Source organism: Salmonirosea aquatica (genome assembly GCF_009296315.1).
Lineage (GTDB): Bacteria > Bacteroidota > Bacteroidia > Cytophagales > Spirosomataceae > Salmonirosea > Salmonirosea aquatica.
Genome location: NZ_WHLY01000002.1, coordinates 3942501 through 4000171, shown reverse-complemented (window position 1 = coordinate 4000171; position 57671 = coordinate 3942501). Strand labels below are relative to the sequence as shown.

49 protein-coding genes, 2 tRNA genes, 2 rRNA genes and 3 pseudogenes (2 of these 56 cut by a window edge) are annotated in these 57671 nt (G+C 51.5%); 32 read left to right on the top strand and 24 right to left on the bottom strand.

All coding sequences use genetic code 11. From position 1 onward, the window contains the following. A protein-coding gene (locus tag GBK04_RS17675) for a xanthine dehydrogenase family protein molybdopterin-binding subunit (RefSeq protein ID WP_152761908.1) crosses the window boundary here: on the top strand, positions 1 to 2115 show its 3' portion. It extends 48 nt beyond the left edge of the window; 2115 of the gene's 2163 nt are visible here — the last part of the coding sequence; its start codon lies off the left edge, out of view; its stop codon occupies positions 2113 to 2115. A 631-nt stretch (positions 2116 to 2746) separates the two neighbouring features. Here GBK04_RS17675 and GBK04_RS17670 read toward each other — a convergent pair. Beyond that, positions 2747 to 3211: a hypothetical protein gene (locus GBK04_RS17670; protein ID WP_152761906.1), complete on the bottom strand. Its 465-nt coding sequence runs from the start codon at positions 3209 to 3211 to the stop codon at positions 2747 to 2749. A gap of 150 nt (positions 3212 to 3361) precedes the next feature. Between GBK04_RS17670 and GBK04_RS17665 the strand changes: the two genes are divergently transcribed. The 7 genes and pseudogenes from GBK04_RS17665 (at position 3362) to GBK04_RS17635 (ending at position 9874) form a co-directional block, all read left to right on the top strand. Continuing rightward, on the top strand, positions 3362 to 4264 hold the full coding sequence (locus GBK04_RS17665; RefSeq protein ID WP_152761904.1) for an NAD-dependent epimerase/dehydratase family protein: 903 nt from the start codon (positions 3362 to 3364) through the stop codon (positions 4262 to 4264). A 254-nt stretch (positions 4265 to 4518) separates the two neighbouring features. Further along, positions 4519 to 6131: pseudogene (locus GBK04_RS17660) on the top strand (hypothetical protein). Between the two features lie 34 nt (positions 6132 to 6165). Next, positions 6166 to 6528 carry a hypothetical protein gene (locus GBK04_RS17655; RefSeq protein WP_152761902.1) on the top strand — a complete coding sequence of 121 codons (363 nt, stop codon included), beginning with the start codon at positions 6166 to 6168 and terminating at the stop codon, positions 6526 to 6528. Positions 6529 to 6561: 33 nt separating this feature from the next. Next, the gene (locus tag GBK04_RS17650; RefSeq protein WP_152761900.1) at positions 6562 to 6927 is read left to right on the top strand and encodes a DUF2200 domain-containing protein; all 366 of its coding nucleotides are present in this window, start codon (positions 6562 to 6564) and stop codon (positions 6925 to 6927) included. 23 nt (positions 6928 to 6950) lie between these two features. After that, complete coding sequence (locus GBK04_RS17645) at positions 6951 to 7364, top strand: hypothetical protein (RefSeq protein WP_152761898.1); 414 nt, start codon at positions 6951 to 6953, stop codon at positions 7362 to 7364. Positions 7365 to 7664: 300 nt separating this feature from the next. Next, the gene (locus GBK04_RS17640) at positions 7665 to 8093 is read left to right on the top strand and encodes a VOC family protein (protein ID WP_152761896.1); all 429 of its coding nucleotides are present in this window, start codon (positions 7665 to 7667) and stop codon (positions 8091 to 8093) included. Positions 8094 to 8263: 170 nt separating this feature from the next. Further along, positions 8264 to 9874 carry a glycoside hydrolase gene (locus GBK04_RS17635; RefSeq protein WP_152761894.1) on the top strand — a complete coding sequence of 537 codons (1611 nt, stop codon included), beginning with the start codon at positions 8264 to 8266 and terminating at the stop codon, positions 9872 to 9874. On the opposite strand, the gene GBK04_RS17630 is transcribed toward GBK04_RS17635, so the two are convergent. Then, a complete protein-coding gene (locus GBK04_RS17630) occupies positions 9865 to 10569 on the bottom strand; it encodes a phosphatase PAP2 family protein (RefSeq protein WP_152761891.1) in 705 nt (234 codons plus the stop codon). The two genes, GBK04_RS17635 and GBK04_RS17630, sit on opposite strands and share 10 nt — an antisense overlap. A 130-nt stretch (positions 10570 to 10699) precedes the next feature. On the opposite strand from GBK04_RS17630, the gene GBK04_RS17625 reads away from it, so the two are divergent. Beyond that, positions 10700 to 11560, top strand: a complete 861-nt coding sequence (locus tag GBK04_RS17625) for a polysaccharide deacetylase family protein (protein ID WP_152761889.1) — start codon at positions 10700 to 10702, stop codon at positions 11558 to 11560. 122 nt (positions 11561 to 11682) lie between these two features. After that, positions 11683 to 11931, top strand: a complete 249-nt coding sequence (locus tag GBK04_RS17620) for a hypothetical protein (protein ID WP_152761887.1) — start codon at positions 11683 to 11685, stop codon at positions 11929 to 11931. Between the two features lie 79 nt (positions 11932 to 12010). On the opposite strand, the gene GBK04_RS17615 is transcribed toward GBK04_RS17620, so the two are convergent. Continuing rightward, entirely contained in the window at positions 12011 to 12391 is a 381-nt protein-coding gene (locus tag GBK04_RS17615) for a DoxX family protein (protein ID WP_152761885.1), read from the bottom strand. A 106-nt stretch (positions 12392 to 12497) separates the two neighbouring features. Here GBK04_RS17615 and GBK04_RS17610 point away from each other — a divergent pair, with 106 nt between their 5' ends. From GBK04_RS17610 to GBK04_RS17595, 4 genes are all read left to right on the top strand, one after another. Beyond that, positions 12498 to 12854 (top strand): winged helix-turn-helix transcriptional regulator, encoded by a 357-nt coding sequence (locus GBK04_RS17610; protein ID WP_152761883.1) that lies wholly within the window; start codon positions 12498 to 12500, stop codon positions 12852 to 12854. A gap of 108 nt (positions 12855 to 12962) precedes the next feature. Then, positions 12963 to 14468 (top strand): malate:quinone oxidoreductase, encoded by a 1506-nt coding sequence (locus tag GBK04_RS17605; RefSeq protein WP_152761881.1) that lies wholly within the window; start codon positions 12963 to 12965, stop codon positions 14466 to 14468. 31 nt (positions 14469 to 14499) lie between these two features. Then, positions 14500 to 15408, top strand: a complete 909-nt coding sequence (locus GBK04_RS17600; RefSeq protein ID WP_152761879.1) for an isoaspartyl peptidase/L-asparaginase family protein — start codon at positions 14500 to 14502, stop codon at positions 15406 to 15408. Next, positions 15405 to 16355 (top strand): lytic transglycosylase domain-containing protein, encoded by a 951-nt coding sequence (locus tag GBK04_RS17595; RefSeq protein ID WP_152761877.1) that lies wholly within the window; start codon positions 15405 to 15407, stop codon positions 16353 to 16355. The genes GBK04_RS17600 and GBK04_RS17595 overlap by 4 nt, the downstream gene beginning before the upstream one ends. A gap of 61 nt (positions 16356 to 16416) precedes the next feature. On the opposite strand, the gene GBK04_RS17590 is transcribed toward GBK04_RS17595, so the two are convergent. After that, positions 16417 to 17703: an esterase-like activity of phytase family protein gene (locus GBK04_RS17590; protein WP_152761875.1), complete on the bottom strand. Its 1287-nt coding sequence runs from the start codon at positions 17701 to 17703 to the stop codon at positions 16417 to 16419. A 249-nt stretch (positions 17704 to 17952) separates the two neighbouring features. On the opposite strand from GBK04_RS17590, the gene GBK04_RS17585 reads away from it, so the two are divergent. After that, positions 17953 to 18462, top strand: a complete 510-nt coding sequence (locus GBK04_RS17585) for a VOC family protein (RefSeq protein ID WP_152761873.1) — start codon at positions 17953 to 17955, stop codon at positions 18460 to 18462. Positions 18463 to 18535: 73 nt separating this feature from the next. Here GBK04_RS17585 and GBK04_RS17580 read toward each other — a convergent pair. After that, a tRNA-Arg gene (locus GBK04_RS17580) sits at positions 18536 to 18607 on the bottom strand. A gap of 73 nt (positions 18608 to 18680) precedes the next feature. Beyond that, positions 18681 to 19957, bottom strand: a pseudogene (gene hflX / locus GBK04_RS17575) (GTPase HflX). Between the two features lie 434 nt (positions 19958 to 20391). Between hflX and GBK04_RS17570 the strand changes: the two are divergent. The 5 genes and pseudogenes from GBK04_RS17570 (at position 20392) to GBK04_RS17550 (ending at position 25485) form a co-directional block, all read left to right on the top strand. Beyond that, positions 20392 to 21777 carry an MATE family efflux transporter gene (locus tag GBK04_RS17570; RefSeq protein WP_152761871.1) on the top strand — a complete coding sequence of 462 codons (1386 nt, stop codon included), beginning with the start codon at positions 20392 to 20394 and terminating at the stop codon, positions 21775 to 21777. Between the two features lie 144 nt (positions 21778 to 21921). After that, a pseudogene (locus GBK04_RS17565) lies at positions 21922 to 22718 on the top strand (sulfite exporter TauE/SafE family protein). Between the two features lie 145 nt (positions 22719 to 22863). Then, positions 22864 to 24267: an MBL fold metallo-hydrolase gene (locus tag GBK04_RS17560; protein WP_152761869.1), complete on the top strand. Its 1404-nt coding sequence runs from the start codon at positions 22864 to 22866 to the stop codon at positions 24265 to 24267. Between the two features lie 69 nt (positions 24268 to 24336). Beyond that, on the top strand, positions 24337 to 24909 hold the full coding sequence (locus GBK04_RS17555; protein ID WP_152761867.1) for a YeeE/YedE family protein: 573 nt from the start codon (positions 24337 to 24339) through the stop codon (positions 24907 to 24909). A gap of 90 nt (positions 24910 to 24999) precedes the next feature. Next, positions 25000 to 25485, top strand: a complete 486-nt coding sequence (locus tag GBK04_RS17550) for a DUF6691 family protein (RefSeq protein WP_373331465.1) — start codon at positions 25000 to 25002, stop codon at positions 25483 to 25485. An 83-nt stretch (positions 25486 to 25568) separates the two neighbouring features. Here the strand turns inward: GBK04_RS17550 and GBK04_RS17545 are convergent, their stop codons facing one another. Beyond that, positions 25569 to 26312: a class I SAM-dependent methyltransferase gene (locus GBK04_RS17545; protein WP_152761865.1), complete on the bottom strand. Its 744-nt coding sequence runs from the start codon at positions 26310 to 26312 to the stop codon at positions 25569 to 25571. A 210-nt stretch (positions 26313 to 26522) separates the two neighbouring features. On the opposite strand from GBK04_RS17545, the gene GBK04_RS17540 reads away from it, so the two are divergent. After that, entirely contained in the window at positions 26523 to 26774 is a 252-nt protein-coding gene (locus GBK04_RS17540) for a hypothetical protein (RefSeq protein WP_152761863.1), read from the top strand. 54 nt (positions 26775 to 26828) lie between these two features. On the opposite strand, the gene GBK04_RS17535 is transcribed toward GBK04_RS17540, so the two are convergent. Both GBK04_RS17535 and GBK04_RS17530 read right to left on the bottom strand, forming a co-directional pair. Next, entirely contained in the window at positions 26829 to 29375 is a 2547-nt protein-coding gene (locus GBK04_RS17535) for an ABC transporter permease (RefSeq protein ID WP_373331075.1), read from the bottom strand. Further along, positions 29362 to 30042 (bottom strand): ABC transporter ATP-binding protein, encoded by a 681-nt coding sequence (locus tag GBK04_RS17530; RefSeq protein WP_152761861.1) that lies wholly within the window; start codon positions 30040 to 30042, stop codon positions 29362 to 29364. Before GBK04_RS17530 ends, GBK04_RS17535 begins: the two co-directional genes overlap by 14 nt. Positions 30043 to 30138: 96 nt before the next feature. Here GBK04_RS17530 and GBK04_RS17525 point away from each other — a divergent pair, with 96 nt between their 5' ends. From GBK04_RS17525 to GBK04_RS17515, 4 genes are read left to right on the top strand one after another with little or no spacing between them, the layout of a single operon-like run. Then, positions 30139 to 30735, top strand: a complete 597-nt coding sequence (locus GBK04_RS17525; protein ID WP_505952495.1) for an arylesterase — start codon at positions 30139 to 30141, stop codon at positions 30733 to 30735. Continuing rightward, positions 30666 to 30821 (top strand): hypothetical protein, encoded by a 156-nt coding sequence (locus GBK04_RS31605; RefSeq protein ID WP_505952496.1) that lies wholly within the window; start codon positions 30666 to 30668, stop codon positions 30819 to 30821. Before GBK04_RS17525 ends, GBK04_RS31605 begins: the two co-directional genes overlap by 70 nt. Positions 30822 to 30877: 56 nt before the next feature. Next, positions 30878 to 31189 (top strand): DUF6922 domain-containing protein, encoded by a 312-nt coding sequence (locus GBK04_RS17520; RefSeq protein ID WP_152761859.1) that lies wholly within the window; start codon positions 30878 to 30880, stop codon positions 31187 to 31189. Next, positions 31144 to 31776 (top strand): nucleotidyl transferase AbiEii/AbiGii toxin family protein, encoded by a 633-nt coding sequence (locus GBK04_RS17515; protein WP_152761857.1) that lies wholly within the window; start codon positions 31144 to 31146, stop codon positions 31774 to 31776. Before GBK04_RS17520 ends, GBK04_RS17515 begins: the two co-directional genes overlap by 46 nt. 104 nt (positions 31777 to 31880) lie before the next feature. Here GBK04_RS17515 and GBK04_RS17510 read toward each other — a convergent pair whose 3' ends face one another. The 8 genes from GBK04_RS17510 to GBK04_RS17475 all read right to left on the bottom strand — a co-directional run bounded on the left by GBK04_RS17510 (position 31881) and on the right by GBK04_RS17475 (position 41590). Beyond that, positions 31881 to 32333 (bottom strand): hypothetical protein, encoded by a 453-nt coding sequence (locus GBK04_RS17510; RefSeq protein ID WP_152761855.1) that lies wholly within the window; start codon positions 32331 to 32333, stop codon positions 31881 to 31883. A 34-nt stretch (positions 32334 to 32367) separates the two neighbouring features. Continuing rightward, positions 32368 to 33375, bottom strand: a complete 1008-nt coding sequence (locus tag GBK04_RS17505; RefSeq protein ID WP_152761853.1) for a peptidase associated/transthyretin-like domain-containing protein — start codon at positions 33373 to 33375, stop codon at positions 32368 to 32370. Between the two features lie 203 nt (positions 33376 to 33578). Continuing rightward, on the bottom strand, positions 33579 to 34967 hold the full coding sequence (locus GBK04_RS17500; RefSeq protein ID WP_152761851.1) for a hypothetical protein: 1389 nt from the start codon (positions 34965 to 34967) through the stop codon (positions 33579 to 33581). Positions 34968 to 35118: 151 nt separating this feature from the next. Continuing rightward, the gene (locus tag GBK04_RS17495; RefSeq protein ID WP_373331074.1) at positions 35119 to 36540 is read right to left on the bottom strand and encodes a hypothetical protein; all 1422 of its coding nucleotides are present in this window, start codon (positions 36538 to 36540) and stop codon (positions 35119 to 35121) included. 119 nt (positions 36541 to 36659) lie between these two features. Further along, positions 36660 to 37286: a hypothetical protein gene (locus GBK04_RS17490; RefSeq protein ID WP_152761849.1), complete on the bottom strand. Its 627-nt coding sequence runs from the start codon at positions 37284 to 37286 to the stop codon at positions 36660 to 36662. A gap of 72 nt (positions 37287 to 37358) precedes the next feature. Beyond that, positions 37359 to 38648 (bottom strand): adenylosuccinate synthase, encoded by a 1290-nt coding sequence (locus GBK04_RS17485; RefSeq protein WP_152761847.1) that lies wholly within the window; start codon positions 38646 to 38648, stop codon positions 37359 to 37361. A gap of 74 nt (positions 38649 to 38722) precedes the next feature. Continuing rightward, entirely contained in the window at positions 38723 to 39226 is a 504-nt protein-coding gene (locus GBK04_RS17480; RefSeq protein WP_152761845.1) for a Fur family transcriptional regulator, read from the bottom strand. Between the two features lie 90 nt (positions 39227 to 39316). Further along, positions 39317 to 41590, bottom strand: a complete 2274-nt coding sequence (locus GBK04_RS17475; protein WP_373331073.1) for a RelA/SpoT family protein — start codon at positions 41588 to 41590, stop codon at positions 39317 to 39319. 172 nt (positions 41591 to 41762) lie between these two features. Here GBK04_RS17475 and GBK04_RS17470 point away from each other — a divergent pair. Together GBK04_RS17470 and tig are read left to right on the top strand one after the other, a co-directional pair. Continuing rightward, a tRNA-Leu gene (locus GBK04_RS17470) sits at positions 41763 to 41844 on the top strand. Between the two features lie 144 nt (positions 41845 to 41988). Then, positions 41989 to 43371, top strand: a complete 1383-nt coding sequence (tig, locus tag GBK04_RS17465) for a trigger factor (RefSeq protein WP_152761843.1) — start codon at positions 41989 to 41991, stop codon at positions 43369 to 43371. Between the two features lie 81 nt (positions 43372 to 43452). On the opposite strand, the gene GBK04_RS17460 is transcribed toward tig, so the two are convergent. From GBK04_RS17460 to GBK04_RS17450, 3 genes are all read right to left on the bottom strand, one after another. Then, positions 43453 to 44457 carry a ScyD/ScyE family protein gene (locus GBK04_RS17460; RefSeq protein ID WP_373331072.1) on the bottom strand — a complete coding sequence of 335 codons (1005 nt, stop codon included), beginning with the start codon at positions 44455 to 44457 and terminating at the stop codon, positions 43453 to 43455. Between the two features lie 284 nt (positions 44458 to 44741). Further along, entirely contained in the window at positions 44742 to 45488 is a 747-nt protein-coding gene (locus tag GBK04_RS17455) for a hypothetical protein (protein ID WP_152761841.1), read from the bottom strand. Positions 45489 to 45547: 59 nt separating this feature from the next. Then, positions 45548 to 47158: an McrB family protein gene (locus tag GBK04_RS17450; RefSeq protein ID WP_152761839.1), complete on the bottom strand. Its 1611-nt coding sequence runs from the start codon at positions 47156 to 47158 to the stop codon at positions 45548 to 45550. Between the two features lie 153 nt (positions 47159 to 47311). Between GBK04_RS17450 and GBK04_RS17445 the strand changes: the two genes are divergently transcribed. Continuing rightward, positions 47312 to 47542, top strand: coding sequence for a hypothetical protein (locus GBK04_RS17445; protein ID WP_152761837.1), 231 nt, complete (start codon positions 47312 to 47314; stop codon positions 47540 to 47542). 12 nt (positions 47543 to 47554) lie between these two features. On the opposite strand, the gene GBK04_RS17440 is transcribed toward GBK04_RS17445, so the two are convergent. Beyond that, a complete protein-coding gene (locus tag GBK04_RS17440; protein WP_152761835.1) occupies positions 47555 to 50515 on the bottom strand; it encodes an FAD-linked oxidase C-terminal domain-containing protein in 2961 nt (986 codons plus the stop codon). An 86-nt stretch (positions 50516 to 50601) separates the two neighbouring features. Between GBK04_RS17440 and GBK04_RS17435 the strand changes: the two genes are divergently transcribed. Then, the gene (locus GBK04_RS17435; RefSeq protein WP_152761833.1) at positions 50602 to 52089 is read left to right on the top strand and encodes a TlpA family protein disulfide reductase; all 1488 of its coding nucleotides are present in this window, start codon (positions 50602 to 50604) and stop codon (positions 52087 to 52089) included. A gap of 76 nt (positions 52090 to 52165) precedes the next feature. Here GBK04_RS17435 and GBK04_RS17430 read toward each other — a convergent pair whose 3' ends face one another. Beyond that, entirely contained in the window at positions 52166 to 52726 is a 561-nt protein-coding gene (locus tag GBK04_RS17430; protein WP_373331071.1) for a DUF4136 domain-containing protein, read from the bottom strand. Between the two features lie 313 nt (positions 52727 to 53039). Between GBK04_RS17430 and GBK04_RS17425 the strand changes: the two genes are divergently transcribed. The 3 genes from GBK04_RS17425 (at position 53040) to GBK04_RS17415 (ending at position 55949) form a co-directional block, all read left to right on the top strand. Further along, positions 53040 to 54197, top strand: coding sequence for a pyridoxal phosphate-dependent aminotransferase (locus tag GBK04_RS17425; protein ID WP_152761829.1), 1158 nt, complete (start codon positions 53040 to 53042; stop codon positions 54195 to 54197). A gap of 107 nt (positions 54198 to 54304) precedes the next feature. Further along, the gene (locus GBK04_RS17420; protein ID WP_152761827.1) at positions 54305 to 55162 is read left to right on the top strand and encodes a prephenate dehydrogenase; all 858 of its coding nucleotides are present in this window, start codon (positions 54305 to 54307) and stop codon (positions 55160 to 55162) included. 118 nt (positions 55163 to 55280) lie between these two features. After that, positions 55281 to 55949 (top strand): DUF3431 domain-containing protein, encoded by a 669-nt coding sequence (locus GBK04_RS17415; RefSeq protein ID WP_152761825.1) that lies wholly within the window; start codon positions 55281 to 55283, stop codon positions 55947 to 55949. A 167-nt stretch (positions 55950 to 56116) separates the two neighbouring features. On the opposite strand, the gene rrf is transcribed toward GBK04_RS17415, so the two are convergent. Continuing rightward, positions 56117 to 56228 (bottom strand): 5S ribosomal RNA (rrf, locus tag GBK04_RS17410). Positions 56229 to 56325: 97 nt separating this feature from the next. Next, positions 56326 to 57671, bottom strand: a 23S ribosomal RNA gene (locus GBK04_RS17405); it runs 1499 nt beyond the window's last position.

Here is a 57671-nt window from a genome sequence, read left to right as displayed (position 1 = left end):
CACCTGAAAGTGACCGGGATGGCCAAATATTCGTCGGAGTTTCCGGTCGATAAAATGCTGTATGCCCAGGCAATCAATAGTACTGTTGCCAAAGGTGAAATTTCGTCGATCGATACAGCAGAAGCCAAAAAGCAGAAGGGAATCGTTGAAATTATTACCTACAAAAACGCCGAGAAGCTTAAGACGCCTGATAAGAAACTACCACCCCTTTCTACCACCAGTATCCAACCGGTGCTGCAGAGTCCGCACATTAATTATTACGGGGAATATGTAGGCGTAGTGGTAGCTGAAACTTTTGAGCAAGCCCAATACGCCGCAAGACTGGTCAAGATCGAGTACAAGAAAGAAACGCCAAAAATAGATTTCAAGGACCACCGATCGGACGCTTATAAACCCAAGGAAAGCTCAGATTATTCCCGGGGCGATGTGGAGGCAGGATTATCCAAGGCCGACGAAAAGCTGGAAGCGACCTACAATACGCCCATCGAGCACCATCACCCGATGGAGCTGCATGCCGTTATCGCCTCGTGGGAAAATGGCAAGGTAAAAGCGTACGCCAGCCAGCAGATGATTAACGATGCTGCCATCACTATTTCCAATACTTTCCAGATTCCCAAAGAAGATGTACGCGTCATAGCGCCTTATGTAGGTGGTGGCTTTGGCTCTAAACTACACGCCAAGCAGCACGTGATTTTGGCCATTATGGCGGCTAAAAAAACCGGTCGCCCGGTGCAGCTTACCGTTACCCGGCACCAGATGTTTACCAACACCAACCTCCGGCAGCACAATGAGCAGAAGGTAAGAATAGGTGCCACCAAAGATGGAACACTGACCGCCCTGGCCCACGAAACGTTATCGCATACTTCAACCTACGAAGAGTTCCAGGAATCGTGCGGTACCGTGAGCAAAATGCTTTATAAAGTACCCAATAACAAGGTAACCCACCGGCTGGTGCCGGTGAATCTACAGACGCCTTTCGCCATGCGCGCGCCGGGTGAAGCTACCGGAAGCTTTGCGCTGGAATCGGCGATGGATGAAATGGCCTGGAAACTTAAAATGGACCCGATTGAATTCAGGATCAAAAACGATACACAAACCGATCCCAGTAACGACAAACCATTCTCTTCCCGTTTGCTGGTCGAGTGCCTGCGGATCGGGGCCGATAAATTCGGTTGGGACAAACGAAAAATGGAACCGGCGAAAAATACCAATGGCAATTGGCTGGTAGGGTACGGCGTAAGTGGTGCGTCGCGGGCAGCACCTTATCAGGAAACATCGTCGAAAGTAATACTGACGCTCAAAGACGGAACCGTGTTGGCTACCATTCAGATGGATGCCACGGACATAGGTACCGGCAGCTATACCATTATTGCGCAGACGGCTTCGGAGTACCTTGATATTCCCGTTGGGCAGGTAGTTGTGCAACTTGCCGACTCGCTATTTCCCGTAACGCCCGGTTCCGGCGGATCGTGGGGAGCGGCTTCCTACTGCAATGGAGCGCGCGTTGCCTGTGAGAATGCGATTAAGGAATTAAAGCAAAAGCTGAATGCCGGTGATAAAAAAATGAGTGTGAAAGAGCTGATGACGGCCAACAAGCTAACTACCTACGAAGCCAAAGGTACCGCCAAACCTTCCGAAGCATTTAAAGAGCATTCGGTCTATTCGTTCGGGGCTAACTTCGCCGAAGTGTGGGTAGATAAGGATACCGGCATGTTCAGGATCAAGCGCATGCTGAATGTCGGGGCCTGCGGAAAAATACTGAATCCCAAAACGGCTTTTGGCCAGATCATCGGCGGATTGACCATGGGCGCAGGCATGGTGATCGCAGAACAGACCCGGGTTGAGCCGAACTTTGGCAACTTCATTACCCGTTCCTTTGCTGATTACCACGTTCCAGTCAACCTGGATATGGCCAATGTAGAAGTCGTATTTGTACCCGAAGAAGATAAAATAGCGAATGAAATGGGCATAAAGGGCATCGGCGAGTTGGGCATCACCAGTGTGGCGGCCTCTATTGCCAACGCCATTTTCAATGCCACCGGTAAGCGCATGCGTGACCTGCCTATCACGCCCGAAAAGTTGATTATGGCCGGTGTAGAGCCCGGTGTGGCTTAAATTTTAGAAACGAAAAAAATGGTGAAGGGTGATGAATTATGATAGCTATGAAATCACAATTCATCACCCTTTTTCGACTTTTTACCTAAGTACTTTGTGCCGCTCTTTACATTGCGAGATTTAGATTCATTACAGTATATCACATACTACTGTCTTTAATCAATCGCGCTAATAGTGCCATTCCAAGGAGTGATAGAATCCAGAATGACCAGAAAAATAGTTTGGCGCGCTTAGTAACGACAAAAAAATCCTTTGATGTAAGTCCTGTTTCCTTCGAAACCCCGTAATAGTTGAATAATAGATGGTAAAGGATGGTTGTCGGGACAAGAACTGTAATCAATCCGACAACGTATGTGTGCGGGAAAAATTTATCAGCATTACTTCCATTGAGGAGAACGCTGGCTATGTAAGTACTATGCAAAAGTAGACCTGCGATTCCTAAGCCGACCTGGAATAGGGCAGATACCCAGGCTGGACTTTTGTTAGTTCCATTGAGATTGTCCTTTAGGTGAAGCGAAAAGAATGTATAGTAATATCTATATAAAAACCTCATTTACTGACTAGTACTGTTTCTTAAACACCTACTATATTCCCTAGGATGAGTGGGGGATAAATGTGCCACCCACTGCCGCTACTTCTTTCTGACCGTCCCTACGCCGTACCGTTTTACCTGCCGCATTTTGAGTTGATTGTTGACAACTTCAACTATTTTCAGATCCATGAAGGTACCCTTGGCGTCATAGAAACCAATCATAGCGGAGAGATCATTTTCCTGCTTCTTCACGTCGACTTTGGGCTGATAGCCGAAGTTGGGAATATCAACACTGTCTTTCACATCCAGCATTTTGTAGGTGACGGCTACCCGGTAGCGGAACCGTAGCGGGGTTTCGTACAGCTTCACCGTGAATTTGAACTGATTCAGCGCATCGGGGACGCGCGCGGAGTAGGTAGCCACCGGCTTAGGGTCGACGTTGGTCCGCTCGCTGGGAATCGTGTCGTTCACGACGACCCGCTTTTCGGTAGTTTCCGTTTTCTTTTGGGTTTGGTTGCAGCCCGCTGCGAAAGCCAGCAGGGGAAGCAAAACGAGTATTCTCATAGGAATGAATGGGTGGTTTAGGTATGGATAAGGAGGGGTACATTAGTCCAACCTTACTGCACGAAAAATAAGTGTTACTTTGGCCTGGGATATGTACCGCACAAACTAGGAGTTTATAACGAATAAAACTATCATTAAACTGGAGAACAAATGACGGCAATGCGTATATTTTTTACAGGAGGATCGGGCAAAGCAGGTAAGCACGTAATTCCCTACCTGCTTGACCAAGGACATCGGGTGATGAATGTAGACCTGAAGCCTCTGGATCACCCGGGGGTAGATAACCTGATCGCGGATATTACGGATTCCGGGCAAATGTTCGATGCCATGAGTTCGTATGCGGACCTTGATGAGCTGGAACCGGGAAACGGTGTACCAAAATTCGATGCCGTCGTGCATTTCGCAGCCATACCCCGGATCTTGATCAAACCCGACAATGAAACTTTCCGGATCAATACCCTAGGTACCTACAATGTAATTGAAGCGGCGGTCAAGCTGGGCATCAGGAAAATTATTATTGCCTCGTCGGAAACTACCTACGGCATCTGTTTTTCTGACGGTAAAACCGACCCCAAAGTACTTCCGCTGGAGGAGGATTACGACGTCGACCCCATGGATAGCTACGGAATATCGAAGGTGGTCAATGAAAAAACGGCCAGGGGCTTCCAGCGCCGGTCAGGTTTTGATATTTATGCCCTCCGCATCGGCAACGTGATTGAACCGCATGAATACGCTGAACTGTTTCCGCATTATTTTAAGCACCCCGAAGTACGTCGCCGAAATGCCTTCAATTACATTGATGCGCGAGACCTGGGACAGATCGTGGATTTGTGTTTGAAAAAAGACGGCCTCGGGTATGAGGTTTTCAACGCTGCAAATGATGAAAACGGAGCCATTATTCCCAGCAAAGAATTGGCAGAGCGGTTTTTCCCTGGGGTACCCATTACCCGTGAATTGGGGGAGTATGAAGCTTTGTATTCCAATCGGAAAATCCGGGAAGTCCTGGGATTTAAAGAACAACATAATTGGCAGAAGTACTTGAACTGGGGATGAATGCGAATCTGGGAGAAAACAGGCGTGCGGCTAATCCTGGGCTAAAACTTCACATATCCCACGTTCCAGTGCTATTGAATGGTTTCCTAACCCTCAAAATTTCGATAGATTTCATTCGGTTTATTCTTTACAGTAAAAGATGAAGTACTTCTTAAACTGTAAAAAAGCGAATGAACAGTCCACTCGAATTTATAAACACATCAAAACTACCTTTCCTGCTAAAATATCCAATTTTTTGGTGCTGTCTACTGGCAATGTCAAGTCTGGCCCTGGCCCAAACCGAAAGCACGAAGGAAAAGGTAGTTATCACCTCCCAAAATCAGAAAACCCAGGTAAGTACCAGTAATGATGGAGGATTACAGGTGAATGTCTCCCCCAAAGAGGCTCAGGCATTCAAGTCTCGCGGGTGGGTCAGCTATCGTGATTTTGGGGCCAAGGGCGACGGCAAAACCGATGATATGGACGCGATCGCCGCGGCCCATGCCTTCGCCAATCAGCAGAAACTACCGGTAAAAGCGGACGAGGGAGCTACCTACTACATCAGCGGAAAAGAGCGCACCGCCGTAGTGCGGACGGATACCGATTTTGGAAAGGCGGCTTTCATCATCGACGATGTGGATGTGGAAAATCGCAATGCTTCTGTCTTCGTGGTCAGTTCCAGCCTGCAATCTTTTCCATTGAAGGGCATTACATCGCTGAAGCGAAATCAGGAAAAAATTGACGCCAAACTACCTGGTCCCTGTCTGATTACGGTCACAAATGCGAACAAGAAGCACTACATCCGGTACGGACTGAACCAGAACAATGGAGCGTCGCAGACGGATATCTTCATGGTGGACAAAACCGGAAAGGTGGACATGGACGCGCCGATCATCTGGGATTTTGACCAGATCACCGAGATCAGTGCGCTTCCCATCGACGAAAAGCCCCTGAAGATCACCGGAGGACGGTTCACCACGATCGCCAATCAGGCTGAATCGAAGTACACCTACTACCAGCGCAATATATTGATTAAACGCTCCAATGTCGTGGTGGACGGGCTCGAACACCGCGTCACGGGTGAAGGCGACCACGGTGCGCCCTACGGCGGCTTTTTCAATATCCGGGACTGCGCCTATGTGACAGTCAGAAACACCGTCCTGACTGGCCACAAAACCTACACTACCATCGGTGCGGCCGGGAAGCCCGTCTCCATGGGTACCTACGACCTGTCGCCCAACCGCGCCCTGAATGTGTCCTTTATCAACTGCAGCCAGACCAACGATATCAATGACCGCACGTACTGGGGCATTCTGGGTTCCAATTTCTGTAAGAATATGCTGTACGACTCCTGCGTTTTTTCCCGGTTCGATGCCCACATGGGGGTAGCCAATGCCACCATCCGCAACTCGACGCTGGGGCACATGGGCATCAATGCCATCGGCAGCGGGACGTTTCTCGTGGAAAACAGCACGATCCGGGGGGTACCCTCATCAACCTGCGCTCCGACTACGGCAGTACCTGGCAGGGTGAATTCATTATTCGTAACTGCACGTTCGTCCCTTCCGGCGGCCGACCCGTCACTGCTTCCCTGATCGGTGGTTCCAATTCCGGGCAACATGATTTCGGCTATACCGCATACATGCCGGAGCGAATTATCATTGAAAACCTCAAAATCGACGACTCCCACCACCCCGACAACTACCAGGGCCCGGCTATTTTCGCCAATTTCAATCCCCAAATGAAGGATGAATCCTACCAGGAGCAGTTTCCTTACGTCATTACCAAAGAAGTCGTGCTCAAGAATGTGACTACCGCCAGCGGCAAGCCCCTGCGCGTTAGTGACAATCCGTTCATGTTCAGGAATGTGAAGGTAGTGACTAAATGATATGGATGTTGGGCAATATTAAACTGATAATCTAGTGAATAGAACAAATGTTGAATTTCTAACTCAGCAGCTGGAGAAAGCTACAAAGAGAATGAATTCCAGATATTCAACATTCATTCTAGAATTTGATCCAAACGAGCATCAAGCTCCAAAGACAAACATGGATGAGATAATGTTCTACCACGCTTTACCAAAAATACTTGAAAAAAAACTGAGATTAGAGGATACTGCTAACTCTTTGGTAACGGCATTCAATGAAATACCTCTTTGGATGAAACTCACAGAAGATATGGATGAAGGATCCTATCGATTATTCATCAGTAAACGATTTAGGAAACGAAAAGTAGTTGATGAATGGCATGGCAATAGTGATTTGAAACCTATCTTGATACAATGAAAAGAAGAACGACCTCCTATCAAAGCACCAGCTATGAACAACGCAAACAATCACGATGAACGAATGGCAAAGATGACCTTCGCCTCGGTCTATCCGCATTATGTCAATAAAGTCGAGAAGAAAGCCAGGACGAAAGAAGAACTGCATCAGGTAATTGAGTGGCTGACCGGGTATGATGAAGAAAAGTTAAAAAAACTCATCGAAGAAAAGGCGACGTTTGAAAAGTTCTTTCAGAAGGCTACTCTGAATTCAAATGCCCGCCTGATCACAGGTACGATCTGTGGCTATCGGATAGAAGAAATAGAAAATCCATTAACTCAGCAGGTCAGGTACCTGGACAAATTGGTAGACGAGCTGGCCAAGGGACGCAAAATGGAGAAGATTCTGCGAGGCGCGTAAACTGACTAACAAAAGAGCAGACTATGGAACACCATTTTAATTTGAGCGATAGAGAGTTTGCCCAGCAATTTGAAAACTGTAGCCTAGATCCTGCACTTTTTACGCACGAAGCGCACCTGCGTTTGGCGTGGATTCATGTTACTCAATATGGCGTAGAAACAGCGATTCTAAACGTTACGAAACAACTGGTTCAGTACGTAGCATTTCTGGGAGCCAGCGCAAAGTACAACCATACCTTGACCATTGCCTCCGTCAAGGCAGTGAATCATTTTATTAATAAGTCTTCTGCTGATACCTTCAAAGATTTTATTGCTGAATTCCCAAGGCTTAAATCCAATTTTAAAGAATTGATTAATACGCACTACTCGGGCGATATTTTCAATTCGTCACTGGCGAAACAGGAATTTATCGAGCCAGACCTGGTACCCTTTGACTGATTTTATCCTTCGGAGCGGATCTTTTATTGATAAATGAATTAACTTGTAAAGTTGCGAATTACCACGCCGGAGGTGTCGACGGTTACTAGTAAAAAGGTGTAATTACTTACAAATCGCCCCGGAGGGGCCGACCCCTCCGGTGTGTTTGATTCTTCCAACATATCCATTCTATTAACCGTTGACCCCTCTGGGGTATTTATCTTTACGAATTAATTCGCCCATCAATAATCAAATCCATTTAGTTCTGCATGGCTTGATCAGCCGATAGCTTAAAACTACCAAAAAAACAGAAATAAGAAAATGTTACATTGTACTCCCTTCCTTTTATTTGACGGAAACTGCGCCGAAGCGATGACCTTTTACCAGAAATGCCTTGGTGGAGAATTGACCTTGACCAAACTGGGTGATACGCCCATGAAAGATCAGTTTCCGACCGAAAAACACGGAAGAATCATTAATGCGCAACTGAAAAGTGGCGCAATTGACTTTTCGGCTACCGATTGGATGGCTTCTCCTCAACTCGAGCCCAAGCCCGGGAATACGTTCAGCTTGTTTGTCGTGGGTACTTCCCTTGCTGATTTGAAACCGGTTTTTGAGAAGCTCGCGGAAGGAGCGGACCGGGACAAGCGGACCTTTATGGAGCTTCGTAGTGTACCCTTTGGTACCTACGGGCAGCTCACCGATAAATTTGGTGTCTCCTGGATTTTCAGAGGAGAGAAGCAAGAATAGCTTGGTTTGACTCCCCTCAGAGCACTGCTCAAGGTACCTCCTCCGTCCCAATTTGTAAGGAGAAACGAATTACCTTCAAATTGCTCAGCCAGGAATAAGTAGGATAGGCACGTGCATTTTTCACTATTCGATATTGAGCAGAAACTAATAGTTGGAATTTACTGACCCACATGCCTCACAAAAACTACAACATCCTGCTGCTTTGCGCAGCACTGCTCACCTTATCCTGCGTTAAGATCGGAGGTACCCTACCTAAGGTACCCCTACCGGGAGAAGCCAGAGCTGTGGTTTCACTGAACGAAGAATTCCAGACGATCCATAGCTTCGGTGCATCCGATTGCTGGTCGGCCAAGTTTATTGGTACCTGGGCCGATGAAAGCAAGAAAAATCAGATCGCGGATTTGCTTTTCAGCCTCGACACCACGGCGGCGGGGCAGCCAAAGGGCATCGGCCTGTCGCTATGGCGAATGAACATCGGTGCGGGTAGCTACGAACAGGGTGAAGCCAGCGACATCGGCGATGCGTGGCGGCGGGAGGAATGCTTTCTGGACGCCCAGGGTAGGTACGACTGGTCGAAGCAGGCGGGCAGCCAATGGTTCCTGAATGCGGCCCGGCAGCGAGGGGTACCTTACACGCTGGGTTTTGCCAACTCACCGCCTGTCCACATGACGGTCAACGGCAAGGCGTTTGCGCCAGGTACTGCAAGCGCATCAAACAACGATTCGCTGAATCTCCGCACAAATCAACTGACCCGATTTGCTGATTTTTTGACCGAAGTCGCCAATCACTTTAACCTTGACTACCTTAGCCCCGTCAACGAGCCACAGTGGGACTGGCAGGCCAAGAAAAACGGAAAAGCCGGGCAGGAAGGTACCCCCGCCCGCAGCCGCGACCTGATCGCGGTAGCGAAGGCTTTATCTGACCGACTAAACGCCACAGACAGCAAAACCACGGTAGTTACCGGCGAAACCGCACAGATCGACTACCTCTACGACAAAGCAGAATCAGGTCGGGGCAACCAGTTGGCAGAGCTGTTCGGCGGAAGCACTTCGCTGGGTACCTTGCCCAATGTCCAACCCATCGCGGCGTACCACAGTTACTTTTCTACTTGCGACGACGCCCGGCTGGTCGGAACCCGGCAAAAAGCCCTTCAGGCCGCGCGGGCGGCGGGCAGTCCCACACTCTGGCAGAGCGAATTCGGGGTATTGGGCGACATCTGCGGCAAATACAATGGATCTCCCCGCCATACGGCTATTGACTACGGGCTGTACGTGGCCAAGGTACTTCACAACGACCTCACGGTATCTAACGTAGCCTCGTGGCAATGGTGGCTGGCGATCAACCCCTACAATTACAGCGACGGCCTGGTGTATATCAATGGCCCGGACGGACAATTCAAGAACCACGACAACGCCCGCTTGGCGGGGCAGGTCGTGGAGTCGAAGCAGTTGTGGACTTTTGGGAATTTCGCCCGTTTTGTACGACCCGGTATGAAACGCATTAAGGTAGCGATCGAAGGTAACGCTGATCCGGTGGCGCAGGCAGGTACCTACATGATGTCGGGCTATAAGGACGCAACCCGTAAGAAAATCGTGCTGGTCGCCGTCAATATGACTTCCCAACCCGTGGCACTGCCGCTGTCGGGCTTGGCCGTAAAGAACAAGCGCTTCGTAACCTACACCACTGATAAGGACAAAAACCTGGCGAAAGCATCAGTGACGAGCGATAAAATCGTGATGGTACCCGAATCCGTGACCACCCTGGTAGGGTACTACGAGTGAGGGGGTGAAGAATGAGTAGACGGGAGATAAAGCAAAATTAGCCCGATCAGAGAAATTAGACCCAGCATAAAACCCGCGGCGACGTCCGAAAACCAGTGCGCCCCCAAGTACACCCTGGAAAAGGGCACGGCCAGGATCAACAGCAAACTCACCCCACCTATCCCCCACCGCACAGCGGGAGGAAATTGCCGCAGTCGGTACATCAGAAAGATCAGAAAGCCAAAGAAAGTAACGTAAAACACGGTATGCCCGCTGGGAAAACTGTTGTGCTGCGCTTTGACCACAATCCGCACCAGATCGTCGGTGGGACGGGGACGGTTGACCAGTAGCTTAATGCCAAAATTGAGCACCGAAGACAGCAGTGTGAGGCTTAGGAAGAGAGCTTCCCAGCGGTAGCGAAGCATCAGAAAAACGAGTGCAGTAGCCAGGGCAAGGGAAATAGCCACAGTTTGCGTCCCAAACCAACTGACGCCTTTCATCACGGCGTCCAGGAAAGGACTGTTGTACTCCTGCACCTCTTCGGAAAATTCAATGTCGATGAATGTGGTCGGCAGCAGGTATACGAAGGCCGTCAACAGCAGAAAGAGTGCTGTCAATCCTAGTACTAAGTACAGGGCTTTTTTTCGGGAAGGCTGAAAATCGAGGTACGTCAGTACGTTCATGAGGTACCTTACTATTCTCATGAGTGTATGCATGTGGCCAATGAGTTCAAGAGAAAGAGGGTACCCTGGGTACCGCCCGACCACAAAGAAATGGAATTTATGTAGCTTTACGGAATAATAACCCGGTAACCCGCCTTTGAAAACCTACCTTAGCTCATCCGCCATGCTGCCAAAAACAATTCGTCTGCTGTTTCTGATTTTCTGTGTGGGCCACGCCTTCGCCCAAACCCCACCCGCCCGCCTGATCATTCGTGGCGACGATATGGGCTTTTCGCACTCGGGCAATCTGGCCCTGGTGGAGTCGTACAAAAAGGGCATCGAAACTTCCATTGAAGTGATTGTACCCTCGCCCTGGTTTCCTGAAGCGGTGCAATTATTGAAAGAAATACCCGATGCGGACGTAGGTATTCACCTGGCCCTGACCAGTGAGTGGGATCTGGTGAAGTGGCGTCCCATGACCCAGGCCAGTAGTCTGGTCGACGCAGATGGGTACTTTTACCCGATGGTTTTTCCCAATAAAAACTATCCGGGCCGCGCCATTGCCGAAAATAAATGGAAGCTCGAGGACATTGAGCGTGAGTTCCGGGCGCAGATCGAAACCGCCCTGCGGCACATCCCGCGCATCAGTCACCTGTCTTCGCACATGGGCTGCACAGCGTTATCGAAGGAAGTAACGGCACTTACTAAAAAACTGGCGCAGGAATACAAAATCGATATCGATACGGATGCATACAAGGTACAGCGGCTGCCGCTGGAAGGGCCGCGTGGTACCCCCACCGAAAAAGCCCAAAGCTTTATGAACGCTCTCAGCCGCGTGGAACCCGGCAAAACCTACCTGTTTGTGGAGCATCCGGGCCTGGACAACGCCGAGCTCCGTGCTATCCATCACATTGGCTACGAGAACGTGGCCGAAGACCGGCAGGGCGTGACCGACCTATTTACCAGCGCCGACGTGAAAGCAAAAATCAAAGCAAAAGGCATTCGGCTGATCAGCTACAAGGATCTGCTGGAATCGAACAAATGAGTCAGAGGGTACCTATGGCTGGTATAATTATTTTGGGTCGGCAGGTAAAAAATGATGGGTCGGAAACAAATACTGCACGCTTACGACCGCCCCATTTCTGTGTACACTAAACCCCTAATACCATGGACTTAACAATAAAAGACCCGCAGGACGGGCAGGAAATGCATTTTAAGGTAGAACCCGAAATGTACGGCGACGAGCAAGGATTGCGGGTTATTTTCCCCGAAAAAGATTCATTTGTGATGGTGTATCGTGGCGAGGACAAGTGGGAGGTTGTGGATGAGCAATTTGTCAATCCTGACCTGGTGGAGATCATCGGTAAGGCCCTGCATCCGCGCGCGCACTATGTGTCCAATTCCAATCCTTCCTGATAACCGGACTTATATTCAATCAAAAAGCCCGTAGAACTAGTTCTACGGGCTTTTTGATTTTGAAGGGGGTACCTATGGATCAGGCCAATTCTTTGGTACCTAAGAATCGCCGGCTTAATTCTGGAAAACGCAGGACTGCCGCAATCCACACCAGCCCCTGAAGAATAACCGGCGCAAAAAAGGGCTGTTGATGCTCAAGGTGTGTAGCTATGGCCCCGCCCAGGTAGGCCGCCAGCAACAGCGTACCTAGCAAGCCTGTACGCGGGACAATAAAAAGAGCTACCGAAATCAGCTCTACGAATGCGATCAGTTTAATCGTTTCTGCCGTGAGGCCCATGGCTTCTGAAGCTTCCTCCGCCCCGGTTCCGCCCGCCAGTTTCATGCTAGCGCTACCGATGAAGGCCAGCGCGATGAGTCCGGTAAGTACCCATCCGATAATTTTTTGTGTTTTAGTGCTCATACGATTCTTTTTTTTAGTTGATGCTACAAATTTACGGCGCATCGGTATACCTTTGTAACGAATTACATAAAGGATACCGGTAACAAAAAGGATACCTATTTATATTATGACACAGCACGAATGTCGAAAAGCGCACATGGCCGTTCAGGATACGTTGTCGGTGGTGGGTGGAAAATGGAAGCTGGTGATTCTGGCGATCCTGATGGACGAAACAAAACGATTCAAAGAGCTTTCCCGGGAATCAGGCATTTCGCCCCGGATTCTGTCGAAGGAGTTGAAAGAACTGGAAATGAATAATCTGGTCAGCCGGAAAGTTTGCGACACCCGCCCCATCACGGTAGAGTACGCGGCTACCCCGTACAGCCAGACGTTGCGGCAGGTAACCGAAGCGCTGCATAATTGGGGCGTTCAGCATCGCGAGGCCATTTTCCACAGCGATACCCAGTTAGAGGCCGTGTCGTGAGGCCGGAACCAGGTACGGATTTTTAGGGATAGGGATTCGTCGCCTACATATCTGTGGGTGATGAATCCGATCGCTTAGGTCTTGTACACCGTTTCAAAAAATCGCTGAATGACTGCTATTACCCGTAAAGATAACCATCCCGACATTGTTCTGATTGGCGCGGGCATCATGAGTGCTACCCTCGGGATGCTACTCAAAGAACTCGACCCTTCGCTCAGCATAGAAATCATCGAGCGGCTCGACCACGCCGCCGCCGAAAGCTCCGACGCCTGGAACAATGCCGGTACCGGGCACTCGGCTTTTTGCGAGCTCAACTATACGCCCCAGCGTCCCGACGGCTCGGTGGATATTTCCAAGGCTGTCAAGGTAGCCGAATCCTTCGAGCAATCGCGGCAGTTCTGGGCGTTCCTGACCCAACATGAGTTCGTGGAGCTACCTACCTCCTTCATTCGCCCGATTCCACACATGAGTTTTGTGTGGGGCGAGAAAAATGTCACATTTCTGCAAAAACGGTACGAAGCCATGCAGAAGAATGTGTTATTTCAGGAAATGCAGTATTCCGATGATCATAGCCAGCTTACCGACTGGATGCCGCTGATTATGGAAGGCCGCGATCCAAATCAAAAGGTAGCTGCCACCTACATGCCCCTGGGTACCGATGTCAACTTCGGCGCCCTGACCCGTGCCATGTTCCACTGCCTTAAAGATATGGAAGGCGTGACGCTACATTTCAATCAGGAAGTCCGCGACCTGGACCGCGAGCGGGACGGTTCATGGGAGGTGAGTGTCCGGGATCGGGACACCCACGAGCGCCGGAAAATCCATGCCAAATTCGTATTCATCGGCGCGGGTGGCGGCTCTCTGCCGCTGCTGCTCAAATCCGGCATTCCCGAAGGCCGCGGCTACGGGGGCTTTCCGGTAAGCGGTCAATGGTTGCGTTGTACCAACCCCGACATCATCAGGCAGCATCATGCCAAAGTCTATGGCAAGGCCGAGGTAGGATCGCCGCCCATGTCGGTACCGCATCTGGACACGCGTATGATCAAGGGTAAGCAGGAGTTGCTTTTTGGTCCCTACGCGGGTTTCTCAACCAAGTTCTTGAAAAAAGGCTCTTTTTTTGACCTCCCCTTTTCGGTAAACCTGCGCAACATCCGGCCCATGATTGCTGCCGGTCTCCACAATATTCCGCTCACGAAGTACCTCATTGAGCAAGTAAGCCAGACGCCCCAGGAACGGCTGGACGCTCTGAAAAGATACTTTCCGGAAGCCCGGCTGGACGATTGGGAGCTCGAAATTGCCGGACAACGGGTTCAGGTGATCAAAAAAGACGAAGAAGAGGGCGGTATTCTGGAATTCGGAACCGAGGTAGTCAGCGCCGCCGATGGCAGCCTGGCCGCGTTGCTGGGCGCGTCGCCGGGCGCTTCCACGGCGGTGTCGATCATGTTGAGTTTGCTCGAAAAATGCTTTCCTGAGCAACTTCGCACCAATGCCTGGCAACAGAAACTCCGGGAGATGATTCCGTCCTACGGACAGTCCCTGGGCGATAATCCGGCGCTCTGTCATGCGATGCGTACCTATACCAGTGAAGTACTGGACCTGGCACCGGCGGAGTAATTTTTTCAAATCCCAATCTATCTTACCCCCTATGTTCACCCTGGCCATTCATGGTGGTTCCTGCTGGATCGACCCGGCTGACCTCACGCCCGATCTGGAAAAAGTATACCATTCCGCCCTAAATGAGGCGATGGATGCAGGCTATGCTTTGCTGGCGGCGGGAGGTACCGCACTGGACGCCGTTGAAAAATCCGTAACGACGCTGGAAGATAACCCCCTGTTCAATGCCGGACGCGGATCGGCCTTCAACTACCATCAGTTTCACGAAATGGACGCCGCCATCATGTGCGGGCAAACCGGACAGGCGGGAGCCGTGGCGGGGGTACGTAACGTCAAGAACCCCGTCAGGCTGGCCCGTACTGTGCTGGACAAAACCAAAAACGTCCTGCTAACGGGGGAAGGTGCCGAAACATTTGCCCGGGAGCAGGGACAGCGCTTCGAGGAGGATACCTATTTCTATAACGAAGACCGCTACCGCGAACTCCTGATCGCCAAGCAACGCGCAAAAGAATGTAACACGGGCAAAGGTACCGTAGGGGCAGTAGCCCTGGACAAAGCCGGCAACCTGGCGGCAGCCACTTCTACGGGCGGATTTGCCAACAAAAACTATGGCCGCGTAGGTGACAGCCCCATCATCGGCAGTGGTACCTACGCCAACAATCAGGCCTGTGCGGTATCCTGCACTGGTGACGGTGAGTACTTCATGCGGGCCGTGGCAGCCTACGACGTTTTTTGTTTGATTGAGTATAAAGGCCTATCATTGCGGGAAGCCTGCCAGCAAGTGGTTCATGAAAAAATCAGAAAGGCGGGTGGCCAGGGCGGTCTGATCGCCGTGGATCGATTCGGGAACGCCGAACTGGTTGTCAACTGCGACGTGATGTTCCGGGCCTGGAAAAACCAACACGGCGCGGGTGGTACTACAATATTTGAAAATACATGACCCGATACCTTATATTTCTCAATGTACTCCTCTGTTACGGATGCCATTCTCAGAACACAACGCCTCCCTCGATACAAGATGAGCGATTGCCTTTTGCGGAACGGACTGCCATTTATCCCATCGATAGCTTCCCCGCCGGCAAGCCGCAATATGTCACGCTGCCTCCCCTGCCCGACACGCTGACCTTCGCCGGCGAGCGGGTACCCCTGGAGCGCGACGATGTGCGCGAGAGCCTTGAACGTGAATTGGTAGTGAACACATTCGGGCATTCGCGGACTATTTTCGTGATGAAAAATATCGCTCGCTGGCGGCCACTGGTCGAAAAAACATTGCGCGAAAACGACGTACCTACCGATCTGATTTATCTGGCCGTAGCCGAAAGTGAACTCGAAAACACGGTGCAGTCGCCCGCCGGGGCGGTGGGCATGTGGCAATTCATGCAGCCTACGGCCCGTGATTTCGGACTGACCATCAACGAGGACGTGGACATGCGCCGCGATCCCAAGCTAGCCACCGAGGCCGCTACCCGCTATCTCAAATGGGCCTACGTCCGTCTGAAAAGCTGGCCGCTGGTCGCTAGTTCGTACAACCGGGGGCTCACGGGGATGCAGAATGTGCTGAAGTACCAGCAGACGGATAATTTCTGGGACCTGTACCTCAATCCCGAAACAGCGCGATACTTTTACCGTATCCTGGCTTTCAAGGTGATCCTGGAAAACCCGGAAGCCTATGGTTACTTCCTACGCCCTGAGGATCAGTACCGCCCCTACCAGTTCAAAACGGTAAAGGTAGATCGCGATACGGACCTGATTGCATTTGCCAAAGCCAACAAGACTACCTATAAAGAATTAAGATTGCTCAATCCCTGGTTTAGCAACACGACGGATTATCGCCTGCGGGTGCCTTCGGGTAGTTTTTATGAGGTAAGGGTACCTACAAAGGAATAGGGAATCAAAAAAATGGTGGGCCGGGGCCCGCCATTTACCGTTTCAACCGGTAGAGGTACCTCTAGAATTTTACGATATACAGGCGGTTGCCATCGATCACGGTACCCTTCGTGGGAGATAGTGTCTTTTGTTTGATTTTCAGGATAGGATCGCTCCACACGGCAAAATCATCGTCATTGATTACTCCCAGTGTGCTGCCGTCAATCAGCCACATCCCTTCCAGTTTATCGTGCGGGTAGTCGCCCAGGGCAGTAATCAGATCCACGGCCAAAGTTTTCTGGACTGGAACGATACCCGCCGCGGCCAATTGATCCCAGCTATTGGCTTCCAGCGTTTTGCCATTCACCAGCATACCATCCAGAGAATTGAAATCACCCGAGACATCTGTTGCCTGGGAAATATCGATTTTATAAATATGCTTCATCACCGGACCATCCGCACTGAAATTGCCATCCCGCTCTACCACCAAAAATTGTGTGGCGCTCAGGGCCGTGATTTCAGAGTTAGAATTATTGTCGATCTCCTGACGGTACAGGTACTGTTTGGTACTCCCCGTAGCAATATCGAAAGTCACGATCCGCGTCAGGGTACGGTTGGTGGCGGCAGAATTCGAAGGGTTGTAGAGCCGCGACTGCATAATTCCGACCAATGTTTTCTCGTCGGGTGTGATGGTAAGCCCTTCCATGCCGCGGTTAGCCCATCGTCTTTCGAGCACCGCGGGTAATTTACGAGTTCCGGTGTTCACGTTGACCGGGCTGATGCGTTCGATTTGCGTGCCGTCGGACTTCAAATGAGCGATGTGCGGACCGTACTCGTCCGAAACCCAAAAGGTACCATCCTTCATGGCTACCAGGCCTTCGGTATCCAGCCCAAACTCATCAAAGTCGAGTACCTGATTGTTCAAATCGTACGGAATTTCGCCGGTCGCACCTTTGCCGGCCGGATTGGGTCGGCCGCTGATGGGATTGCCCGAAGGGTCTTTAATCAGGATTTCGGACAGTTTCTCAATTTTACCGTCACTTGTCAGCCTGAACAGGCCAATCCGGGGTGTGTAGTTGGGTACGGGAAAGTACTTACCACCCGTAGCGTCGGCATTGGGGCCACGATCGGTCAGGGCGTAGAACTGCCCCGCATTGTAGGGGTGCGCCACGGCCGAAGAACCAAAGCCACCGTTTCGTATTTCAACGCCAAGCTGTGAACCCAGTACCGTATAAGGTAGCGCAACGCCCTGATTGCTAAGCGTCGGTAGTTGGTAAGGATTGCCCAGGTCGTGGTCCTGGATACACGATGAGGCAGCGAGGATCAGCCCGGATAGGGTCAGGCTAGAGAAGTGTTTTTTAATAAACATGCGTAATAGGTTGAGGGAATGGAAATTACGCAAAGAAACCTAGATCGGGGCGAATGTGTCAGGAAAGGACGTTAACAAACCATTATGTGATTGTTAACCCGATATGATGCTGATTTGGGATGAGAGTATCGTCCCATTACATTTAGCATCGTTTTCACCTGCACATCTTTATTTTGGCGCAAAAAAAACTTGTGTCAGAAACCCATCCGTTCTAACTTTATCCAATCACTATCCTAGCAGCAAACCACTATGAGTAGTATCAACGACACCATCGCCGGACTCGAACTGGCACAAATCGGCTGGGTGGTCCCGGACATTCACACTACCATGAAATTCCTTACGAACGCGCTGGGCATCGCTGGCTTTCCCCAACCTGAGCTTATACGGGCAGAAGATTTGGGTATGACCTATTACGGCAAGGTTGAAGCCGGTGAATGGCTCACCACCCAAACCTATAACGGAGGTACCTTCATCGAACTCATTCAGCCTGTTTCCGGCCAAAGCATGTTCCATGACTATCTGGCCCAGTATCCGGCTGGGGGTACCCAACATTTGGCGTTCCGTTTGCCGGTTAGCGGTTTCGATCAGGTCATCAGCGATCTATCCGACCAAGGGTATGCGATCCTGAGCCAGGTGGATCATCCCATCGCACGAATGGCTTTCTTTGACACCTATCAGACCCTGGGCGTTGCCACCGAGATCATGGGCATCACACCGGAAGGATGGACCGCCATAAAAAAAATGCAGAAGGTAGGGTGAGGATTGGCTTATAAGATAATCAGAATCCTTTTATAAAATAAAGCCACTGAAATTCAGTGGCTTTTATATTCAGTGACCCCGACGGGAATCGAACCCATATCTAAAGTTTAGGAAACTTCTATTCTATCCGTTGAACTACGGGGTCATGGACGGGAACCTGGGGTATGCCGATATTCCGGCCCGCAAATTTCAATAATTTTCGTATCCCTACCAAACCCTCATTCCACTTCATTCTGCCAATCGCCTTCGTCGTAGTAGCCTACGTCCAGCCAGTTGGGATAGATCAGGAAATGCTTGTCGCGCACGAGGGCGCCGAGGTGCTGGCGTAGCTCGTCCATGTTCTCATTGTGCTCCGCCGAGATGAACACCACATGATCGGCCTTGCGGGCGTGGAAACTCTTGCGAAGTTGCGCAATGAGGGCTTCCCTAGGCAGGGGCTTCGTGGCCGTGTCGTCCGTTACTTCGTGCCAGTCTTCGTCCGCCTCTGTCTCGACGGGCGGCTGGTAGAGGTCGATCTTGTTGAAAACAATAATTGTCGGCTTATCGCCCGCACCGATTTCGGCCAGGGTACTGGTCACCACATCCATTTGCTCCTCAAACGACGGGTGCGAAATATCCACCACGTGCAGCAGAATATCGGCTTCACGTACCTCGTCCAGCGTAGATTTGAATGACTCGATGAGGGTGGTGGGTAGCTTACGGATAAACCCGACTGTGTCCGTAAGCAGATAGGGTATATTACCCACCGACACCTTCCGTACCGTGGAGTCGACCGTGGCAAACAGTTTGTTCTCGGCAAAGACGTCGGCTTTGGCCAGGCGTCGCATCAAAGTGGACTTACCCACGTTGGTGTAGCCCACCAACGCCACGCGCACCAGGCGGTCGCGTTCCTTCCGGCGGGTCACACTTTGCAGATCGATCTTATCCAGTTTGTCTTTCAGGAATGTAATCCGATCCTTGATAATCCGGCGGTCGGTTTCGAGCTCTTTCTCACCCGGACCGCGCATACCTACCCCCCTTTTTGTTTGGTAAGGTGCGTCCACATCCGGGTCAGACGAGGGTACATGTACTGGTACTGCGCCAGTTCTACCTGGGTTTTGGCCTGGGCGGTTTTGGCGCGCATGGCAAAGATGTCCAGGATCAGCAGACTGCGATCGAGTACCTTGATTTCTTCGCTTTCAAAAGCGGCTTCCAGGTTTCGTACCTGCGAGGGACTGAGATCATCGTCAAAAATGACCATGTCCACGGGCTCGGCCGCAACAAATGTTTGTATTTCCTGCAATTTCCCGCTTCCTACGTAGGTTTTGGGGTCAGGATGTTCCAGGTTTTGGGTAAACGTGTGCCGGGTTTCCACGCCCAGCGTCGTCACCAGAAAAGCCAGTTCGTCAAGGTATTCTTTGGTTTGTTGCGGGCTTTGGCGCTGCGGACTCACCGCTATCAGCACAGCCGTTTCCTGTTTTTTTTCAGTTGAGTTCGTTGCTCTTTTATCAATCATTCGTATTCAGTTGACAATGGACAGTTGGTAGTTGACGGTGCTTGTTTTCTGTAAATCACACACTCTGAAATCAAACACTTGCCTGGCAGCCATTCTTTTCTTGGAATGGGCAAGCTAGGGAGAACGGTGATTTTCTCATATTAGTTCTTTCCAGGAAAAGATCCTAACCTACACCCGTTGAAACTTTATAAAAAAATAATTCTAGCTTTGTAAAAATCTTTATGCCCATGATTCTGCTCTCTCGGGTCTAACTGACCTACCTGCCGATCCCGCTTCGGTCTTTCCTGGTACTCCTGTACTTTTTTTGAAGTACCGAGTACCCTATCCTCATTATCCATCCAGTCATTTTTCCGGATTGCTACCCTCCTGTATCCGAAGGGCACCGGGTGAGTTCTTTCGTTTGGGAAAAACTGACTGCTTCATCGTATAAGATTTTGAAAAAATACCTCCAGCTGCTCCGCACCGCCTTAGACGGCTCCGAGCAAAGCTATACCAGCGGCAGCATCAACCGCGCTATTTTCCTGCTTTCCGTCCCGATGATCCTCGAAATGGTCATGGAGTCGCTCTTCGCGGTCGTGGACGTTTTCTTTGTATCCAAGGTGAGCACCGAAGCCGTGGCTACGGTAGGCCTTACCGAGTCGGTCATCACGCTTATTTATTCGGTAGCCATTGGCCTCAGCACCGCCGCCACGGCGCTGGTAGCGCGGCGGGTAGGCGAAGGCAACCCCGATCAGGCGGGTAAGGCCATCGGGCAAATCATCCTGATTTCGCTGGCTTTGTCAGTGGTTATGGGGGGCTGTGGTACTATCTGGGCCGGAGATATCCTGCGCCTGATGGGAGCCGACGCGCGGGTGATTGAGGTAGGTACCCTCTTTGCCCGGATTGAGTTTCTGAGCAGTCCGGTCATTGTGCTACTCTACGCGCTCAGCGGGGCCTTGCGCGGGGCGGGCTCCGCCTCGGCAGCCATGCGTTCGCTCTGGATTGCCAACGGTCTCAATATGATCCTTGATCCCCTGTTTATTTTTGGCATCGGGTTCTTTCCCGAGCTAGGGGTTACGGGAGCCGCCGTTGCTACCACGCTGGGACGTACCGTGGGTGTAGGGTACCAGCTGTATTTCCTATATCATACCAAAAAAGCGGTGTCCATCACCTGGCCGGATTTTGTACCTGATTTTGCGGTGATCAAAAATATCCTCAATCTTTCGGCGGGTGCTACGGGTCAATTCCTGATTTCCTCGGCGAGCTGGGTATTCCTCACGCGCATCCTGGCCGAGTTCGGCAGCGATGTGGTAGCGGGTTATACGATTGCCATCCGGGTCATCATTTTCACGCTTTTGCCGTCGTGGGGTATGGCCAATGCCGCCGCCACGCTGGTGGGCCAGAACCTCGGTGCCAGCCAGCCCGACCGCGCCGAAACCTCCGTATGGCGCACGGCGCGGCTCAATATGTGGTTTCTGTTGGGAATAGCGCTGCTGTTTTTTGCGGGTGCTCCATGGATTGTGGGCCTCTTCAGTACCGAGCCGGCTGTGGTGCGTACGGGCGTCAATGCTTTGCGCGTGCTATGCCTGGGCTATGGCTTTTTTGCCTATGGTATGGTAGTCATCCAGGCCATCAACGGCGCGGGCGACACCAAGACGCCCATTTACCTCAACCTCGTTTGCTTCTGGCTGGTTGAGATTCCGGTGGCTTATCTGCTGGCTTTAGTGCTGGACTGGGGCCCCATTGGCGTTTTCGCCTCCGTTCCCATCGCCGAATCGCTCCTGGCTATTTTGAGTATTCTGGTATTCCGGCGCGGCCGCTGGAAGCTCATCGAGGTGTAGACAGAAACTTTTCTTTCACCTGGCCCTTACCTCTGTGATATTTGTTACAGAGGTAAGGGCTTTTGCCCCCTACTTTTGCAGGAGAAGTCAGAAAAAACGATTCCTTTTTGTCGTCTTCCTAGTTTTTACCACAAAACACTTACTGTGAACATCCTCGGTTATTTTGCTTCCATACTCATCGGCGTCAGCCTCGGGCTCATCGGCGGTGGCGGAAGCATCCTCACGGTTCCGGTGCTGGTGTATCTGATTGGCCTCAATCCCGTGCTATCCACTGCCTATTCGTTGTTCGTGGTAGGTACCACGTCGCTGGTAGGGTCTTTCACCTACATGAAAAAGGAACTGGTCAATTATAAAGCCGCGCTGGTTTTTGCCGTCCCTTCATTCATCGCGGTATTCCTGACGCGTAAGTACCTGGTACCGGCTATTCCCGATCCCGTGTTTACACTTGGGGGTTTTACGCTGGAAAAAGGCGCGGGAATCATGGGGCTGTTCGCCCTGATTATGCTGGCCGCAGCCTACTCGATGATCCGGCATAAGGAAGAAGGTACGCCAAAAGATTCAGGTACCCCCGCCATCGTGTTCAACTATCCGCTGATCGCCCTTGAAGGGGCCGCTGTGGGGTTGCTTACGGGTTTGGTGGGAGCAGGCGGGGGTTCCTCATTATTCCCGCGCTGGTGCTGTTGGCCCGCATTCCCATGAAAATGGCCGTAGGTACCTCTTTGCTCATCATCGCGGCCAAGTCGTTGATCGGATTTCTGGGCGACATAGGGCAACAGCCCATGGACTGGACGTTCCTGGCTTTGTTCACCACGCTCTCGGTCGTCGGCATTTTCCTGGGTTCCTATCTGACCCGCTTCATCCCTGGTGAGAAACTAAAACGCCTCTTCGGATGGTTTGTACTCGGAATGGCAGCATTTATTTTGTGGAAGGAATTCCTTTGAAAAAGGGGCAGAAATGGATCAACAAAACAGCTTTACTCATTGATTATTAATTTTTTATAAAGAAACTTAACACTTCGGTACTTTCTTTTAATTCCACTTTGGGTCTATGTACCTCTGGAACTTTGCCCCTTCAAACTGAAAACCTATGAAAATCGAACAAATCTATACCGGCTGCCTGGCGCAGGGTGCCTACTTTATTGAATCCGAGGGCGAAGCAGCCGTGATTGATCCACTGCGCGAAGTAGCCCCCTACCTCGAAAAAGCCAGGCGCGAGCACGCGACCATCAAGTATGTGTTTGAAACCCACTTTCACGCCGATTTCGTGTCGGGCCACCTTGATCTTTCCCAGAAAACGGGCGCCCCAATTGTCTACGGCCCCAATGCCAATCCTACCTTTGACGCACACATCGCCGCCGACGGGGAAGAATTCAAGCTGGGAGCCGTCACCATCCGTACCCTGCACACGCCCGGCCACACGATGGAGTCCACCTGCTACCTGCTGCTGGATGAAAATGGGAAAGAAACCGCCTTGTTCAGCGGTGACACGCTGTTTATTGGCGATGTAGGTCGCCCCGATCTGGCCCAGGAAAGCGACCTGACTACGGCCGACCTGGCAGGGTACCTCTTCGATAGCCTGCGAACCAAAATTATGCGCCTGCCTAACGACATAATCGTGTACCCGGCCCACGGGGCGGGCTCGGCCTGTGGCAAGAATATGAGCAAAGAAACATCCGACACGCTGGGCAACCAGAAGCTGTTCAACTACGCCCTGCGGGCCAATATGACCCGCGAAGAATTTATAAAGGAAGTCACCGAAGGCCTCGCCGAACCTCCGCAGTACTTCCCGCAAAACGTGCAAATGAACCGGGAAGGCTACGACAGCATCGACGCTGTGCTGGAGCGTGGCGCGCAGGCGCTCAGTCCGGCGGCCTTCGAGGTGGCCGCCAACGAAACGGGCGCATTGGTGCTTGACACCCGCGCGGCCCGCGATTTTGCCGCAGGCTTCATTCCCAATTCCATCAACATCGGTATCGATGGCAGCTTTGCTCCCTGGGTAGGTGCGCTGATTCCGGATTTAAAACAAAGCCTGTTGCTCGTGACCGATCCCGGTCGCGAAGAAGAGGTGGTCACCCGTCTGGCGCGGGTGGGCTACGACTACACCCTGGGGTACCTTGAGGGCGGCTTTGCGGCATGGCAAAACGCAGGCATGGAAACCGATACCGTACAGTGGGTGGAAGCCGCGGATTTTGCGGAGAAATTCAAGAAGAATGACCTCTCCGTAATCGACGTTCGTAAACCCACCGAATTTGAAAGCGGACACGCGGAGGGTGCCAAAAATCTGCCCCTGGACTACATCAGCGACCTCATGGCCGAATTTCCCCACAACGAATCCATGTACCTGCACTGTGCGGGCGGCTACCGCTCCATGATCGCCGCCTCAATCCTCAAGGCACGGGGTTTTGATAACGTAGTCAACATCGAAGGCGGCTACGGGGCCATGAAAACCGCGGGGGTACCTGTGACCCGTGATTCGGCGGTTCAGAACTAAGTCGATAGGCTGTGGTTCGCTTCTTTTAGCCTTCCTGTCAATATTAATCATCTAACTTTTCAGTATCCCTTGTCAATTATCCATTATTTATCGCAGCCTTGGCCCTGGTACGTGGCGGGACCGCTCATCGGCCTGACCGTACCAGCCTTATTGCTGATTGGCAACAAGGCTTTCGGGATTTCTTCCTCCCTACGCCATATCTGTGCGGCTTGTGTGCCGGCCAATATTCCTTTTTTTCGCTATGACTGGAAAAAAGAGGGATGGAACCTGGCCTTTGTGCTGGGAATCCTGATCGGCGGCTTCATTGCAACCCAATTTTTGGCTGATCCTAACGAAATTGTGATCGCCGCTTCGACCCAAAGCGATCTGGCAGCCCTGGGCATTACCGACTTTTCGGGACTGATGCCCGCCCAACTATTTTCCATAGAAAATATCTTTACCCTCAAAGGATTTATCTTCCTGGTACTGGGTGGTTTTCTGGTGGGCTTTGGTACCCGGTACGCGGGAGGCTGTACGTCGGGGCACGCCATCATGGGGCTATCCAACTTACAATGGCCATCGCTGGTAGCAACGATATGCTTTATGATTGGGGGCTTCGTGGGTACCCTTGTGCTGCTGCCTTGGCTGATGCAGCTCGTATGAGTGTGATGAGCAGAAATCGACTATTTTGAAAAATTAATTTTGACCAATACGTTGAAAGCAAATATTTTAACCCCGAAGGCCACTGAGCCTATCCCCCGGAAATCTTCTTCTGTTCTAGACTCGGAACCTGATAATCAGAATGAGCAGCGAAATCCTGAAAGTATCCCCGCACTAGGCAGGTACCTGCTGGTTGGGATATTGTTCGGTATTGTTTTTGTGAAAGCCGAAATCATCTCCTGGTTCCGTATTCAGGAAATGTTCCGTCTGGATTCCTTCCACATGTATGGCGTGATCGGCTCGGCAGTCGTGGTAGGTATGCTATCCGTTTTTCTGATTAAAAAATTGAACATCAAAACCAGCGCGGGCGAGCAAGTCGTCATCGAGCCGAAATCATTCCATCAGGGTCAAATCTACGGTGGACTGCTGTTCGGCCTCGGCTGGGCATTGACCGGCGCCTGCCCAGGCCCCCTGTACGCCCAAATCGGCAGCGGTTTTCTGGCTGTGATCGTAACATTATTGAGCGCTATCCTGGGTACCTGGACGTATGGCATTATCCAGAGAAAGTTGCCGCACTAATATTGAATGTACGATGCCGGAATCTTACTATAACAGGTCCATTCCGGCCTTTATCGCGCAGTGGATCACTCAGTCAGGACCTTCTACTGCCGTACAGCCAGCAGATAAGCCTGCTCGTCACCCAGGGCGAATGATTCGCCGTCGAGGCTGCTGAACACTTCGGTCACCAGTAGTCCCGCCTGTTGCATCAGGGATTTTAGTTCGGCCAGCGTGTAAACATACTGCTCAACACTACGGGTGACCCGTTCGTTTCCCCATACGTAGGTAAGTTCGGCCAGGATTACTCCGCGTAATGCATCATACTCATTCTGAGCCAGATACATCATATCATCTCCTAAATTCATCCAGGACCGTTCCTGAAAATCGGGTAGCACACTCTCGGCCAGAAGCTGCGTGTGCGCAATAAACCGGCCACCGGGTGGCAACTGGTCGGCGATTTTTTGCAGAAATTCCTGCATCACCTCCCGGGAAAAAAAACTGAAGCTGTTGCCCAGGCAGTAAGCGCCCGCGTAGGTCGCAGCAGGCAATTGCATTTCTACAAAATCGCCTTCAAGCACCGTGACCGGCAGGTTTTGTGCCCGGGCGGTTTGTTCCAGCTCCCGGCAGTACTCCTGCGAAATATCCACGGCCGTTAGTACATGGCCACGTTCGGCTAGCGGAAGGGCGTGACGACCATAGCCGGCCATAATATCCAGCACCCGGCTGCCCGGCATCAGCCCGAGCAGATCGACCAGAAAATCCACTTCCCAATCGGTATAATCCTCGGTCTGATTTTGCTTCCAGGCTACTTGGGGCAATCCCTCGAAAAAAGTATGGTACCACGCCATTCGTTCCGTTTTTTTGACTAGAAATCAAGTGCGAAGGTAGGAATATCCGGCTATATAGCCTACTGGAGGTGGGAAGCGAATCGATGCACTTACTTATCGGTAATCTTTCGAGATTTCCTATTTTGAAGGCCAATTTTCGCCCCATTTTGGGTAGGTACAATATTTGAGGTACCTTTTTTTACTACCATTAACCTAAAACACCATACTGCTATGAAAATTGTGCAATTAGCCGGAACGGTTCTGCTATCCGCTGTCCTTTTATCGGGCTGTGGGCCTGCCACCGAACAGAAACAATCCCCCAATTCTGAAATAAATGGAGCTACCCCCACAGGTACCGAGGAGAGCAGGGCGGCCATTGGGGTCGGAGAAGGCAACCAGGATGAGCAAGGAGGGTACCCTAAAAATCAGGCCAATCTACACCCCGACTCTACCCGGAAGGATACGATCAGGAAACGGCAATAACCGGCATCGTATTCATGATGGGTAGGCTTCGGGAAATACTCAACTTCCCGAAGCCTACCCATCCTGTCGCAGTACTTCCAGCGGCGAGCGGGAAAGAATACCCCGACTATTGGCCAGACCAATCAGTACTGTAAGGCTCGAAACGATCAGGAATACCAGTAAAATGGGCACAAACTGAGGGGTGAAGTCTACTTTAAAAGTAAACTTGGCCAGCCCCCAGCTTCCCGCTAATGCCACCAGAATGCCGGTGGCAGCGGCCAGGGCACCCAGAAAGAAATATTCCAACGCCGTAATGGCAAAAATCTGATTGCGGCTGGCACCAATGGTGCGGAGCAACACGCTTTCCTGCAGGCGCTGGTACTTGCTGATGAGGACGGAAGAAATCAGCACAATCAGCCCGGTCAGGATGCTGAAGCCAGCCATAAAGCGGATAACAAACCCGATTTTTTCCAGTAATTCGTCCAGAACTTTCAGCACCAGCCCCAGGTCGATGATGGAGATATTGGGAAACCGCTGGACGATAGTGCGCTGGAAAGCAGCCGAACGCTCGTTGGATTCCACCCGCGTGAGCAATACATGGAATTGAGGAGCTTCTTCGAGAACGCCCGCAGGGAATAATACCAGAAAACTGGTACGCACCCCGCCCCAGTCCACTTCACGCAAGCTACCTACCACCGTGGCGAGCAAGGCACCCTGCACGTTGAATGTTAAAGTATCGCCTAGCCGGAGGCGGTTGCGCATGGCGAAACCCTCCTCGATTGAAATAGGCACCGGTCCGTTTCCTTCGGCTCGTCCCTGCCAGGTACCTCGCTTTAGTTTTTCAAACTCCGTAAGTGTATCCCGGAACGTCACACGGTATTCGCGGCTGAAAATGCGGTATGAAATGCGGCTCGATGTATCTTTCTGGGCAGTGGCAGCCGTGAGTCCATTCACTTTTTCCAAGCGCATATTCACCACCGGCACACTCTGAATAATGGGCAAACCCTGTTTGGTGGCCAATGAAAGTACCTCATCGCGCTGATTGCTTTGGATATCAAACAATACGACATTGGGCTGATTCCCGCTCGTGGAAAGGGTCACGCGTTTCAGGAGGAGCGACTGCACCAAAATCAATGTACAAATAAAGGCCGTACCCAGGCCAATGGAGACAATCAGAATGGAGGTCTGGTTATTGGGACGATGCAGATTGGCCAGCGCCTGTCGCCATACATAGCTCCACGAGGATGGAAAGAACCGCTTTACCAGTCCCATCAGCAGGGACGCCATCGCCAACAGCAGCAGGAAAGCCCCCAGGATACTTCCCGTAAAAATCGCGGCTTCCAGCCAGCTATTCGTTTGTAAGTAGGTAAAGAAAAATACGAAAACGAGGATCAGGCCATAGATCAACCAGCGCAGAGGGTCCTGAGTCGAGGGTTCAGGCTCGAAGGAAGCCCGCAGAACGCGCAAGGGCGAAATATTACGCACAGAAATAAGGGGTAACAACGCAAACAGAATGGAGATGAGGGTACCCAGCACTACCCCCTGCCCGATGGCCGCCCACGAAATTTCGGTGGTCAGATCAAAAGGCAGGAAGTCTTTGAGTATTATAGGCAGAAACTGCTGAATCACTGTCCCCAGAAGGGCTCCCAGCACTGATCCCAGGAAACCTACCCCCACGATTTGGATAAGGTAGATGACAAAAGCCTGGGAAGATTTTACCCCCAGGCAGCGCAACAATGCAATGGCGTTGAGTTTTTCGCGAATGTAGATATGCACCGCGCTCGCCACCCCCACACAGCCCAACAGCAGAGCGATGAAACCTACCAACGCCAGGAATTGGGTTAAATCCTCAAAAGAACGGCCCGTTGATTCCTTCTGTCCCTGAACAGTCTGCGTGTCGAAATCATCGAGTTCCAGGCGGGGTTCAATCTTTTTTACGATTTTCTCCACATCCGTCTGCGGGGGGTACCTGAAGAAATAGAGATAGTTGATCCGGCTACCTTTTTGTTCCAGCCCCGTTTGTTCAAGGTACCTCAGCGGAATGTACACCGCCGGGGCCACCGTCGTGGTGACGCCCGTTTGACCGGGGGCCTTGAGCAAGACGCCCGCAATGACAAACGTCACCTCCCCTACCTTTACGGAATCACCTACCTTGGCGTCGTATTGCAGCATGAGCGTTTGATCCACCAGAGCTTGTTGCTTGTTCCGGAACGAACGGCCTGCCTCCGCCGGAATGGTTTCCAGCTCGCCGTAGTAGGGATAATTCCCTTCCAGCGCCCGTACCTGCGCCAGGCGGCTTCCGCCGCTTTTGGGGAAATAGGCCATTGAAGCAAAGCGTCGCTCCTCCGACCGTTCCTCGCCCAGCGAATCCAGCAAGGGGCGGATTTTGGCCGGGGCGGGCTGGTTGCCGGAAATCTCCAGATCAGCCCCCAGCAACGTCGCGGCCTGGGTATCGATGTTTCGACGGACGTTTTCGCCCAGCGAATAGATGGCTACCAACGCCGCAATGCCCAGAATGACCGACGAAATGAACAACACCAGGCGTGACCGACTGCGGCGGCTGTCGCGCCAGGCCATTTGCAGGAGCCACGAGAAGGAAAAGCTTTCTTTATACTCTTTCATCGGAAACCAGTTTGCCGCCCTTGATTCTCACTATACGCTGGGTCATCGCCGCCAAATCTAGATCGTGTGTGACGAGTACCAGCGTGGTACCGGCTTGTTTGTTCAGGTCGAACAGGAGCTGAATCACTTTTTCGCTCGTTTCGGCGTCGAGATTGCCCGTCGGTTCGTCGGCGAACAGGATTTGGGGTTGATTGGAAAAAGCCCTGGCCAGCGATACTCGTTGCTGCTCGCCGCCGCTGAGTTGGGTGGGATAGTGGTGGGAACGGTCGGCCAGCCCTACCTTGTCCAGCAGGTCGAGGGCCACGGGCCGCACGTTTTTTTCGCCCCGAAGCTCGAGAGGTACCATCACGTTTTCGATGGCGGTGAGGGTGGGCATCAACTGGAAGTTTTGAAAAATGAAGCCCACGTAGCGGTTACGGAGGGCAGCCAGTTGGTTTTCGGTCAAGTCGTTAAGCCGCGTGTCGTGCAACGTGACATCGCCCGAAGACGCGCGGTCCAGTCCGGCGCAGAGGCCCAGCAAAGTCGTTTTTCCACTGCCCGACGGACCCACAATGGCCATGGTAGAACCCGTCTCGACGGCAAAACTCACGCTATCCAACACCTTCAGATCCCGGCCACCGCTCTGGTATATTTTATTGACTTCCCGTAAATTGAGTATGCTATTCATGCAAGGAGTGAAAGGAAATGGGATTATTTTGCGTTGAGAAACAAAACCTATCAACACGTTTCCCGACTTTACTGTTCACCCCAGGCCCAGGTACCTATGCGTATTGTATCAATAATTAGCTTCTTCTTAGTTCCGGTGCTCGTGTTGAGTTCCTGTTCTGAAAACAAAAAGGAAGATTCTTCTCAATCGGCAGCAACCACGAAGAGTGATACGGCTACCCCGGAAAAACAGGAAAAGACGATTCTGTTTTTTGGCAACAGCCTCACCGCAGGCTACGGCGTGGAGCCCGCCGAGGCTTTTCCGGCTCTGATTCAGAACAAACTGGATTCGCTGAACATGCCCTACAAAGTGGTGAATGCCGGAGTGAGTGGCGAAACCACCTCGGGCGGCAATAGCCGCATCGACTGGGTACTGCGCCAGCCAGTGGATGTGTTTATTTTGGAATTGGGCGGTAACGACGGCCTGCGGGGCATCCCGCTGACCGAAACTCGCAAAAACCTGCAGGCTATTATCGATAAGGTTAAAGCGAAGTACCCCGATGTGAAAATTATCCTGGCCGGGATGCAGGTACCCCCCAACATGGGGGTACCTACGCCAGCGAATTCCGGGCGCTCTACACCGAGCTGGCCAAAAAAAACAACATCTCCCTCATTCCTTTCCTGCTGGAAGGCGTCGGTGGCGAGCGTACCCTAAATCAGTCTGACGGTATTCATCCCACGCCTGAAGGCCACAAGATCGTGGCTGAAAATGTGTGGGCGGTGGTAAAGGGGCAGGTTTGAGGGAGGGAACGTTTCACCTTCAACCAAGATCGTTTACAGGCAAAAAACGCTGAATCATGGACACAACCAGTAAATCAACAAAGCCCAATATTTCTTCCCTGGCTTTCTGGGATGTGGACTTTGAAAAAATAAACTACCAAAAAAACAGCCTTTTCGTCATGGAAAAGGTACTTAACTACGGTCCCTGGGATGATATAATCAACCTCATAAAGTATTATGGGGAGGAGCGAATCAGGCAAGAAATTGTCAACTCCACCTATCTTAGTAAAGAAGTGCTTAATTTTGTTTGCTTCTATTTCCGTCTATCGCCCGACGACTTTACATGCTACAAAGAAAGACAGTCGCAGAATCCACTCTGGATTTACTGAACGAATTGATGCAACTTCCCGAGTTGTCATCCTTCTTTCTGGTAGGAGGTACAAACTTATCCCTAAAATTGGGCCATCGGGTGTCCGTAGATTTAGACCTTTTTACAGAAACACCGTTCGATAGTGATGTTTTGCTTGGCGCTTTAGAAAAGAGATTTGCCGATTTGATTATCGTCAGGCACACTCCCGGGGCTATTTTGGGTTATATTCGGCGGGTAAAGGTGGATTTCATCCTGTACGAATATCTGCTATTAGAACCCATTGAAGTAATAGACGATATCCGGCTTGCCTCTTTGCCCGATGTGGTGGCCATGAAAATCAACGCCATTTCCCGAAGAGGCGTTCAGAAGGATTTCTGGGATATTGCTGAATTGTTAGATCATTTTTCATTGGAACAAATGCTGCTATTTTTCAAGCAAAAACACACGGCAACCGATGTGGGTCATATCCTCCGTTCGCTAATTTATTTTGCCGATGCCGACGGAAGCGAGCCGCCTCTCTCACTCAAAAAGCACAACTGGAATAGCGTGAAGGAGAAAATTAAAAGGGCAGTAAGAGATTACATTAAGGCCCAAACACAGGGCTAGCTCAATCAATCCGACGGCTATAAGATCGTGGCCGAGAATGTGTGGGCGGTGGTGAAGGGACAGGTGTAAAGTAATACTCGATGGCATCTCAGTCTTTTTTGAACTCAAATGCTTTCAATCCATTCTCTCGCCCTATCCGGATCAGTAAAAAAGCGTTCGGTATCCCGACCGAAGCGAGTATTGTACAGGTCCATTTTAGTCGAGTCCTGATGGACGTGCGCCGCACCCACGCATTGGATTCCTCTTGTAGGGGTGTACTTCATGGTTTTAGCCTCTTCTGGAAACAGATCCACATACCCTACTTTCCAGCCGTAGCCAGCCAGGGTCACAGGCACAATTCCCCGGAATCTTTTGTGGGCTTCTAGATCGACGGCTTCAAATCCGTACATATTGACCAGTACCTTAAATGTACCATTGTCAGGAATGCTTTCCAGGGCAGCCTGAAATGTCTTCTCCCATGTTTCAATTGCAGACTTTTCTACAGCTCCGCTGATATGGGTGATGATTAATTTCTTCCCGGCATCCCAAGAAGTCTCTGTGATTATTGGATTGTTCATGGTCCTTTATGAGAATTTGTAAGAAAATCAGACGCTACTCGGGTACATCTACCTTGATCTGTATCGATCCCCATTTACCCCGATTGGGAGGTGTTGTTGCATTTTCAGCACCTATATCAGGTGTAAAGAGCAGCTTGGCCGTACCGATGGCCTCGCCAAGTTTTAAGCCGAAGTAGGGATATACGCCTGCATACCGGCCCACGGCTTCCATGTGCAGTGGGGGGCCGTCTTTGAGCCTGACACTGATGGCATACCGACCCACCGGAACATTCATAATCAAGAAATTATAGTTCTGGAGACTGGCCTTTTTGTTGATTACAAACTTTTTTTGTTCTCCGTACAAACCAGGGCCATCCGGGGTAAGCATTACCTGAATCTCCGCGTTTTCCGGAATATAGCTCGGCGGATTATACACCGATGATGGATCGCTCACATTGTAGGTAATATACAGAGAACCACCGGCATAGTTGGTGGGATCGTTGGGCCGCTGACTGACGAGATCTTTATTGAATACGCCATAAGACAGCAGCACAAAATTCTTGACCAGTCCATCGCCGGAGGGGAAGCTGCCTACCTTGCCATCGGATGCATACAGGCTCATGACCGCCCGGCCTTCGCCGTAGTCGATGGTGTAGCCGGCGGCGTAGAATTCGGCCGTCCCCCAGGGTACCTGGATTTCATAATAGCCTTTGGCATCGGTTTCGTCGGATGCGCCGGAATAGTAGCCGCCCGTAGCCGTCGATCGTATACCAATATACGCTCCTTCCAGCGGCTTGCCGCTCAAATCAGCGACATAGCCGCGCACGACTCCTTTTTTAGCGGATAAGGCCGGGAAATTGGGCATTCGGGGAAGTGTATTGCCCATTACACTCACGGAGGTTTCGCTCGCGCTGAGCGAAAAAGTGGCCTCTCCCTGCACGGCAGGCAGGGCGGGTTGATCACCCCAGGCGGTGGCTTGCCCATCTTCGATCGGGTCGGGATCTTTGCAGCCCAGTACAATCAGGGCGGCAATCAAGAGAAATTTGGCATTCATGGCACGCATAAAAAATGTTGAAATATACAAATGCTACTACACGTCCACTGAGCAACGCGATGCCACAAAATAAAGAAAGGTACCCCCGTGCTGAGGGGTACCTTTGTGTGAAGCGAAGCAACAGATGTGTGAATGCCGGTTTTTGGGCTTTATCTCAATGAAGTTCCAGATGCGGGCTATGCCATAAACCCCACCATGCTTTTAAGGCACCTCTACCCGTTCTCCTCATCGAACCGATCCGTAATAGCTTTTCGAATTGCCTGGTGCGGGCGCATGCCTGCGCTGCGGGTGCGGGGTACGGCGCGATCGGTAGCCGACGATTTGGCGCGCAGAGCCAGGTTAGACACCGTGAGGTGGCTGTTGCGCCATTGGTCATATTCCTCGTCAGTCATGATGTGGCGCACCACTTCGCCGCGCGCGTGACCGTCGTTGTAGGCATGAATGCGGCTATCGGTCAGAGCTAGTTTGCGTTCTTCTTCCAGATCGGCAATTTCTTTGCGCAGGGCTTTTTCCTGCTCCTTCAGCTCATCCAGCGCCGGAAGTACCGACAGATCGTTTTCCATGATATTCTTCTGTATCATTTGCTGCGAGAGTACCTGCTCCACGGCGGTCAGCTCCTTGACCAGTTTTTTGCGCCGCCGCCGCAACCGCCACAAGCGCGGGTCTATCTGAAGCCAGCGGTACCAAAAACTCTGCAAAACAGGCAATGCCATACCTAAGGATACGGCCCCCGCAATGGCAAACAGTACACCGCTCAGCACGAACGACAGCAATGCCCACGGACTGTTGACCAGCATCATACTCACGTTGTCGGAGTCGCGCAGGGCCTGTTCTATTTTATTGGTCAGTTCAGGGCTGTTGACGGTAGCACCCGTCAGTGGATCCACAGCGTTGAGTTGCAGGTTCTTGATGGATTTATTAATGGCCTCCTTCAACTTGTCTGTCCGGTAGGCTTCGTACCGGAACCAGCCCAATACCAGGAGGGTACCTACGGCAAACACCGCCAGAATGACCTTGAAGCGGCCGTAACGCTTCTTAATACGGGGTGAATCGTCGGTTTGGTAAGGTCCTTCGATCAGACGGTCGTAGGCAGGCTTCAGCAGAATGGATACCATTGCCAGCCCCACGGCAAAAGCCCAGGCTTCGTTAGAATTTCGGATGTTGAGCGCGTAGGCTACAATTTCGTGCGAGATAATCAGATCACCGAAAATGAAGGATAATCCCGCCGCCAGAAAAATAAACCCAGCCAGCAGCGAGTAGTGCGTGGCGGCGTTGGTGCGCCTCTCTTTTAAAAGTTCGGTTTCCTGCTCTGTTTCGGCTACCCGGCCCTGGATTTCCTGTGCGCGCTTCGAGGTTTGGTTAAGGCCAAGCAGATGTTCCTGTAAGGCATCGAAGGCGCCCTTACGCTTGCCCAGGGTATCCTGCCGGGTCGTTCCCAGCGTATTCAGTTCGTTTTTCTTCTCATCCAGGCGTTCCGCTACCCATTCATGACTTACCTGGCTCGACAGGTAAGCTTCATAAGCCTCCCGGTTGAGATTTTCGATTCCGCTCGTATAGCCGTGCTGATAATCGGGGTGTTGATTTGGCTGTTGCTCTTCCATTTTTATTCAGTTGAGATTCGAAAGTAGAAATTATCAAATGGAAATGTTTATGCCATATCAATCGAGAAAAGGTGAAATTGGTAAACAATGATGAGTGCAGGATAATTCAGACAATCGCCCTATCAGGGCTTTCAGGTCTTTTTTTTCACTTTTAGTTGCCCCTGATTTCCCGTAACTGCTTCTCAGAAAGGCGACCTTTCATATTCCGGGCCAGATAGAACTCGCTTTCAAAGAGTTTGATGAGCATATCGCGGCGGGCCTGCAGACGGGCACGCTCGCTTTCGGAGGTACCCTGCTCGCGAAGTACCTGCCATTTCTGTACCCGTAGATCGTTGATTTCCTGCTCCAGGTATCCCATCTCTTCTTCCCAAAGCTGAGCATGACTCACGGATTCCCGGCGGCCGCGTTGGGAAGTCAGCCACACGTGCAGGTCGTTGCGCAGCACGGTGAGGTTGCTCAGGAATAGTTTGCCGGCAAAGAGGAACAGAAAGAAGACAAATACAAATAACGCGGTGGCCTGCCAGGCGTTCTGGGTTTGCGAGGCCTGCGCAAACACAAACAGTGCCGCCGCCAGCGGCATACCTACCTCCTCCAGAATCTGCCGCCACGTCACACGGCTTTCGGTATCGTGGAAAAGTGAGATACGTCCGAACAGATTGAACATTCCAGCCAGAAACACGCCCAACGCCACGAATGAACTACTGGCAAAAGAAGGCCGCAGGGTTTCTTCGATTAAATAGTAATTGCCTACGCACATGGCAACGGAAAGTACCAGCCCTACCACAGTGCGCGGCAGCTGGTGTTCGCCCTCGAGCCGGGAGTTCTCCAGGTTTTTTAACTTGACTTGTAGTTCCTGAATTCGGTTTTCCTTTTGACCAATATACAGATTCATCTCCTGCACGCGCTCGTTCTGCTGCTCGATGCGACGCTCGTGGGGTGCGGTCAGGTGTAAAAAATAATTTTGAATGATGTCGGTTTTCTCGGTAGGCTCCGATTCCGCAAGGCCAAACAGTACACCCTCGTCACGCAAAGTATCTTCATCAGCCAGCCAATAGGGAATCGTCAGATCAGTACTTTCCAGCACGTATTCATTTTCCGGCATTTCCATCCGGGGCACTCCGGCGCGCGGCCTACCTGCACCCAGTGTGGATGCACCCGGTGTGGACACACCCGGAGCGGGAGCAAGGGTACCTTGCGCCCGCTCCTGCTGGGAAGTTTTTGTTTCACTTGATCCGCTACCCTCCTGCGCACTCTCTGCTTCCTTAATCGGCAAGGTTGGTTTTAATACAGGATTAAGGGCGGCAGGCTGTGGTCTTTCGGAGAGTATATTGCTGTACTGAGTCGCCTCGACCTCAGCTGGAATACGGTACGAAGGAGGGGGTACCTCGACTGGTTTTGGAACGAACCGGGGAGTACTGTCGGCTGGCGGTGGGGCCGTAGCAGGATGGGGCAAAGGCAACGGAAATGAGGCGGTCTCGCTGCTAGCAGATTGCGCTTCATCTTCATAATAATCCAGATCCTGATCACCGGACCCCTTGACAAATTGCGAAAAACGTTCCCAGACGGTCGCCATGATCTAATGGGTAATGGAAGATTGACAATACAAGTTTGTCTGCAATTATCTACCAAAACTGCCGGACAATCTACATTATTGTGATAGTTGGTAAAATTTACGTGTAGAATAAACGGATTTCAACCTACCTCGAACATCTTTTTCAGGGCCAGCCACAGCCGTTTTTTCAAGGATTTGTCCGCATCAATGACCGATAGCGGATCGGCCAGCAGAAACCAGATTCCCTCGATGTATTTGGGCGTATAAGGTGGAAGCAACAGATCGAGCTGGAGTTTGATCAAAGGTACCCCAAACGTGATGAAGTAGTTGGTACTTTTGGTGGCCAAAACTGCTCTTGCATCGGCAGAAGAAAGGGTACTGAAATTCAGAATGTCGGTTTCAGCAATGGAATGTCCCGTGGCTTTCAGGATATTTTCCAGCAACAGGGAGTCCGAAGGCAGTAGATCGGCCTGTTTTTTTTCATCTACCAATACCAGAATCTGATGTTGTAAAGCGGGGAATTGAACAGCCACCGGGGAAATGGCTGGGACGGGGGCTGTAACAGCCGGGGGTACCTTGCTCACACTTTCGGTTTTGCCGACCGCCGGATCAGGTACTTTTTCCGCTAGAACAGGGGGTACCTTTTCACTGATCGACGATTCCGCTGCTTTTTCTTCTTTTGCCTGAACGACCACTACGGGTTCATCCACCCGAAACAGCGTATCGTCCTGAAAAAAGATTTTGTAAAAAGCAGCGGAGTCGTTCATTAATCAAAACTATTTTTTAGGACTCGGAACTGCGGCACAATCCTGCCTTCGCTCCGAAACGTACCGTAAGCCCTATCCTAACACCGCTTCGCGATGAATCAGCGCCTCCCGGTCGGGACCCGTAGAGACAAAACTGATTGGCAGTTTCAGCTCCTTTTCCAGGTACTCCACATAAGTAGTGAGTTCAGCGGGCATATCATCGAAGGCACTGATGCCGTCGAGCGATTGTTCCCAGCCCGCAAAATCCTGGTACACAGGCTCTACTTTCTCGGTGCATAGGTCGTAAGGTAGCTGGTCAGTGAGGGTACCATCGGCCAGGCGGTAGTGGGTACATACGCGTATCGTGTCGAAAATGTTGAGTACATCCACCTTCATCATCACGAGTTGCGTCACGCCGTTGATCATCACCGCGTACTTCAGGGTGGGTAGGTCCAGCCAGCCGCAGCGGCGCGGGCGGCCCGTGGTGGAGCCAAACTCGTTACCTTCCTTCCGCATTTTTTCGCCGGTTTCTTCCAGCAGTTCGGTCGGGAAAGGCCCGCTACCCACGCGGGTGCAGTAGGCTTTGAAAATGCCGTACACCTCGCCGATGGCGTGCGGCGACACGCCCAATCCTGTGCAGGCGCCGGCAGTCATGGTGCTGGAACTGGTCACAAAAGGATAGGAACCAAAATCGATGTCGAGCAGTGAGCCCTGGGCTCCTTCGGCCAGTACCGCCTTATCCTGATCGAGTGATTCATTGATGAGGTATTCACTGTTCACCAACTGAAATTCTTTCATGAACTCCACGGCAGCAAAGAAACGCTCTTCGGCGGCGGCCAGCGCTTCCTGGTAGTCGAACTCGTAAAAATCAAGGATGGCCTTATGCGCCTTGACGAGTTTGTGGTATTTGCTCTTGAAATCGCCCGAAACCAAATCACCTACCCGTAACCCCAGCCGCGCCACCTTGTCCTGGTAGGTAGGGCCGATGCCCCGCAGCGTGGAGCCAATTTTGTCTTCCCCTTTTGATTTTTCGTAAGCCGCGTCCAGCAGACTATGCGTAGGCAGGATGAGCGATGCTTTCTTGGAGATAAAAAGATTGGCTTTCAAATCCAGATTGAACTTCTGTAAGCCTTCGATTTCCCGACGGAATACAATGGGATCAAGTACGACTCCATTTCCAATGATATTTTGAATATCGGAGCGAAAAATTCCGGACGGGATTTGGTGCAGCACGTGTTTGATATTGTCAAATTCGAGGGTATGTCCCGCATTGGGGCCGCCCTGAAAACGCGCTACCACCTGGTATCGTGGCGCAAGGACGTCCACAATTTTACCTTTTCCTTCGTCGCCCCACTGGAGGCCTAGCAATACGTCGACTTTCATTCAATACGGCAGTTTAAAATAAAAAAAGCCCGATTCGACCCTATAATAGGTCAAATCGGGCCGTATGAGTTAGTTCAATTATTATTTCGATCGAAGAGCTCCTCTTCGGCAATGTCTTTTCGGTTCTCACAGTTGGAACGCGTACAGCCGCCATAAAAAATCAGCGAATGGTGGTCCACCTTGAAATGCAGCATTTCACCCACCATATTCTGAATGGACTGAATGCGGGGATCGCAGAATTCCATCACCTTGTGGCAGTCGGTGCAGATCAGGTGGTCGTGCTGCTTGAAGCCGTAGGATTTTTCGTACTGGGCCAGATTTTTACCAAACTGGTGCTTGGTAACCAGATCGCAGTCGACTAGTACATCCAGGGTATTGTATACCGTGGCCCGGCTGACGCGGTACTTTTTGTTTTTCATGCTGATATAGAGCTCGTCTACATCAAAATGATCGCTCCGGGTGTAGATTTCCTCCAAAATCGCAAACCGCTCGGGCGTCTTGCGAAGGCCTTTGTTTTCCAGATAAGCCGTCAGGATTTTCCGGGCGGCTTCCATATTGTCCTTACCGTTTTGTGACATAGGTTGCTGAATCAGGTGCAAATATCGGTGTTTTTACCCGAAAATAACAGAAGTCGGGACATTCTATAACGTCTCGGCACCGGCTACGGTTCACAGGGGCACGGCGTTGAGGTTGGCATCGAAACGGAGTACTTTAAAAACCCCGTCCACCCGTTCGAGTTTATTGATGAGCATATCCAGGTGGCTCGTATCGTGCACGTACAGCTTAATGTCCCCCTCAAAGACACCATCTTCGGTATCGATGGTCAGCCCACGCATGTTGATGTGCAAGTCGCTGGAAATAATGCGGGTCACGTCGTTGATGAGTCCTACACGGTCGGTACCTGTGATACGAAGCCCGGCCAGGAAGGCCTCTTCTTTCTGCGACTTCCACTTGGCTTTCAGGATACGGTTGCCATGCTTGGACATGAGTTCGGCGGCATTGGGGCAGGTAGTGCGGTGGATCTTGATACCCTCGTTGATGGTCACGAAACCGAACACGTCGTCGCCCGAGATGGGGTTGCAGCAGGGAGCCAGTTTGTAGTCGATTTTGTCCATATCCTCCCCAATGAGCAGCGTATCGCTATCGGATCGCTCACCGTGGATATTTTTCAAAAGCTTGACCACCGTTTTGCCATCCGGGGTGTCATCAGCACCGATTTTGTCCTTCCGCTCTTTATTTTCCTTACTCTCCTTGTACTTTTTGAACTTTCGAAGCTCGTCGACCTGGATATATCCCTTGCCTATGCGGTAGAAAAAGTCAGCAGGTGTTTTGGATTCAAAGAAGGCCCGCAACTGATTGAACGTTTCGTGGTTGGCTTCGATGCCCAGTATTTTAAGCTTTTTCTCCACCATTTGCTTCCCGTCGGTTTCGTAGCGGCGGCTTTCTTCCTTGAGATAATCCTTGATCCGGGTCCGGGCTTTGGATGTCACCACGATCCGCAGCCAATCCTCGTTGGGTTTCTGCTTACTGGACGTGATGATCTCTACCTGATCGCCGTTCTTCAGCACGTAGCTGATGGGTGCCAGGGTACCCCCTACCTTCGCCGCCATGCAATGGGCCCCTACTTCGGAGTGAATGTCGAAGGCAAAATCCAGGGCAGTGGCCCCTTGGGGGAGTACCTTGAGTTCGCCTTTAGGTGTAAAGCAAAAAACCTCCTCCGTGAAGAGGTTGCTACGGAATTCGTCCAGGAATTCGATGGCCGCGGTACGATCGCCCGATCCGTTCTCCAGCGTTTCGCGCACCCGGCTGATCCACACCTCGATGTTTCCCCGCACCTTGGTGTCGTTACCCTTGTATTTCCAGTGGGCCGCGTAGCCCTTTTCGGCAATCTCATCCATGCGCGTGGTGCGGATCTGTACCTCCACCCATTGGCCGGTTTTGCTCATGACCGTGGAATGCAGCGACTGGTAGCCGTTGGCGCGCGGAGTACTGAGGAAATCCTTGAGGCGATCGGGATTGGGCTTGTAATGATCCGTGACGATGGAGTAGGCCTGCCAGCACAACGCTTTTTCGCGCTCGAATTCCGCCGGAGCATCGATCATGATGCGGATGGCAAACAGATCGTAAATTTCCTCGAAAGGCTTGTTCTGTTTGCGCATTTTATTCCAGATGGAATAAATGGACTTGGGGCGTCCCTTGATGACGTACTTAAAGCCCGCCTCCTGCAAATCCTGCTCGATGGGATCGGTAAAGCGGGCAATGAAACGGTCGCGAGTAGTTTTGGTTTCGCGCAACTTGCGGGAGACATCGCGGTAGGCTTCGGGTTCGGCGTACTTAAGGTACAGATCCTCCAGCTCGGATTTAATGGCATACAGGCCCAGACGGTGCGCCAGCGGGGCGTAGATAAAAATGGTTTCCGAGGCAATCTTCAATTGCTTATCACGGGGCATACTGTCCAGCGTGCGCATATTGTGCAGACGGTCGGCCAGTTTGACCAGGATTACGCGCACGTCGTCCGATAGCGTGAGCAGCATTTTCCGGAAATTCTCTGCCTGCTGGGAAGTACCGTACTCGAATTTGCCCGAAATCTTGGTCAGGCCATCGATTATTTTGGCCACTTTCTTACCAAACAACCGGCTGATATCGTCGATCGTCATTTCGGTGTCTTCCACCACATCGTGCAGCAGGGCGGCCACAATGGCCGTAGTACCCAGCCCAATTTCCTCTACCACAATCTGCGCCACGGCCAGGGGATGGTAGATGTAGGGCTCCCCCGACCGCCGCCGCATGTCTTTATGAGCCTCCACCGAAGTATTAAAGGCTTTCTTGATCAGCTTGGCATCGTTGTCTTTGAGGTAGGGTTTGGCCGTTCTGAGTAGTTTCCTGTATTTTTTCAGGATGTCGTTCCGCTCCTGTGCTAAGTCTATTTCGATTGTTTCCACGGTGTCATTTCATTTCCAGTAACGCTACACCAAATTAATTCATTAACCAATGATTATCAACAATACTTTTCCAAACTATATTTCTTACCAGAAAATTAGGAACAGTTTGGAATATATAATTACCTTTGCACTCCCAAAAATGACTATTCCTGAAAAATAGTTGTTGGAACATGCGGGCGTGGCGAAATTGGTAGACGTGCCAGACTTAGGATCTGGTGCCGCAAGGCGTGGGGGTTCGAGTCCCTCCGCCCGTACGATCAAAAAGAGAGAAGCCCTCAGGACTCGCTGTTTTGAGGGCTTTATTTTTAATGTGAGCATGAGAGGTTCGATAGAGTATTTTGTTCTCATTGCTACGTATTCTATCCTTCTATCATTCATTCAATCTATCATTGCAAACAATGGAAGTTCTGTTAGAAAAAAGCTCCCCCACTACGGCTTCGCTCAAAGTAAAGCTGACTCAGGAAGATTATAAGCCCAAGGTGGACAAAACCATCAAGGACTACGCTAAAAAAGCCAATTTGAAAGGATTTCGGCCCGGCAAGGTACCCATGCACGTCATCACCCGCATGTACGGCAAGAGCATTTTGGTGGATGAAGTGAACCACATGCTCAGTCACGCGGTGAGCGATTATATCCGGGATAATAAAATTCAGGTCGTGGGCGACCCGCTCCCGAACCGCGAGCAGGCCGATGCCATTGACTGGGACAAGCAGAGCGATTTCGAATTTGTGTATGATCTGGGGGTAGCAACCGATTTCGAGGTGGATTTCTCAGAAATCCCGGCCATTCCCCACTATACGATTACGGCCGATGAGAAGGAACAGGAAGCGTCCATTGCTAATCTCAGAGAGCGTTTTGCCGAGTCCATCAACCCCGAAGTGTCCGAAGCGGGCGATATGCTCTATGGTGAGCTAAAGCAGGAGTCTTCCGAATTCACAACCAATACGGCAATCCCGACCAAGCGCGTGCAGGAAAGTCAGCAAGCCCAGTTCGTAGGTGTGAAGAAAGGTGACGAGATCGTATTCGATATTCAGAATACCTTTGAAGACGAAGCCGCCATCGCCCATGTAACAGGTAAGAAAAAGGAGGACGTAAGCGAGCTGACGGGCGACTTTACTTTTAAAGTGGAGGACATTACCCGCTCGGCGCCCGCCGAACTGAATCAGGAATTCTTCGACAAAGTACTCGGTCCCGGCAAGGTAGAAAGCGAAGAGGAATTCCGTAAAGAAGTTCTGAGCATTATCGAAGAAAACTACGCGCGCGAATCGGAGACGCTACTGCGTCGCGATATTGAGAAAGCTCTGCTGGATTCTATCAAAATCGACCTACCCGCCGACTTCCTGAAGAATTGGCTTGAACGTACCAACGAGGGTAAGTTTACCCGCGAGCAGATTGAGGAGCAGTTTGACGATTTTGAACGATCTCTGAAACTAAGCCTGATCAAAAACAGGGTAGCCGAAACCGCCGAACTGAAGGTAGAGTACCCCGAGATCATGGCCTACACCAAGCAGATGATGCGGGGCCAATTCGGCATGTACGGCAACGACGACAGCATGGATGAAGTCATTGAGCGTGTGGCTGCGGGCTACCTGGCCGACCGCGAGAAGGACAATTTTTCTACCATGCACAACCAGGTGTTCGACCTCAAAGTGTTGGATCTGATTCGCGAACAAATCGCGACTGAGGAAAAAACCATCGACGTGGCAGAATTTGAGAAAATTGCCAAAGCAAGCGGTGGAGTTTTGGAAGAAGACGAAGAAAATACCCTGGAAGAGGCATAGAAAGTTGCTCAGAATAAAAAAAAGACCTCCCTGCAAAATGCAGGGAGGTCTTTTTTTTGAAGAATCTAGAAAAGAGGGAGCCTAATAGGTCACTTTCTGGACGTTGCCATCGAGCCCGCTCACGTAGTAGGTGTGGGCGTCCATCTGCACCAGGTCGGTCGGCAGGTTCAGCCCGTCCACCGCTACGGAGCTGCCGTTGTTAGCTACCCGACGTATTTGGCCCGTATTGGGAGCAAATCCCATGGCCCCAAACACTCCGTGCTGTACGACGAGAGCACCGGGATCGGTAGTCAGGTTGATATCGACTAAACTCGTAAATCCTCCCTGGTAAACAGAAACCGCTCCAGCCTGATCCACCTGGTAAATAATAGAAGCATTGGCCGGAAAAGGAAAGCCCAGCAAGGTACTTACCAGGAACTTCTGCCCGTCGAAAACGATGCCTGTCGGAACACTCTCCACAAAAGGAGGACCTACCGGCGTAGGGTTGGTGATACCCGGGATGACCGCAAATACACTCCACACGCCCGCCTTGGTGCGCCGAATGAGGGCATTGGCCCCCGCATCAGTGAAGTACAGGTCTCCGTTTGGCCCCACAGTCATGTTGTACAGGTGCGTATCCTGGGTATCCTGCGCAAAATTGTAATCGAGGATGAACTGCTGCATGTCTTCTACGGGCAGGTCTTTGGCCAGCATAGGTGTATCACCGGGCTTGAAGCCGACGACATTAGCTTTGTAGAGCTTGCTATGGGCGCCCAGGATGTACAGCACGCCGTCGGCAAACAGGATGTGGTTGAGCCCGTTCAGTTCACCGCCCATGATGACTTCCGAATCGAAACCGGTGATGACGGGATGAGCCTTGCCATCGGGTGTCAGCATCGAAATCCGGCCGTCGTTTTGGCCGGAACCGGCCTCCGCCACCCAGATATGCCCACCGGCGTCCTTTTCGAGGCCGATGGGTCCGGCTAGCCCGGAAGCAAAAGGAGTTACCTGGATTGTTTGGACGGCGGGAATGCGGTGGTCTTCGCAACCGGTAAGCAGAAAAGCAGCCACCAGGCTGCCCAAGAGGGGAGATTTGAAGTTCATCATGGTTGTTTTTGAGTATGAATAAAAGGACAAAAGAATACGTACGTTACCAGCTTGTCGCGATGGAATCCCTTAGGTTTCAAGGATTGCCTGACTCTGCAAAAAACGACAGACTTTCATTGAAAACAATGGGCCTGAATTAGACAGTAAAAATAAAGCAAAAAATCAATTGCAATACGACCATTCACTCGATTACAGCATATATTGATATTTTAAAAATAAATATGGGCTGAAATCAGAAAGCAAGTAGCAAATGGTGTGAAACAGGCCTTCCCTTCTTCCCTTGATCAAAATATTACCGCCAGCCCTGCGCCTACATTGAGTACCGTCACAAACCGCCGGGGGCTAATGGAACCTTCGATGGGAGGAAGATCACCGACCTTCACATAGGTAGGTACGTCTTTGAGCTGGGCATTGGCCCCGATCCAGTCGCCAGTGAGTTGAAAGCGCAGGTGGTCGGTCAGTCGGAAACGTACCCCCGCACCCGCACCATACCCGAAGGCCCGGGTGGAAGCTACCGGTACACGAGCGTCTACGGCATTTTGCCCGGTGGAGGAAACGCCGTTGAGTGTAACACCCGGCGCCTCAGCAAACACCATCCCGCCCTGAATATGACCCTCCAGTTCCACTGAGCCCAGTGACAGGTACCCTACCGGTCCGGCGAGCACCGCTCCCAGTTGCCAATCTGTGACTTCACTTTGCCAGGTATAGGTATCGGGATTGGGCAAAAATTGACTGTATTGTTCGATCAAAGGCTCTGAATTGGCCTGGTTGATGTTCAGGCTGCCCGTCAGGCGCAACCCTGCCCACGAGCCGATCCTGCGCTCATAGCTGAGTTGACCAAAGAATCCTTCTCCAGCCAGGCCCGCCTCGGGGTTACTGAATTGCTTGCTGGCAAACTTACCAATGGGCAAGCTATATCCGCCCGAAAAAGAGACGCCATTCCGATCTTGCGCCCGACATGAAAAGGAAATGAGCGAGCCCATAATGACCATCAGTGCCAGAGCCTTGGGATAAACGAAAGACTTATTCATAAACATAGTTATTATTTTTAATAGAATTGACTTTACGGGCCGCCTGATCTAACATGTAGCTAGGATGGAGGTTTTTGATAAATACGGATAAAAGCTTCCTTGGGAAGGAGGTGAAAGTGGCCCTGACTCAGGGCTGTGTTCAATTCGTAGGTATAAGGATCGGAATGGGTAAGAATTTCTTCACCAAAAAGGTCCCGTTCCCGAAGCGGCGCGCGGCGGACGAGTTGTTCATCGTAGCTTTTACCCCAGGCTTCGTTGTCGCCCAGCACCAGGCGGATTTTTTCCCAATCGTCATAAAAATACTCCCGCAGCAGGGGGATGATTCGTTGGCGAAACATGCCGCAAAGCGTCTCATGGGAAGTTACCCCAAGCAAATAGGCATGGCCAAGGGCGTGGTCCCGGTCGTAGAGGGCTTCGATGCGCTTGTTCATGACTCGTAGCATCTGCGGCATATCGATTCCTTCGAGCACAAGCCCGGCAAGCAGATCGGGGTTGGGAGGTACCTCCTCAAACTGGAAACGGCGACGCAAGGCTGTATCCAGCAGGGCGATGGAGCGGTCGGCAGTGTTGAGGGTACCTGCCACATAAAGATTGGCCGGAATCCCAAACCGACTCCGCGAATAGGGCAGCGTAAGCCATAGTTCGCGTTCGGCCCCCAGCCGTTTGTCGGGTTCGAGTAGGGTGATCAATTCTCCCATCACCGCTGGCAAATTGGCGCGGTTGATCTCATCGATGATCAGGAGATGCGCCGGAGCGGCGGCCGTGCGCTCCGCCCGGCGAGTGGGAGTATCGTCCAGGTAGCTTTCGAACGAAGAGTACCCTACCTTCCGAAGGGCTTCCAGGCAGGCCTCGTAGAAGATGCCTTTTTTGACCTGATAGTGAAGTTGTCCACCTACGAGATCGGGCCGTATGCCTTCCACAAACTCCTCATAGCTATAGGAAGGATGGAACGCCACAAAATGCGCATCCGAAAATAGGGCGCGCATTTGCTGTACCCGAAAAGTTTTGCCCGTTCCCGGCGGGCCGTAGAGCAGGTAATTGAGGGGGATATCGGGTCTCACAACGGGCGGTGAGGTACCTTCGGGTAGTGCGTTATAGGTCGGTTGTCCTTCCTCCACCCTACCCTGCTGCCAACCGGATGTAGCAGCGGCGATGATTTCGCCCCGGTAGGATTCGTCCACCGCCGCTTTGTAGGCTGCCGAATTATGTTTTTTGATATGCGGACTACGCCGGGCCTTTTCCACAAATTCCAGCAGACAGTTTTCCCACTGTTGCTTGGCTTCGGGATCATACCGATCCAGATCGGCATCGGCAAAAGGTAAGGGTAGCCACACGTAGTCAGCCTGAGGGCCGTTCAGACGGGTTTCAAAGCCGCCCGCCCGGGTCAGGGGCGAACTTTCCTGCTGAAAGTACTCCTTGGGAAAAACAAACCATAGCCGCAGGCCCTCACTTCGGGTTTTGGTGAGCCGCAAGGCCAGGTACACATTGATATTGACCGAGATACCAGGGGCATTTTTGAGCACCACAATCGAGAGCCGCGGATCGGAGTCGGCCAGATTGGTGATGTCCAGCATATCTTTTAAAAGCCGAAAAAAAAGCAGACAAGCCTCGGGATGCTTTATTTCACGGATTTTATCAATCAATTGTTGTTTCTGCTCTTTTGGATTCATGCACGCGGGGGCAGGTTGTCAATGAAGTGCAATATACATAAAACGATACGACCCTATGGAAGGGGTATTTTTTCCCCAGACTACTTTAAAATGACTACTTTGCCTTCACTGGTACAGATTTGTTGGAGCAAGCTTTTAAAAAACCCAACTACTATGGACAGGAAAGAAATCGATCAGGAAACCAAAGAGACTAAAAATACCAAGAACATTTTGTTCTGGATCGTGGGCATAGGTATTGTTTTGTCAATTATTGCCTTTGCGGGTGGTTTGTTCAACCACGGTGGCGACGTAACCCCCAAGACCGATCAGACGGGCACCATGATGTCGGATACCGTCGCGGGCGATCAAATGGCTGATACCTTGGCTACTGACATTCGTAAATAATCACGCTGACTCCTATTTTTTTAAGGCTTCCCACAAAATCTCGACCGGATGCAAGGCTTTGCGTCCGGTTCCGTCTTTTATCTGGTGGCGGCAACTGGTTCCCGAGGCGGCGATGAGCACGTCGTCGGGCTGCCGACGCACAGTGGGAAACAGTACCAATTCACCGATCTGCATCGAAAGTTCGTAGTGTTCCGCCTCGTAGCCGAAACTCCCGGCCATACCACAGCAGCCGCTCGGAATAAGCTGCACCGTATAATTGAGCGGCAAAGACAGAATTTTCTTCGCGACCGACAGTGTCGACAATGCTTTCTGATGGCAATGCCCATGAAGTTTCAGTGCCTTCTTTTCGGTGGTAAACTGCGCACTGGTGATGGCTTTTTTCTCCATTTCCCGGGCCACGAATTCCTCAAATAAAAGTGCATTCTGCGCCAGCTGCCGGGCATCTTCCCGTAGTTCGGGCTTGACCAAGTCGGGGTACTCATCGCGGAACGTCAGGATAGCCGAAGGCTCGATACCGATCAGTGGACACTCGTCATGTACCATCTTACTTAAAAGCCGGACGTTACGATTGGCGATTTCCTGCGCTTCTTTCACCAGACCTTTTGACAGGTAGGTACGTCCCGACTCCACATGGCTGGGAATACGGACTTCATAACCGAGTTCCTCCAGCAAAAGCACCGCTTTCTTACCTACCTCCACATCGTTGAAATTGATAAATTCGTCACAGAAAAGGTACACCAGCCGAGAGGGGGTACCCTGGTCATGCGTTTTTTTCTTTCTTTTTTCAAACCATTTTCTCAACGTCGTGGCCGACAAACTAGGCATGGTGCGATCGGGATGAAAACCTACCACCCGGTTGGCCAGTCGTCTGAGAAAGGGGGTACCTATTACAGCATTGTAGGCCCAGGGTACCCACATGGCCCGTTCCATCTGCTTGGTGAAGCCCGCGACCAGCCGCGACCGCAACGGAATTCCGTGAGTATCGTGGTAGTGCTGGGTAAACTCGGCCTTCATTTTGCCCACATCCACACTCGATGGACATTCGGCTTTGCAGCCCTTGCACGAAAGACACAGATCCAGCACCTCCTTCACCATGTCGGCATCGGTGGCGGCCATTTCCTTTTTATGATCAGGGGTACCTTTGGTATAGTACTGCCGCAGAATATTGGCACGGGCGCGCGTGGTGTCGCGCTCGCGGCGGGTGGCCATGTAGCTGGGACACATGGTACCCCCGGTTAGTTCGGTTTTGCGGCAGTCGCCGGAGCCACTGCACTTTTCGGTCAGTCGCAGGATGCCTTCTTCTCGTGAGAAATCGAACACGGTATCGATTTTGGGCTGAACCGCGTCGGGTACGTAGCGCAGCGACTCGTTCATGGGCGGCGTGTCCACAATCTTGTTGGCATTGAAAACACCCGCCGGATCCCAGATGCGCTTGACCTGCCGGAACAATTCGTATACCTCGTCGCCCATCATAAACGGAATGAATTCGCCACGCAGGCGACCATCGCCGTGTTCGCCCGATAGCGCGCCCCGGTACTTTTTCACCAGTACGGCCGTATCGGCCAGAACCTCGCGAAATTTGTGTTTTCCCTCGCTGGTCTTAAGGTTGATCATAGGCTCCACGTGCAGTTGTCCCGCCCCGGCGTGAGCGTAGTAAGAGGCATGAAGCTGGTGGCGGGCCAGTACTTGTTCCAAATCTGCGATATAGTCGGGCAAATCCTCTACGGCTACAGCGCAGTCTTCAATCAGGTTGACGGGTTGTGTATCGCCCGGTAGATTACGGATCAGCCCCAGTCCGGCTTTACGAATATCCCAGGCCTTAGTGGCATCTGCCCCGAACAGCAGGGGGTAGGCGTAGCACAGGGCTTCCAGCTTCAAATCGTCTGTGAAAGCCAAAGCTAGTTTTTGCACCTGCTCTTCCGTATCGCCCCAGAACTCCACCAGCAGCAGGGCAGCGGGATCGCCTTCCAGGAAAAAGCGATTTTTGGAGTACTCATGGTGTTCCTTGGTAAAATCCATAATGTACTTGTCTACCAGCTCGGAGGCTTTTGGAGCGTGCCGCATCGCCACGCGGTTGGCGTGCAGAGTTTCGGCCAGCGAACGGGTATGCACGCAGACTACGCCCACAGCGGCAGGTGGCAGGTCGACTAAGTTGAGTTTGGCTTCGGTGATGAAGCAGAGGGTACCCTCCGAACCCGCAATGAGCCGGGCCAGGTTGATGGATTCTCCGGTGTTCAGGCTGTCCAGCGCATAGCCGGAGTTGCGCCGGGTTACCGATTTTTTAGGAAAGCTTTTTTCGATTAATTCCTGATCGATAGGGTTGGAAATAATTCCCCACATTCCGGCATAAATGGCTTGCTGGCGTTTGCTATTAGCAGAAGTGGCTGCTACCTTTTGCAAAAAATCCGGGGTAGTGGATTCCGAGAAAACGGCTTCGGAACCGTCGGCCAGCAGTACCTTCACCTCCAGCAGATGGTCGCGGGTGCTTCCCCAGACAATGGAGTGCAACCCGCAGGAGTTGTTCCCGATCATACCGCCGATCATGGCCCGGCTGGCCGTAGAAGTTTCAGGGCCAAACAGCAAGCCGTAGGGAGCCAGGTGTTTGTTGAGGTCGTCGCGAATGACCCCGGGCTGTACGCGTACCCATTTTTCCTCCGCATTGACTTCCAGTATCTTGTCAAAATATTTGGAAATATCCACTACCAGGCCATTTCCTACCACTTGTCCGGCCAGCGAGGTACCCGCCGCACGGGGAATGAGGGTTATGTGGTGGCGGGTGGCGAAAGCGATCAGCCGCCGGATATCCTCCTCGTGGCGCGGCAGAGCTACGGCCAGGGGTAGTTCCTGGTAGACCGAGGCATCCGTGGCGTAAAGTCGCCGGATGGCTTCATGGGTAGTGGAAGTGTCGTAATATAGTTCGCCCGAAAAATCGGCACGTAAGGTATTGAATTGTAAAAAGGTAGGTCGGGTCATGCCGCACTTGGGAAAAATAGAATGCTAAATTAGTGGAACGGTTTTATCAATACGTATACCAGTCCGTTTTTACCAAACACAAACCTATGAAATTCTTACTTTCCAGCTTGCTGGCTTTGGCCACGCTGAATACCTGGGCGCAAAATCCGGCAAAAATTACCATCAAGTCAGCCGAGAATACCGACTATACCTATTCGCTTACCTTGGAGCGACCTCGCTTTCATGAAACGCTGGGGGTAGGATTATCCGAAACAGAATTCGAACCCGTGGGTACCTTCGATCTGAGCCAGCAGAAAGAAGGCACGGCCACCGTGCCTATCAGCGAACCGGCGCTGGTGCGGCTGGTAAGGACTCCCAAAAACGCCGCTACCAATACCAATCCTGGCGGCGTGCGTAATGAGAGTCGTACCTACCTGCTGTACCTCATTCCGAACGACGACCTGACGATTAATGTCGGCAACGCAAATGAATTGGCTTTTACGGGCGATCACGCGGATCGGCAGGTCTTTTTACAAAATTATTTTCTGGACAATCATTACCAGTACCTACCTGCGTTCAGCTTCAATCCCCGGCAAATCGACAATGCGGCCATCGTGAAACAAAGCGATAGCCTGGCGCGGCTACGTACCCAGCAATACGAAGTATTCAAGGCGGCGCATCCGGCCGATGAAGCCTTCGATACCTTTGTAAATGCTACTACCCAAGTCGAGGGGTACCTGATGCAGGGTATTGTGAAAGATCGGGAAATACGGAAAAATAAGGCCGTAAAACTGACGCCCGAACAACGTAAAGAACTGAATGCCATTACGCTGAATAATTTTAAGCTCTTCCCTGATGCCGCTCTGGCTAGTGCAGCCTACCGCAATGAATTGAAAAAGTGGGTGATGATTCCGGTGACCGAAAAGTACTCGCTGGAAGCCGATCCGGCGGCCCTCAGTCCGGAAGCAGTGGCAGAAGTATACCAAAGCAGTGCCGAAAAACTCAGTGGCTATCCCAAACAGCAGGAGTATCTCCTTACCTATTGGCTCAATTACGCTTCCACCGCCCTACCCTCTACGCAGACGGCCCGGAGCTTGCTTACCGATTTTGAAAAAAGGTACCCTGGGGCAGCGGTAAATGGGTACTTTTCCAAACTGATTTCGGCAAAAGAAAAACTGGCCCAGGGTAGTATGGCACCTGATTTCACATTACTGAACAAGGACAGTTCGGCCGTATCCCTCAGCAGCTTGCGCGGGAAGCCGCTGGCCGTGGCTTTTGCCTTTAACCTGAAACAGCACGAACCGGCGCTCAAGCTTTTGGAAAATGCCAAGGGTGACAGTATACTGTTCGTCTATGTGAGTGCAACGCCGGGCATTCCCTTTGGTACCTGGAAACAATATGTAGAGCAGCGGCCAAACGCTCTGCATTTGTACGCGACAGACGAACAAATAGAAAAACTAAAAGAGTCGTACGCCATCGAGCCACGTTTTCCCTTTATGGTAATCGATTCCAATGGCCGGATTGTAAACCGCTGGATTCCTCAGGATTTCCCCGATAACAAGGCGCTACAGGCCGGATTGCGTCAGGCAAAATAGCAATCAAAAACTTTGGCCAAACAAAAAAATGGGAATCCAGTAGTGGATTCCCATTTTTTTGTTTGGCAGTTATTTCTTACCGGGTACCTACTTCATTGGAATAGGTATCGGAGGTAGCCTGTGGGAACGAGCGAAGAATATCGCCGATAATTCCCTGCATCATGGCAGCGCGGTCATCACGCTTGCTGGGTGCCTTCAGTTTACCAGACGCCCAACCTTGCCAAATCATCCGGTCGCTACGGTTCTGATAGATGTTGACAATGAAACGTCCTTCTTCGTAGCTGTACGTGGAGACATTGTTCTGTGGACCGTACCACCACCAGTAGGGCGACATGTTGTTAGAACGTACCTGTTGGCGGTCTTTCACATCGGTCAAGTACCGCACCACCAGCTCAGGGTTGCTTTCGTCCAGCCGGTATCCTTTAGCCTCCATTGCCTGCACTACCGCATCGGTAATCCGGCGGCGGTTCAATTCGCTACCCAACAGAGGGTCCTGCGTCATATTCTTCTCGGCTTGCACCCAGAAGGTTTTGAACTGCTTCAGGTTGACACTTCGGTCATAATCGTTTTGAACCTGAAAGGAGGGTGAACAGGCAACAAACCAGCCTCCCAGCAGAATCAGCATTATACTTTTCATTACATTTTTCATGGGTATTTCCTTTCTTATTTTAGGTTGTAAGTTCTTCATTGTACTTATATATACGAAAAAAATCATTCCATTGATGTATAACTTGTACAAAAAAAGTATACAGGGCAAGAGTAGGCCTTTTTGGCAGTGGAACAATCATAGAAAGGAAATTTTGACATACTGAGCTTTCCATGCGGGCTGTCTTCGTCCCAAACGTCTTTTTTGTACTAACTTGCAGGCTCCAAGTGATGTATACGTACTAAAACGTTCGAGCCGGGTATTTTTTTGTATTTATCCCTTCGAAAGTCCTGATTTTTTACAAATGATTATTGAACCCGCGCAACGAACTCGCCAGACCTCAGAATACTACTTTTCTGTAAAATTGGCCGAAGTGCGCAAGTTATTGGCTGAGGGCCATGACGTTATAAACCTAGGTATCGGCAATCCTGATATGATGCCCTCAAAGTCTACTCTGACTACCTTAGGTGAAGCAGTTCAAAAACCGCAGGCCCATGGCTATCAGCCTTACGTAGGTACCCCAGCGTTCCGGCAGGCCATTGCCGGGTTTTACGCCCATACCTACGGCGTTAAGCTCGATCCAACGACCGAAATCCTGCCCCTTATCGGCTCTAAAGAAGGTATCACTCATATTTCACTCACTTTTCTGGATCCAGGGGATGAAGTACTGGTACCCGAACTAGGGTACCCGGCCTACCGCGCCGTGAGTCAGATGGTTGGCGCTGTTGTAAAAGAGTATACTCTGCGTGAGAATCATGGCTGGCAGCCCGATTGGGCTGCAATGAGCGCGCTTGTGACGCCCCGCACTAAAATCATGTGGCTCAACTACCCCCACATGCCCACAGGCGCACCTGCCACGCCCCAGCTTTTCGAGCAGGCTGTCGCTTTTGCGCAGGAGCACAAAATTTTGCTATGTCACGACAATCCGTACAGTCTGATATTAAATAAGAAGCCGCCGATTAGTTTGCTTTCAATTGAGGGCGCCAAAGAAGTGGCGATCGAACTTAATTCCATGAGTAAATCACATAATATGGCCGGGTGGCGGCTTGGCTGGCTGGCAGCGGCGAAACCATACGTGGATTCTGTCTTGAAAATAAAAAGCAATGTGGATTCAGGCATGTTTCAGGGTGTTCAGGAAGCCGCGGTTGCCGCTCTACAAAACTCCGATGACTGGCACCAGCAGCGAAATGCCGTGTATGAAGGTAGGCTGGAAGCCGCAGAAGCTTTATTGACCGCTTTGGGCTGCACTTGGGATACAGCCCAGGAAGGCATGTTTTTATGGGGCAAGCTTCCGGAAACCACCGAGTCGGCGGAAAAACTTGTAAACTCGCTTCTGATCGAGAAGCACATTTTCATCGCACCCGGTTTTATTTTTGGTCCCAAAGGAAATCGGTACATTCGCCTGTCCCTATGTACCCCTAAGGAGAGAATCTGGGAAGCCGCGGAAAGAGTCAGGCAATAGTTTTAAGCTATTGACAACAGCTCAAAAGCTCCTTCGAAACTACTTTATTCAATGGTATTCAGCCCGAAGCCATAAACTAATGGCTGCTAGCTAACAGCTACTAAAAAATGATCATTAATATTATAGGCGTTGGTTTACTAGGTGGCTCATTCGCTTTAGCATTACGGGAAAAGTACCCCTATCTGAAAATCGTAGGCGTAGACCAGTCGACTGTTAACCAGAAAATAGCGTTGGCCAAAGGTCTCGTTGACGAAATTCTACCGTTAGAAGAAGCTCTGCAGAAAGCTGAACTTAGTGTATTGGCTACTCCCGTAGATAGTATCCTTCAGCTGCTGCCCCACATTCTAGATCAAATACCTGCTGGAAGGACAGTGATGGATCTCGGCTCCACGAAAGAAGCTATTTGCCAGATAGCCGACACACATCCTAAGCGCGCGCAGTTTGTAGCTGTACACCCAATGGCGGGGACTGAAAACTCTGGTCCCGGAGCAGCCTTCCGTGAGCTGCTGCCTGGCAAAAATGTCATCATCTGCGATGCTTTCAAAAGCCATCCCGATTCTTCGGCTTTGGTGGAGGCCTTACTGCGGGATGCTGGCATGAAAATACACTACATGACACCCGCCGAACATGATTTGCATTTAGCTTATGTTTCGCACCTCAGCCACATCAGTTCTTTCGCCTTAGGGCTGACGGTTTTGGTGAAAGAAAAAGATGAAAAGACGATTTTCGACATGGCGAGTACAGGCTTTTCTTCTACGGTGCGGCTTGCCAAAAGCTCTCCCGCGATGTGGGCTCCTATCTTTGACCAGAATAAAGAAAATGTGTCCAAAGCCCTTGCCGACTACATCGATTTATTGCAACGCTTCAAGCAGGCCATTGACAGCCAGGATATACCTCAAAGTATGGATTTCATGGTCAAAGCCAACGAAATTGGCCGGATTTTATCAGGCATCGAGAAGAAGTAGGTTCAAACAGCCGATGGTTTACTTACCCTTGCTAAGACTTTTCATTAGCTCGATATACTACTATATAAGCCATGGCAATGGAAAAACTGATCCATGAACTATTACCGCCTAGGTACCTATGAAGGATATTTCGATAGAACTCGTCGTAGCCCACTATCATGAAAATCTTAATTGGTTGAAGCGTGTCCCCTGTACTATCCAGAAAACAATTTATTCCAAGGCAGAAGCTCCACTCCTCCTTCCTCATCACATCCTTTCCAATGTCGGACGTGAGGCCCATTCTTATCTACACCACTTAGTAACCCGCTACCATTCCCTAGCCGACTATACAGTTTTTTGTCAGGGAAAACCCTTTGACCATGCCTACGATTTCCATGCCACATTGCGCAAGCTGGCAGCGGGTGAATTCTCTGATCAATCTTTTGTTTGGTTGGGGCATATTATTGATACAGATACGCCCGATGGTTTGCTATTTCGGCAATGGTCAAAAAACAAGGTGGGTGATGAACTGGATCTGGCTGGATTACACCAGAATCTTTTCGGTACTTCAGGCCCAGATTCTTATCCGTTTGTGTTGGGAGCCCAGCTTATCGTTTCACGAAAATTAGTTCATGCTCAACCGCTTCCCTTTTACCAAAAAGCTTTTAAACTAACTACGACTTTTCCCAATGCTGCTCATGGTTACGAGCGAATGTGGGATCGGGTCTTTAATGTAGAAGGTATTGATCGGAAGTGGCTGGCTAATAGAAAAACGGTCTATCTGAAACCAATTAAACGGTTAGGCTAGTACTAGCAGGCAGATGTATAGAGGCATGCGTGGGAAGCTGGTTTGTATTGTGCGAATAGCTACTTTGCTTCTTCCATAGTATCAAACAGGAATTGAATATTCTCGCTCCAACCCTGTATAAAGCAAACAGCCCCCCTGCCTGTGGCAGGGGGGCTGTTGCAATGGTATTGTGGCGGCTACCTACTTTACCGGTTTCGAGGCCAGTATCATCGGCGGTGCGGGGCTTAACTTCTCTGTTCGGGATGGGAAGAGGTGACCACCCGCCCCATAGCCGCCAGCAAGGCTTTTATGGGAGGTAATGCTTGTATGTACTTATGTACTTGCGGTCAATGAGCATGTGGAAACGAGAGAAGAAAATCGGCTGTGTGCGGGAGTGTGCCGCAAGCCCTCGGGCGATTAGTACCGCTCGGCTGAGCGCTTCTCGGCGCGTGCACCTGCGGCCTATCGACGTCGTCGTCTACGACGGCCCTGCTATCGGGAGGACTCATCTCGGGGCCGGTTTCGCACTTAGATGCCTTCAGCGCTTATCCGCTCCCCACGTGGCTACCCGGCCGTGCCCCTGGCGGGACAGCCGGCTCACCAGCGGTGGGTCCACCCCGGTCCTCTCGTACTAAGGGCAGCCCCCCTCAGTCCTCCTGCGCCCACCACAGATAGGGACCGAACTGTCTCACGACGTTCTGAACCCAGCTCGCGTGCCACTTTAATCGGCGAACAGCCGAACCCTTGGGACCTTCTCCAGCCCCAGGATGTGACGAGCCGACATCGAGGTGCCAAACCTCCCCGTCGATGTGAGCTCTTGGGGGAGATCAGCCTGTTATCCCCGGCGTACCTTTTATCCTTTGAGCGATGGCCCTTCCATGCGGGACCACCGGATCACTATGCCCTGGTTTCCCACCTGCGCGGCCCGTCGGCCTGGCAGTCAAGCCGGCTTGTGCCATTGCACTCCCCGCACGGTTACCAAGCGTGCTGAGCCGACCTTTGGAAGCCTCCGTTACCCTTTCGGAGGCGACCACCCCAGTCAAACTGCCCGCCATGCGCGGTCCCCGGTTGAACCGGGTTAGGACCCGGGACAGCGGAGGGCGGTATTTCAAGGTTGGCTCCACGGCGCCTGGCGACGCCGCTTCGCTGCCTCCCGCCTATCCTACACACCGCTGACCCAAGACCAACGCAAAGCTGCAGTAAAGGTGCACGGGGTCTTTCCGTCCCGTGGCGGGTAGGCGGCATCTTCACCGCCACTACAATTTCACCGAGCTCACGGCTGAGACAGTGCCCAGATCGTTACACCATTCGTGCAGGTCGGAACTTACCCGACAAGGAATTTCGCTACCTTAGGACCGTTATAGTTACGGCCGCCGTTTACCGGGGCTTCGATTCAATGCTTCGCCTCGCGGCTGACATCCCCTCTTAACCTTCCGGCACCGGGCAGGTGTCAGGCCCTATACGTCGGCTCTCGCCTTGGCAGAGCCCTGTGTTTTTGCTAAACAGTCGCCTGGGCCGTTTCTCTGCGGCCTCTCCTCTCAGAGTAGGCCCCCCTTATCCCGAAGTTACAGGGTCAATTTGCCGAGTTCCTTAGCCGTGATTCACTCGAGCACCTTGGAATCCTCTTCCCGACCACCTGTGTCGGTTTGCGGTACGGGCCGCCCGCAGCTGGCGCTTCGCCGGCTTTTCTTGGAAGCGCGTCCGCCCTCTCGCCTCGCCCGAAGGCTCCGCTCCAACGCACCA

Excerpts from the sequence above, each read along its gene's own strand:
- GBK04_RS17670 (WP_152761906.1), bottom strand. The coding sequence starts at position 3,211 with ATGAGAATACTCGTTTTGCTTCCCCTGCTGGCTTTCGCAGCGGGCTGC.
- GBK04_RS17665 (WP_152761904.1), top strand. The coding sequence starts at position 3,362 with ATGACGGCAATGCGTATATTTTTTACAGGAGGATCGGGCAAAGCAGGT.
- GBK04_RS17650 (WP_152761900.1), top strand. The coding sequence starts at position 6,562 with ATGAACAACGCAAACAATCACGATGAACGAATGGCAAAGATGACCTTC.
- GBK04_RS17645 (WP_152761898.1), top strand. The coding sequence starts at position 6,951 with ATGGAACACCATTTTAATTTGAGCGATAGAGAGTTTGCCCAGCAATTT.
- GBK04_RS17640 (WP_152761896.1), top strand. The coding sequence starts at position 7,665 with ATGTTACATTGTACTCCCTTCCTTTTATTTGACGGAAACTGCGCCGAA.
- GBK04_RS17635 (WP_152761894.1), top strand. The coding sequence starts at position 8,264 with ATGCCTCACAAAAACTACAACATCCTGCTGCTTTGCGCAGCACTGCTC.
- GBK04_RS17630 (WP_152761891.1), bottom strand. The coding sequence starts at position 10,569 with ATGCATACACTCATGAGAATAGTAAGGTACCTCATGAACGTACTGACG.
- GBK04_RS17625 (WP_152761889.1), top strand. The coding sequence starts at position 10,700 with ATGCTGCCAAAAACAATTCGTCTGCTGTTTCTGATTTTCTGTGTGGGC.
- GBK04_RS17620 (WP_152761887.1), top strand. The coding sequence starts at position 11,683 with ATGGACTTAACAATAAAAGACCCGCAGGACGGGCAGGAAATGCATTTT.
- GBK04_RS17615 (WP_152761885.1), bottom strand. The coding sequence starts at position 12,391 with ATGAGCACTAAAACACAAAAAATTATCGGATGGGTACTTACCGGACTC.
- GBK04_RS17610 (WP_152761883.1), top strand. The coding sequence starts at position 12,498 with ATGACACAGCACGAATGTCGAAAAGCGCACATGGCCGTTCAGGATACG.
- GBK04_RS17605 (WP_152761881.1), top strand. The coding sequence starts at position 12,963 with ATGACTGCTATTACCCGTAAAGATAACCATCCCGACATTGTTCTGATT.
- GBK04_RS17600 (WP_152761879.1), top strand. The coding sequence starts at position 14,500 with ATGTTCACCCTGGCCATTCATGGTGGTTCCTGCTGGATCGACCCGGCT.
- GBK04_RS17595 (WP_152761877.1), top strand. The coding sequence starts at position 15,405 with ATGACCCGATACCTTATATTTCTCAATGTACTCCTCTGTTACGGATGC.
- GBK04_RS17590 (WP_152761875.1), bottom strand. The coding sequence starts at position 17,703 with ATGTTTATTAAAAAACACTTCTCTAGCCTGACCCTATCCGGGCTGATC.
- GBK04_RS17585 (WP_152761873.1), top strand. The coding sequence starts at position 17,953 with ATGAGTAGTATCAACGACACCATCGCCGGACTCGAACTGGCACAAATC.
- GBK04_RS17560 (WP_152761869.1), top strand. The coding sequence starts at position 22,864 with ATGAAAATCGAACAAATCTATACCGGCTGCCTGGCGCAGGGTGCCTAC.
- GBK04_RS17545 (WP_152761865.1), bottom strand. The coding sequence starts at position 26,312 with ATGGCGTGGTACCATACTTTTTTCGAGGGATTGCCCCAAGTAGCCTGG.
- GBK04_RS17540 (WP_152761863.1), top strand. The coding sequence starts at position 26,523 with ATGAAAATTGTGCAATTAGCCGGAACGGTTCTGCTATCCGCTGTCCTT.
- GBK04_RS17535 (WP_373331075.1), bottom strand. The coding sequence starts at position 29,375 with ATGAAAGAGTATAAAGAAAGCTTTTCCTTCTCGTGGCTCCTGCAAATG.
- GBK04_RS17530 (WP_152761861.1), bottom strand. The coding sequence starts at position 30,042 with ATGAATAGCATACTCAATTTACGGGAAGTCAATAAAATATACCAGAGC.
- GBK04_RS17525 (WP_505952495.1), top strand. The coding sequence starts at position 30,139 with ATGCGTATTGTATCAATAATTAGCTTCTTCTTAGTTCCGGTGCTCGTG.
- GBK04_RS17520 (WP_152761859.1), top strand. The coding sequence starts at position 30,878 with ATGGACACAACCAGTAAATCAACAAAGCCCAATATTTCTTCCCTGGCT.
- GBK04_RS17515 (WP_152761857.1), top strand. The coding sequence starts at position 31,144 with ATGCTACAAAGAAAGACAGTCGCAGAATCCACTCTGGATTTACTGAAC.
- GBK04_RS17510 (WP_152761855.1), bottom strand. The coding sequence starts at position 32,333 with ATGAACAATCCAATAATCACAGAGACTTCTTGGGATGCCGGGAAGAAA.
- GBK04_RS17505 (WP_152761853.1), bottom strand. The coding sequence starts at position 33,375 with ATGCGTGCCATGAATGCCAAATTTCTCTTGATTGCCGCCCTGATTGTA.
- GBK04_RS17500 (WP_152761851.1), bottom strand. The coding sequence starts at position 34,967 with ATGGAAGAGCAACAGCCAAATCAACACCCCGATTATCAGCACGGCTAT.
- GBK04_RS17495 (WP_373331074.1), bottom strand. The coding sequence starts at position 36,540 with ATGGCGACCGTCTGGGAACGTTTTTCGCAATTTGTCAAGGGGTCCGGT.
- GBK04_RS17490 (WP_152761849.1), bottom strand. The coding sequence starts at position 37,286 with ATGAACGACTCCGCTGCTTTTTACAAAATCTTTTTTCAGGACGATACG.
- GBK04_RS17485 (WP_152761847.1), bottom strand. The coding sequence starts at position 38,648 with ATGAAAGTCGACGTATTGCTAGGCCTCCAGTGGGGCGACGAAGGAAAA.
- GBK04_RS17480 (WP_152761845.1), bottom strand. The coding sequence starts at position 39,226 with ATGTCACAAAACGGTAAGGACAATATGGAAGCCGCCCGGAAAATCCTG.
- tig (WP_152761843.1), top strand. The coding sequence starts at position 41,989 with ATGGAAGTTCTGTTAGAAAAAAGCTCCCCCACTACGGCTTCGCTCAAA.
- GBK04_RS17460 (WP_373331072.1), bottom strand. The coding sequence starts at position 44,457 with ATGATGAACTTCAAATCTCCCCTCTTGGGCAGCCTGGTGGCTGCTTTT.
- GBK04_RS17455 (WP_152761841.1), bottom strand. The coding sequence starts at position 45,488 with ATGAATAAGTCTTTCGTTTATCCCAAGGCTCTGGCACTGATGGTCATT.
- GBK04_RS17450 (WP_152761839.1), bottom strand. The coding sequence starts at position 47,158 with ATGAATCCAAAAGAGCAGAAACAACAATTGATTGATAAAATCCGTGAA.
- GBK04_RS17445 (WP_152761837.1), top strand. The coding sequence starts at position 47,312 with ATGGACAGGAAAGAAATCGATCAGGAAACCAAAGAGACTAAAAATACC.
- GBK04_RS17440 (WP_152761835.1), bottom strand. The coding sequence starts at position 50,515 with ATGACCCGACCTACCTTTTTACAATTCAATACCTTACGTGCCGATTTT.
- GBK04_RS17435 (WP_152761833.1), top strand. The coding sequence starts at position 50,602 with ATGAAATTCTTACTTTCCAGCTTGCTGGCTTTGGCCACGCTGAATACC.
- GBK04_RS17430 (WP_373331071.1), bottom strand. The coding sequence starts at position 52,726 with ATGAAAAGTATAATGCTGATTCTGCTGGGAGGCTGGTTTGTTGCCTGT.
- GBK04_RS17425 (WP_152761829.1), top strand. The coding sequence starts at position 53,040 with ATGATTATTGAACCCGCGCAACGAACTCGCCAGACCTCAGAATACTAC.
- GBK04_RS17420 (WP_152761827.1), top strand. The coding sequence starts at position 54,305 with ATGATCATTAATATTATAGGCGTTGGTTTACTAGGTGGCTCATTCGCT.
- GBK04_RS17415 (WP_152761825.1), top strand. The coding sequence starts at position 55,281 with ATGAAGGATATTTCGATAGAACTCGTCGTAGCCCACTATCATGAAAAT.